Source organism: Variovorax sp. J22R115 (genome assembly GCF_030317005.1).
GTDB lineage: Bacteria > Pseudomonadota > Gammaproteobacteria > Burkholderiales > Burkholderiaceae_C > Variovorax.
In genome coordinates, this window is record NZ_JASZYM010000029.1 from 1 (window position 1) to 49,437 (window position 49,437).

Here is a 49,437-nt window from a genome sequence, read left to right on the forward strand (position 1 = left end):
GGGAGTCCCCAGATTCTCCTGACCTCAACTTCTCGAACCGCCCGGTGCGGACCCGCACGCCGGGTGGTGTGGGAGGGGTCCGGTCTTCGTTGACCGGCCCCTATCCCGATCAGGGCCTGGAGATGCGGGGCGGCTTCATGTGCTGCCGGGCCATGGCGAGGAACGCCATCGCCGCGGGATTGAGTGGGTGCTTCGCCAGCCGCACGGCGACGACCGGGTATTCCAATGTGGGGCGCGTCACCGCTACCGCGCGCAGGTTTCCGGGCATCAGCACCTCCACATAGCGCGGCAGCAGCGCCACGCCCGCGCCCGACTGGATGAGCCCGAAGGCTGTCGACAGCATCGACACATGGTGCACTACGCGCGGGTACACATTGGCCACGCTGGAAAGCTGTCGGCTGACGGACCGCCAGATGTTGGCGTCAGGATTGACGTGGATGAAGGGCAGGCTGTCCAGGTGCCTGGCGTCGATCACCACCCGCTGCGCCAGCGGATGATCGTCACGCACGAAGAGGCTCATGCGCTCGGTGAAGAGCGGCTCCGTGGCGAGTTCGGAATGCTTCTGCCCGATGTCCGACCCGAAGCCCAGGTCGGCCTCCTGCGAGAGGATTCGCGAAATCATCTGCTCGGCCGTGCTGTCGAGGAGTTCGGTCGCCAGCGAGGGGTGCTGTTGCGAAAATCGGCTCAGCAATGGCGGCAGCAGCGCGCCCGCCGTGAGATGGCCAACCGCCAGCACCACGCGCCCCTCCCGAAGCTGCGACTGGGACCGGCAGGCCTCGACCGATTCATCGATCAGCCGGAGCGCACGCATGGCCGTGTCGACCATCATCTCGCCGGCGTTGGTCATGCGGATGCGGCGGCCGCGCACGACCAGGGGCTGGCCGAGTTCGAGTTCCATGCGCTTGATCAGATGGCTGATCGCGGGCTGCGTGAGCTGCAGGCTCTCCGCCGCCAGGGTGAAGCTGCCCGATTCGGCGACAGCCGCGAGGGCCCGTAGCTGCTGCAGGGAGATCTCTTCAGCGCCGGTCTTTGGCATAAGAAATGCTCATAATTCGATAAGCCGGATTATCTGGCTTGATACAGGGGCCCTGCATAGCATTCGTACTCCTCCACAGGGACAAAATCCAGCACCATGAAACGAATCCAGTTCCTTCAGGCCGTCGCAGCCATGCTCTGCGTGGCCGGAACCTCCGCCAGCTTGGCGCAAAGCTATCCAACCAAGCCGATCCGCCTCATCGTGCCTTTCCCGGCTGGTGGCGCGACGGACCTGTTTGCGCGCACGCTGTCGCAGAAGATGGGCGAGAAGCTCGGCACCACGCTGGTTATCGACAACAAGCCCGGCGCCGGCGGCGCGATCGGCTCCGATATGGCGGCCAAGGCTGCGCCCGACGGCTACACACTGCTGCTGGCCACCACGAGCACGCACTCGATCGGCCCTTGGATCAATCCCAAGCTGCCTTACGACACGGTGCGTGACTTCACGCCGATCGCCCACGTCGGCGACGCGCCCAGCATCATGCTGGTGCCCAACAGCTCGCCGGCCAAGACGGTGCGCGAATGGATCGACTACGCGAAGAAAAACCCCGGGAAGCTCAACTACGCATCGAGCGGCAACGGCACCATCGTCCAACTCACGGCGGAGCTCTTCAAGTCCCAGGCCGGCATCTTCGTCACGCACATTCCGTACAAGGGCACGGCGCTCGCGATTCCCGATCTGATCAGCGGCAAGGTCGATGTGCTGTTCGACTCGCTTCCCACCGGCATGCCGCACGTGCGTGACGGCCGGCTGCGCGCATTGGGCGTGACCTCGCTCAAGCGCAGCCCGCTGGCGCCCGAGCTGCCGCCGATCGCCGACACGCTTCCGGGCTTCGAATCCAACACGTGGTTCGGCCTCTACGGTCCCAAGGGCCTGCCGGCCGAGATGGTGACGCGCATCAACACGGCGGCCAACCAGGCGCTCGCCGATCCGGAAGTGCGCGACAAGCTCGCGCGGCTGGGCATCTCGCCCACGACGAGCACCCCGGCGCAATTCGCGAGCATGGTGGCCGAAGACGCTGCCAAGTGGAAAAAGATCATCACCGAACGAAAAATCACTGGGGACTGAGCATGAAGTTCGATTACGCAAACCCCTACACGTCGACCCGCATTCCGGTCTTCGCGCGCAACGTCGTTTCGACCTCGCATCCGCAGGCCGCGCAGGCGGGCCTTCGCATCCTGTACCAAGGTGGCAATGCCGTCGATGCCGCGATCGCGACGGCGGCCGCCATGACGGTGCTCGAACCGGTCAGCAACGGCCTGGGTAGCGATGCCTTCTGCATCCTGTGGGACGGCAAGAAGCTGCACGGACTGAACGGCTCAGGCTCCGCGCCGCAGTCCTGGACGCCTGATTACTTCAGCCGCAAGTACGGCGCAGATGCGCGGACGCCGCCGCAGCGCGGCATCGATTCGGTCACCGTGCCCGGCGCCGTCGGCACCTGGGTCGCGATGTCCGAGCGCTTCGGCAAGCTGCCCTTCGAGAACCTCATGGCGCCGGCCATCGAGATCGCCGAGCGCGGGTACCTGATGCCGCCGGTGGTGCAGCAGAAGTGGGCCGCGGCCACGCCCCTCCTGCAATCGCAGCCGGGCTTTGCGCAGAGCTTCCTGCCGTGGGGACGTGCGCCCGAGGTCGGTGAACTCTTCCGCTTCCAGGCCGCGGCGCGTGCGCTCAAGGCCATCGCCGCGACCAAGGGCGATGCGTTCTACGGCGGCGAGATCGCGGAGGCACTGGAGAAGTTCTCCAACGCAAACGGCGGCAGCCTCAAGGTGCGCGACCTCGCCAACTGGAAGCCCGAATGGGTCGAGCCGATCGCGCAGAACTACCGCGGCCACACGCTGCACGAGATCCCGCCGAATGGCCAGGGCATTGCCGCGCTGATCGCGCTGGGCATCCTCGAGCACTTCGACATCGGCTCGATCCCGGTCGACTCGGTTGCCTCGCAGCATCTGCAGATCGAGGCCATGAAGCTCGCGTTTGCCGACACCTACCGCTATGTGTCCGACCCATCGTCGATGGAGGTGACGCCCCTGCAAATGCTCGATGGCGCGTACCTCGCATCGCGTGCCAAACTCATCGATGTGAACAAGGCGCAGGACTTCAAGGCGGGCAACCCGGTCAAGGGCGGAACCATCTATCTCACCGCGGCCGACGAGAGCGGCATGATGGTGAGCTTCATCCAAAGCAACTACATGGGATTCGGCTCGGGCTGCGTGGAGCCCGACTTCGGCATCAGCCTGCAGAACCGAGGCCACGGCTTCAGCCTCGACGCCAAGAGCCCGAACGTGGTGGCACCTGGCAAGCGCCCCTTCCACACCATCATCCCGGCCTTCCTCACGAAGGACGGTGCGCCGGTGATGAGCTTCGGCGTGATGGGCGGCAACATGCAGCCGCAAGGCCACATGCAGACGCTGGTGCGCATGCTGGACTACAAGCAGAACCCGCAGGCCGCGTGCGATGCGCCGCGCTGGCGCTTCAACTCGGGCCTCGAGATCAACGTCGAGGCGGCCATGGATCCGAACACGGTCCAGGGCCTGACCGAACTCGGCCACAAGGTCGATGTCATCAACGACTCTTACCAGGACTTCGGTGCGGGCCAGTTCATCTGGCGCGCGGGCGATCCGGCGGTCGAGGGCTACGTGGCCGCGAGCGACGCGCGCCGCGACGGCCTTGCCGCCGGGTTCTGATTCTCTCGATGCAACTTCAGGCCACGTCGGAGCATTCCGCTCACAAGAATCTCGCGCCTGGCCTCATCCTTGCGACGCTGGGCGCCATCGCGTTCAGCGGCAAGGCGATCATCGTCAAGCTGGCCTACCGCTACGGCGTGGACGCGGTCACGCTCATCATGCTGCGCATGTTGTTCGCGTTGCCGCTGTTCGCGCTGATGGCCTGGTGGGCCGGGCGCGGCAAGCCGCCGCTCACGCGGCGCGACTGGATCGGCGTCTTCGGCCTGGGGTTCTCGGGCTACTACCTGTCGAGCTTTCTCGATTTTGCCGGGCTGGCCTACATCACGGCCAGTCTGGAGCGGCTCATCCTGTATCTCAACCCGACGCTGGTGCTGTTGTTCGGCTGGATCGTCTATCGCCGGCGCATCACCCGCTGGCAGTTCGTGGGCATGAGCATCAGCTATGCGGGCGTGCTGCTGGTGTTCGGCCACGAAGTGCAGCTCGGCCAGAGCGCAGCCGCCGCGTGGGGCGCACTGCTGGTGTTCCTGAGCGCTGTGAGCTATGCCATCTATCTCGTCGCAAGCGGCGAGTTCGTCAAGCGGCTGGGTTCGCTGCGCCTCGTGGGATTGGCGACCAGCGTGGCCTGCGTACTTTGCATCGTGCAGTTCATGCTGCTGCGGCCGATGAGCGCAGCCTTCGATGTGGCGCCGCAGGTGATCTGGCTGTCGATCCTCAACGCCACGGTGTGTACCGCGGTGCCCGTCCTTGCCGTCATGATGGCGATCGAACGCATCGGGCCCGCGATGGCAGCCCAAACGGGTATGGTCGGGCCGATCTCGACCATCCTGATGGGTGTGGTGATCCTCGGCGAGCCCTTCACCGCGTGGATCGCGGCCGGGACGGCGCTGGTGATCGCCGGCATCTTCGTATTCACACGCATGGGGCGCTGAGCCCGAAGGAAAGAACATGGATTTTGGAATTGCAGGAAAGTCCGCGCTGGTGTGCGGCGCGAGCAAGGGCCTGGGTTACGGCTGCGCGGAAGCGCTGGTGCGCGAGGGCGTGAACGTGGTGATCGTCGCGCGCGGCGCCGAAGCGTTGGAATCGGCGGCCAAGACCTTGCAGGCCGTGGCGGCCGGTGTGAGCGGCGCCAAGCCTTTCGTGAAGCACCTGGCGGCCGACATCACAACGCCCGAAGGCCGCGCCGCCGCCTTCGCGCTCCACAAGGATTTCGACATCGTGGTCACCAACGCCGGCGGACCGCCCCCCGGCGACTTCCGTGAATGGGACCGCGAAGCATGGATCAAGGCCGTCGATGCGAACATGCTCACGCCGATCGAACTCATCAAGGCCACCGTCGATGGCATGGCCGCGCGCGGATTCGGCCGCATCGTCAACATCACGTCCAGCTCGGTGAAGGCGCCGATCGGCATCCTGGGCCTGAGCAACGGCGCACGCAGCGGCTTGACCGGCTTCGTTGCCGGCGTGGCCCGCTCGGACATTGCCGGCAAGGGCGTCACGATCAACAACCTGCTTCCGGGCTCCTTCGATACCGACCGGCTCAAGGGCACGATGGCCGGCGCTGCCAAAAAGTCGGGACAGGACATCGACACCGTCCGGGCCGCTCGCGAGAAGAGCATTCCCGCGGGCCGCTTCGGCACGCCGTCCGAGTTCGGCGCGATCTGCGCCTTCCTCTGCAGCGTGCAGGCGGGGTACCTCACGGGGCAGAACGTGCTGGCCGACGGTGGAGCCTATCCGGGGACGTACTGACGTGACGGGTGGAGGGTGACTTGCGTCATTGCCGCGAGGACACCCAGATCCCGCCCACGATCAGCACGAAGGCCGCACCGTGATACCAGTGCGGCAATTCGCCCAGGAAGGCCGCTGACAGCAGGGCCGCGAACAAGGGAGTGAGGTTGGTGAAGAAGCCGGCCGTCTGCGGGCCCGCCCGCTGCACCCCCGCTCCCCAGCACCGATAGGCCAGGAGAGCAGGCCCGAGCGTGATGAAGACAAGCGCCGCCGCCAGCGGCCAGCCCCAGTCCGCGTGCGCATCCGCCAGCGCCCACTCGCCTGCGGCGAACAGGCTGGACCATGCCAGCCCGAACACCATCTGTGCCATGAGCAGCGAGGCCCAGTCGCGTCGCACCTCGGATGGCTCATGGGTCCGCGACAGCATCCAGCTATAGAACGCCCACGAGATGGTCGCGAGCATCATGTAGAGATCGCCGGCCACCAGCCGCAGCGAGAGCAATTGCCTCCACTCGCCGCGGCTGAGCACCAGCAGCACACCGATCATCGAGAGCGCGGCACCTGCCATTGCGCGCCTCGTCACCTTCGCGCCGAAGAACAAGGAACCCGTCGCCAGCATCCACAGCGGCATGCTGGAGCCGACGAGCGTGACGTTGATCGGTGTCGAGGTCTGCAGCGCCAGGTACTGGAAGGCGTTGTAGCAGCCGATGCCAAGGAGTCCGAGCACGGCGAATCGCTTCCAGTGCATCCACAACGGACTCTCGCGGCGCAGCACGGACACCGCGAAGGGAAGCAGCACGATGAAGGCCAGCAGCCAGCGGATGAAGTTCAGCGACATGGGCGACGCGAGTTCGCGCACCACGCGGCCGACGACCGCATTGCCGGCCCACAGCAGGGGAGGCACCGTGAGAAGAAGGGCGGTGCCCGGAGTAAGACGCTGCTGCATGGGGCTGGACTTTAACGGGCCGCGAGCCGTATTCGGGGGTGCGAGCCTTGGATTCAAGTCCGTGGCAGCATAGGCGCCTCGTTTCGATCCAGCCGAATCGCACATTCAACAAAAGGAGCCACGATTCATGAGCAAAGCCGTCCGCATCGACCGCCATGGCGGTCCCGAGGAACTGAAGATCGTCGACGTCGAAGTCGGAGATCCCGGACCCGGCGAAATCCGCATTCGCCATAAGGCGGTGGGTCTCAACTTCATCGATACCTACCAGCGCAGCGGGCTGTACCCGTTCCCCATGCCGCTGCAACTCGGCATGGAAGCCTCCGGCGTCATCGAGGCGGTGGGCGAGGGGGTCTCTCACCTCAAGGTCGGCGACCGCGCGGCCTATGCCAGCCAGCCACCCGGCGCGTACAGCGAACTGCGCGTGATGCCGGCCAAGTGCGTCTGCAAACTGCCCGACGCGATCTCGTTCGAGACCGGCGCGGCCATGATGCTCAAGGGCCTGACCGCGCAGTACCTGCTGAAGAAGACCTTGCCGGCCGAAGGCCTGCAGCCCGGTGATTTCATCCTGTTTCATGCCGCTGCGGGCGGCGTGGGGCTGATCGCATGCCAATGGGCCAAGGCGCTGGGGCTGCAGTTGATCGGCACCGCGGGCACCGATGCCAAGTGCAAGATCGCGCTGGACCATGGCGCTGCGCACGCCATCAACTACAGCACCGAGAACTTCGCCGAGCGCGTCAAGGAAATCACCGGCGGCAAGGGCGTGAAGGTGGCCTACGACTCGGTGGGCAAGGACACCTTCGAAGGCTCGCTGGCCTGCCTGCGGCCCTTCGGTCTGCTCGCGGTCTTCGGCAACGGATCGGGGCCGGTGGCGGCCTTCAACCTGGGCACCTTGGCCAAGGGTTCGTACTACGTGACCCGGCCCACCCTGTTCTCGCATATCTCGAACCGCGAGAGCACACAGGCAATGGCCGACGACCTGTTCGCGGTGGTCGAGAGCGGCGCGGTAAAGATCCCGATCGACCAGCGCTATGCACTGGAAGACGTCCAACAAGCGCACCGCGATCTCGAAGCACGCAAGACCACCGGCTGCACCATCCTGACCTTGTAGCAGCACCTTACGGCGCCCCCTTCCAGAAATACCGCGGAACCGGCTATGCCGGGCCGCCGGTATTGCCCCCGGCAGGGGGAAGGCGAAGCGACACGAAGTGCGCGCAGCCTGGGGGCGAGCTAGTGAAGCGCGCCCAGGCGCGATTCGCGCATCCGGGTCGGTGCGAGCGCGCCGGCCGACTCGAGGATCGGATAGGCGATCGAGCAGATGTGCGAGTTGATGCGCTTGAGCTCGCTGATCAGATCGATGTGCAGCGAACTCGTCTCGATGCTCAGTGTGGTCTGGTCCGACAGGCGCCCGAGGTGGGTCGTGGCGTAGGCCCGCTCCAGGTCGCGGAAGCGCGCCTTTTCTTCCAGCAGCTTCTGCGCATCACGCACGTTGCCGTTGAGGAACACGCTCATGCTCAGCCGCAGGTTCGCGACCAGCCGCTCGTGCAGTTCGACGATCTCTCTCATGCCGGCCTCGGAAAAGTTGCGTTGCGGCTTGATCTTCTTGTCCTCGATGTCGATGATCACCCGCTCGATGATGTCGCCGATCTGCTCCATGTTGATGGTGAAGCTGATGATGTCGGTCCAGCGGCGGCTCTCTTCCTCGCCGAGGGCCTCGCGCGAGATCTTGGTCAGGTAGTACTTGATGGCGGAGTACAGCTCGTCGACCATGTCATCGAGATTGCGCAGTTCCTGCGCGAGCCGAAGGTCGTTGTTCCGGATCACGTTGAGCATGCCGATCAGCATCGTCTCGACCACGTCTGCCTGGTGAAGTGCCTCGCGCGCGGCATTCGAGATGGCGAGCGTGGGCGTCGACAGTGCCGAAGGGTCCAGGTGCTGCGGCCGTCGCGTCGCCGCGGGCTCTTCAGGCTCCGGCAGCAGTTTCGTGACCAGCCGGGCCACCGAATTGGTGAGGCCGATGAAGCCGACGCTCACGATCACGTTGAAGGCGAGGTGATAGAGCACGACCAGGTGCGTGGCGTCCGAGATGAAGGGTTTGACCTCGCGCAGCCACAGGCCGACGAAGGGCGCCGCGATGGCCACGCCGAGCAGCTTGAAGACGAGGTTGCCCAAGGTCACCTGACGCACCGCAACGGTTGACTTGGCTGTGGTCAGCACCGCGAGCAGGCCGCTGCCGAGGTTGGCGCCGAGCACCAGGCCCAGCGCCACGTCGAGCGGCACCACGTTGGAACTCGCCATGGCGGCGACCAGAAGCACGACGGCAAGACTGGAGTAGGCCAGGATGGCGAGCCCGGCGCCGATGGTGATCTCGAGCAACACGTCGCTGTTGATCGAACCGAGCACCGCACGCATCGCCGGGCTGTCGAACAGCGGGCCGGTGGCCTCGACCACGAGTTGGAGCGCGAGAAGCATCAGGCCGAGGCCGATCAGGACGCGGCCAACACGGCCGGCCGCGCTGGATGGCCGCGTGATGAACAGCACGACGCCCACGAAGATGAAGAGCGGCGACAGCCATGAAAGATCCGCCGAGAACAGCACCGACATCAGCGCGGTGCCGATGTCCGCGCCGCGCATGACCGCGAGCGCCGCCGGCAGGGTCACCAGGCCCTGGCCGACGAACGATGAAGTCATCAGCGAGGTCGCCGTGCTCGATTGCACCAGCGCCGTCACGCCGATGCCCGACAGGGCCGCCGTGAAGCGGTTGCGCATGCTGTGCACGAGGATCTTGCGCAGGTTCGCGCCGAAGACGCGCAAGACGCCGGTGCGAACGAGATGGGTACCCCACACCAGCAGCGCGATGGCTGCCAGCAGATTCAACAAGTGCTTCATGGATGACAGGCACTATAGAGCACCTGTGCCTCCCGCCGGCCTGGTTGATGCGGTCCTACTTGCCTCTTTTGACTCGTCTCAGTTCGTCGAGGATCAGGCAGATCGCACCGACCGTGATCGCGCTGTCGGCCACGTTGAAGGCCGGGAAGTGACGGCCGGCCAGATGGAAGTCGAGGAAGTCCACCACGTAGCCATGCATCATCCGGTCGATGACGTTGCCGATGGCGCCGCCGAGGATGGCAGCCATCGAGAAGCAAAACAGCTTTTGCCCCGCATGGGACCTGAGCATCCAGATGATGAAGATCGCCGCTGCGATGCCGATGGCCATGAAGAACCAGCGCTGCCATCCCGCCGCATCGGCAAGAAATGAGAAGGCCGCACCGGTGTTGTGGGCCCGCACGACGTTGAAGAAGCTCGTGACGTAGGTCGCGTCGCCGAGCTTGTAGTAGCCGAGGATCAGGGTCTTGGTGAACTGATCGACGATGACGATGACGAGCGCAAGGCCCAGCCAGGGCCAGATACCGAGGCCCGAGGCGGAGGAACGGCGGGCCATCAGGCGACAGTCCTTGCTTCGCCCGCACCGTAGAGGTTGCTGGTGCACCGGCCGCAGATGGCCGGATGCGCCGGGTCATGCCCCACGTCGTCGCGCCAGTGCCAGCAGCGTTCGCACTTCGTCGCGGTGCTTGCCTTCACGGTCGCGGACAGCGCCTCGCCGGCGACCAGTTCGACTGCCGACGTGATGAAGACGAACTTGAGATCGTCACCCAGCGATGCGAGGAGCGCGTGCTCTTCGGCGGGAGCGCTGAGAGTCACGTTGGCCTGCAGCGACGAGCCGACCTGGCCGGCCGTGCGCACGGTCTCGATCTCCTTGTTGACCGCGTCGCGGATCTCGCGGATGCGCGTCCACTTGCCGAGCAGCGCTTCATCGGGCGAGCCGAGATCGCTGTAGGTCTGGACGAAGATCGACTGGCCGTCGCCGCAGAACTTCCAGGCCTCTTCGGCCGTGAAGCTCAGGAAAGGCGCCATCCAGCGCAGCATCGCTTGCGTGATGTGCCAGAGCGCCGTCTGGGCGCTGCGGCGTGCGTGCGAGCCGGGCGCGGTCGTGTAGAGCCGGTCTTTCAGCACGTCGAGGTAGAAGGCTCCGAGGTCTTCCGAGCAATACACCTGCAGCTTGGCCACCACCGGGTGGAATTCGTAGACCTTGTAATGCGCGAGCACCTCGGCCTGGAATTGCGCGGCGCGGCTCAGCGCGTAGCGGTCGATCTCGAGCAATTGGTCGATTGGGACCACATCCTTGGCGACGTCGAAATCGCTGGTGTTGGCGAGCAGGAAGCGCAGCGTGTTGCGGATGCGGCGGTAGGCGTCCACCACCCGCGCCAAGATCTTGTCGTCACCGGCGATATCGCCCGAGTAGTCGCTTGCGGCCACCCACAGGCGGGTGATCTCGGCGCCGAGCTTCTTGTTCACATCCTGCGGGTCGATGCCGTTGCCGAGCGACTTGCTCATCTTGCGGCCCTGGCTGTCCACCGTGAAGCCGTGCGTGAGCAGCCCGCGGTAGGGCGCGCGGCCTTCGAGCGCGGAGGCGATCAGCAGCGACGAATGGAACCATCCGCGATGCTGGTCGTGGCCTTCGAGGTAGAGGTCGGCCTCGGGTCCGGTCTCGTGGTGCACGTTGGGGTGGGTACCGCGCAGCACGTGGAAGAAGGTCGAGCCGGAGTCGAACCACACTTCGAGGATGTCGGTGCTCTTCGTGTAGCGCGGCGCGTCTTCGGCGCCGAGGATTTCTTCGGCGGTCACGCGGCTCCAGGCCTCGATGCCGCCCTTCTCGACGATGTCGGCGGCCTGGTCGAGGATTTCCATCGTGCGCGGATGCAGTTCGCCCGAGTCCTTGTGCAGGAAGAAGGGGATCGGCACGCCCCAGCTGCGCTGGCGGCTGATGCACCAGTCGGGCCGGTTGGCGATCATGTCGTGCAGGCGTGCCTTGCCATTCTCCGGATAGAAGCTCGTCTGCTCGATGGCTTGCAGCGCGGTCTGGCGCAGGGTCTGGGGCGCCTTGTCCTTGGTGAACACGCCTTCGCCCTCGTCCATGCGGATGAACCACTGCGCCGCGGCACGGTAGATCACCGGCGTCTTGTGGCGCCAGCAGTGCGGGTAGCTGTGGGTGATCGCCTCGGTCGTCATCAGCCGCCCGGCATCGCGCAGCGCCTGGATGATGACCGGCACGGCCTTCCAGATGTTCTGCCCGCCGAAGAGTGGGAAGTCGGGCGCATACGAGCCGTTGCCCTGCACCGGGTTCAGGATGTCGTCGTAGGCCACGCCGTGCGCCACACAAGAGTTGAAGTCGTCCACGCCGTAGGCGGGCGAGGAGTGGACCAGGCCGGTGCCGTCGTCGGCGGTTGCGTAGTCGGCCAGGTAGATGGGCGACAGGCGACGGTAGCCGGCATCGACGTCGTACAGCGGGTGCTCGAACTCGAGGCCGCCCAGCTTCTCGCCCTTGACCGTGGCGAGCACCTTGCCGTCGAGCGCATAGCGGTTCATGCACATCTCGACCAGCGAGGCAGCCAGCACCAGGAGGCCGCGCTCGGTATCAACCAGCGCGTAGTCGAGCTCGGGGTTCAGGTTGATCGCCTGGTTGGCGGGGATGGTCCACGCGGTGGTGGTCCAGATGACGGCGAAGGCGTCCTTGGTCAAGGCGGGCAGGCCGAAGGCGGCTGCGAGCTTCGCAGGGTCGTGTGCCTTGAAGGCGACGTCGAGGGTCTGCGACTTCTTGTCGGCGTACTCGATCTCGAATTCGGCGAGCGAGGAACCGCAGTCGAAACACCAGTACACCGGCTTCAGGCCGCGGTAGACGAAGCCGCGCTCGATCACGCGCTTGAAAGCGCGGATCTCGCCGGCTTCATTGGCGAAGTCCATCGTCTTGTAAGGGTGGTCCCATTCGCCCAGAACCCCGAGGCGCTGGAAGTCGCTCATCTGCTGGGCGATCTGCTCGGTCGCGTAGGCGCGGCTCTTGGCCTGCATCTCGTCGCGGCTGAGGTTGCGGCCGTACTTCTTTTCGATCGCGTTCTCGATCGGCAGGCCGTGGCAGTCCCAGCCGGGCACGTAGAGCGCGTCGTAGCCTTCGAGCTGGCGCGCCTTGGTGATCATGTCCTTCAGGATCTTGTTGACGGCATGGCCCATGTGGATCTGCCCGTTGGCATAGGGCGGGCCGTCGTGCAGGATGAACTTGGGCGCGCCGTGGCGCGCGTCGCGAAGGCGATGGTAGAGGCCTTCGTCGTTCCACTCCTTGACCCAGCCCGGCTCGCGCTTGGGCAGATCGCCCCGCATCGGGAAGGGGGTGTCGGGCAGGTTCAGCGTGGCGCGGTAGTCGGTACCGCTGTCAGTCTTGTTGTCGGCCATGGAAGGTTCCAGAAATCTGCGCTGCCTTGCAACGCTCGAGGGATCGTGGGGCGTGCGGCCCTTGCAGGCAAGGTGCGGCCGGACGCGGCGGAAAGCGAAGGTTCCGCTCTAAATTCGGTCGCGCGTGGTCTGGCGATGGGTCTCGGCGTGGGTGGAGGCAAAGAATGCACGCGCGTCGCGGCCATCCTTCGCGATGCCCGCAGTCAGGGCCTCGAGGCTGGTGTAGCGCAATTCGTCGTGCAGTTTGTGCAGCAGTTCCACGCGAACGATTTTACCGTAGGCCCCTTCGGCGCCGAGGTGGGCGGGCCAATCGAGGCAGTGGGTCTCCAGCAGCACCCGGCCGGCATTGACGTCGTTGGCGTCGAGCGAAGGCCGTACACCCAGGTTGGCGACCCCATGCAGCGGGGCTTCGGTCAAGCCATGCACGAGCACCGCGAAGATGCCGCTCGCGGCGGGTTTCCAGTGCTTGAAGCGCAGGTTGAGCGTGCGAAAGCCGTCGTTCTGACCGGGAGACGAGGCACCCAGCGCGCGGCCGAGCTTGCGCCCGTGCACCACGTGGCCGGAGATGGCATACGGCCTGCCCAGGAGAGCGTGCACGTCGCTCATACGCCCTTCGGCCAACGCCTCGCGCACGGCGGAGCTGGACACGCGCAGGCCGTGGACCTCGTAGCTGTTCATCCGCGCCACGTCGAATCCGTGCTCGTCGCCCGCGCGGTCGAGCATCGCGTAGTCGCCGGCGCGCTTGGCACCGAAACGGAAGTCGTCGCCGACCAGCACGTAGCGCGCGCCGAGCCCTTCGATCAGCACGTGCTGGATGAATTCATCGGGCGTTTGAGATGCCAGCCGGGCGTCGAAAGGCAGCACGATGGTCTGCGCGACGCCGCCTGCTGCGAGTTCGGTGAGTTTGTCGCGAAGCGTGCCAATGCGGGCCGGCGCCAGCTCCGGGCGCTTGGTGAGGGCCGCGAAGTAGTCGCGGGGATGCGGCTCGAAGGTCAGCACGCAACTGGGCAGGCCGCGCAAGCGCGCCTCGGTGTTGAGCAGGCCCAGCATGGCCTGGTGGCCGCGGTGCACTCCGTCGAAGTTGCCAATGGTCAGGGCGCAGGCCGGAGCCACGCCCGGATGCCGAAATCCCCTAAAGACCTGCATGGGTTGGTATCTTTTTGATAGCACTTCGCGCCCACGGAATGGGCACATCAGGGCGTTTTGTCATAAAGCCGGTATATTGTGACGCAGTGCGTCAGATGCAAGCTTCTGAAGCGAGCATCATGTCCTGGTCTTTCCGTGGTTCTCTTTTCCCGAGGAGGCGTGTGGTGAAGGTCTTGAAGCTGTCGGCCCAAGGGCTGCCCCAATCGTGGATTTCGCTCGAACAAGCGGTGATCCACTATGCCTCCGACGAGGTTCGCTGGGAGGTGGGCGCGCAGGTCGCGGTGTTCAGGGGTGGGCACAACGCCGTCACCGGCCAGCAGTCGCAGATTGCCATCAACAGCATCATCGGCACCAAGGGCGTTCCGCGCATCAACCCCTTCACGCAGCGGCCCGGGCTCACCAACAGCAAGCTGTTCGCGCGCGACCGCAATGTCTGCGCCTATTGCGGCGGCCATTTCCACGAGGAAGAGCTGACGCGTGAACACATCATCCCGTTTGCGCAAAAGGGCATCGACACCTGGATGAACGTGGTCACTGCTTGCCGACCCTGCAATCACCGCAAGAGCAGCCGCACTCCCGAGCAGGCCGGCATGCCCTTGCTGTACGCGCCCTACGTGCCCAGCCTGTGGGAGGACTTCATCTTGCGTAACCGCCGGATCCTGGCGGACCAGATGGAGTTCCTGATGGCGCACCTCCCGCAGAGTTCGCGGCTGCACGGGTAGCAGGCGCAGATCAGTAGGTCAGTTCCAGCACGCTGACGTCGCCTTGCGCGGCGGGCCAGACCTGGCCGGTCACGCGCTCCCCATTGAATTCGGACGCCACGGCGCGGGGCGCGTCGCTCGGCAGCTTGACCTTCGAACTCGACACGCCCGATCCCTTCGGAGGGACGCCCGGCAGGGCGGCCTGGCCGTCGAAGCGCATGGTGTCGCGCTCGGCGTCGAAGTAGCCGCGCGGCCGGGTAAGGATGACCAGCGCGCGGGCGTCGCGGTCCGCCTCGGGTATTCGCTCGGGCCGAAGCTGGATCACGCTGCTGGAGCGCGGGAAGGGGCTGCGATAGATGTGCGTGGTGGCGTAGCCGGGCGCACCGAGGACGAATTCGTAGGATGTGTTCGGTTGAGCCGTGAACGGTCCCCACCGACCGTCCTGCGCAATGGTCTGCTCCCATGCCGGCGGGCCGCGCCGCGCGCCGGTGGTGGTATCGACGGCGAAGACCACCAGGCGGCCTCCGGTCAGAGGCAGGTTGTTGACGAATGCGCCGCTGGCCGGATCGCGCGAATCGAGCCCGAGGCCGGTGACCTTGCCCGACAAGACAACTTGCGCTTCGGGGGCCGGTTGAAGCGTGCGCGGCGCTTCGCCCGTCAGGAAGCGCCAGGTGGCATCGAAGGCTGCCGGTGAGAACGAGGTCTCGCGGTGATCGACGCGCGGCAGCACGACGTTGGTCGCACCCTTCAGCGCCGGCCCGTCGAAGCCGATGTTTGTCGCTGTGCCCTTGGCGCCGATCCAGATGCCGTCGGGCTGTGCGTACTTGTCGTTGTTGTCCGAACGCAGCGTCAGCCACTTCACGCCGGGCGTGACCTCGTCTCCATTGCCGTTCTTGGGCGCATTGAGTTGCTGCATGAACGGGCTCAGCCCGGAGAACTCGTTGCGTTCTTGCCGGCCCTTCACCGCCCAGATGCCGTGCGCCGGGTTTCCGCCCAGCACCACGTGGCTGACAACCTGATCGCCGCCGCCGTTTTGTACGTAGTTCCGGATGGTGTTGCCGCCGCGTGAATTGCCGACGAGGATGACCTTGTTCGCGCCGGTCGTCTTTAGCGCTCGGTCAACTTCCGCCTTCAGGAAGGCCATCGATTCCGCGGTCGAACTGCGTCCCGGCTGGACGACGGTGTCATCGTCGCGCGCCAGGGGAAATGGCTGGTCGACTGCGATGAGCTTGTCGCGCGGCCAGCCGTTGGATTCGAAGCGCCAGATCGTCGTCTGCCACAGCGCTGCCGAGTCACCGTTGCCATGCATGAACACGATGGGCGGACGCTCCTGGTTCACAGGCGTAGTGGTGCAGGCTGCGAGCAAGGTGCTGGCGAAGCCCGCGGCGATGAGATGGCGGCGAGTGTGCATGGCAAATTCCGTTCCAAGAAAAACGCCCGCCAGCTTGAAGCCGGCGGGCGCTGCGTGCCATCGGAAGCGACGGCAGGTCGATGTCAGGCGAAGACCCCTGCGGTGTCCTGCATGCGCGCCGACACCTCGCCCAGGTGGTGCAGGGTGTCGCCGAAGGTCATCTCCAGCTGCGTCAGCTTCTTGAAGTAGTGGCTCACGATGTACTCGTCGGTCACGCCGATGCCGCCGTGCAACTGCACAGCCTGCTGGCCGACGAAGCGCATCGACACGCCCAGTTGGTATTTCGCGCGAGCCAGCGCCTGGCGACGCTCGGCGGCCGGCGCGTTGAGCTTCAGGCTCGCGTAGTAGCTCATCGAACGGGCGAGTTCGAGCTGCATCTTCATGTCGGCGACGCGATGGCGCAGCGCCTGAAAGGTGGCGATGGCCACGCCGAACTGCTTGCGCGTGTTCATGTACTCGACGGTGATCGCGAGCGTCTTGTCCATCACGCCGACGGCTTCGGCACAGGTTGCGGCGATGCCGATATCGACAGCATGCTCGAGGGCCGGCAGGCCATCGAGGGTGATGAGCGTGGCGGCGGCCTTGTCGAAAACGACCTCGGCCGCCCGACTGCCGTCCTGGGTGCCGTAGCCTCGTGCGGCGACGCCGTCGGCAGCGCGCTCCACGAGGAAGAGGGCCACCTTCCCGTCGACCTGCGCGGGAACGATAAAGGCATCGGCCTCGTCACCGGCGGGCACGAGGCTCTTGGTGCCGTTCAGCGTCCAGCCGTTGCCGGCCTTGGCCGCCCGGGCCTCGCACACGTCAAGTCGGTAGCGCGCCACGCGCTCCTGGTAGGCGAGCACCACCATCGCCTGTCCGCCGGCGATGCGCGGCAGCCAGTTGTCCTTGGTGTCCTCGTCGGCATGGCCGGCGAGGACCGCGCCCGCGATGAAGGATTGCGCGAGCGGCTCGAGCACGATGCCGCGGCCGAGTTCTTCCATCACGACCATGCCTTCGACCGGGCCCATGCCCAGGCCCCCTTCATCCTCAGGGATGTACAGGCCGCCCAGGCCCAGCTCGGCCAGTTCGTCCCACGCTTCACGGGAGAAGCCGCCTGCCGCCTCGGTGGCCTGCCGGCGCTCGAAGCTGTAGCCCTTTTCGACCCACTTGGCGACCGCGTCGCGAAGTTGTTGCTGGTCGTCGCTGAAATTGAAGTCCATTGCTTGATCCTTGTTTGCCTGCGCTCAGCCGAAGACCGTCTGGGCGACGATGTTGCGTTGGACTTCATTGCTGCCGCCGTAGATGGTGGTCTTGCGCATGTTGAAGTAGCTCGACGACAGCGGGGCCAGTTGCGGATGCCCGCCCGGGAAGTCGCCCTGCCAGCCGGCTTCCATCGCCTCGCGGACCAGGGGCAGCGAGTAGGGGCCGCCGGCGAGCATCATGAGTTCGGAATAGCGCTGCTGGATTTCGCTGCCCTTGATCTTGAGAAGACCGGCGATGTCGAGCGAGTTCTTGCCCGTAGTGGCGGCGGAGAGCACGCGCAGGACCAGCATTTCGAGCGCGACGACGTCGACCTCGAGCTTCGCGATCTCGTCGCGGAAGCGCTGGTCTTCCCAGACGCCTTCGCTCTTTGCGAGGCGCTTGAGGCGCTCCAGCTCGCGCTTCGCGCGGTTCACGTCGGCGATGTTGGTGCGCTCGTGCGAGAGCAGGTGCTTGGCGTAGGTCCAGCCCTTGTTCTCTTCGCCGATGAGGTTTTCGGCCGGCACTTCGACGTTGTCGAACCAGACTTCGTTGACTTCGTGGCCGCCGTCGAGGAGTTTGATCGGGCGCACGGTGACGCCGGGCGACTTCATGTCGATCAGCAGGAAGCTGATGCCGGTCTGCGGCTTGCCTTCACTGCTGGTGCGCACCAGGCAGAAGATCCATTCGCCGTACTGCCCGAGCGTGGTCCAGGTCTTCTGGCCATTGACGATGTACTTGTCCCCCTTGCGCTCGGCCTTGGTCTTGACCGAGGCGAGGTCGGAACCGGAGCCCGGCTCGCTGTAGCCCTGGCTCCACCAGACTTCGCCGCTCGCGATGCCGGGGAGGAATCGCTTGTGCTGCTCGGGGTTGCCGTAGGCCATGATGACCGGCGCGACCATCACGGGGCCGAAGGGAATGATGCGAGGCGCGCCGGCGAGGGCGGCTTCCTCCTCGAACAGGTGCTTCTCGACGGCGGTCCAGCCCGGGCCGCCGAATTCCTTGGGCCAGCCGTAGCCCAGCCAGCCCTTCTTGCCAAGGATCTTGGCCCAGCGCTGAAGATCGTCGCGCGTGAGTTCGAGGGCGTTGTGCACCTTGTGGGAAATCTCTGCGGGAAGGTTCTCTTTGACCCAGGCGCGAATCTCTTCGCGGAACTTCTGTTCTTCGGGCGTGAAGCTCAAATCCATGCGTGCCTCGCTGTGTTGATCGACCGCCGCGGGCGCGGCGCATCTTCGGAACCGGCATTTTTAGCACGGTCGTGCTAGTTCAAGGTGTCCGCGCCGCGACAAACCGGACCTCGGGGAAACGAGCACAGATAATCCCGCGTCCCATGAAAAACATTGTGATCCTGATCTCCGGCAGCGGCTCGAACATGGCTGCCATCGTTCGGGCTGCCGAGAAAGAGCGATGGGCTGCGCGCTTCGGTGCGCGCGTCGCGGCGGTCATCAGCAACAAGGCGGACGCGCAGGGGCTGGCGATCGCACGCGAGCACGGCATCGCGACCGCCGTGGTTTCGCACAAGGACTACTCGACGCGGGAAGACTTCGATACGGCGCTGGCCAAAGCGATCGATGTGCATTCGCCGACGCTGGTGGTGCTCGCGGGGTTCATGCGCATCCTGACACCCGCTTTCGTGACGCGCTACGAGCGCCGGCTCCTCAATATTCATCCTTCGCTCCTGCCCGCCTTCCCCGGGCTTCACACGCATCGCCGGGCCATCGAGGCGGGTTGCCGTGTGGCAGGCGTGACCGTGCATGAGGTTACGGTTGAACTCGACCACGGGCCGATCCTGGCCCAAGCCGCGGTCCCCGTCATGACCGATGACACCGAAGAAAGTCTCGCGGCGCGAGTTCTGGCACAGGAGCATAGGGTTTACCCGCAAGCCATTGCTGCATGGCTTTTGGAAACAAACTGACACAATCTGCGCTTCGATATCTTTAGTCGAGTTTGACGAAGCGCAATTGTGACGAGCCCCCCACCTCCACGGTCTCCCCGAACATCGCGGAGGGTCTTACCCACAAGCCGCGTTGGCCGTACAGCGCTCGGTACAGCGTCATCGGCTCAAGCGTTTCGCTGTGGCGCACCGTGCCGAGCACTTCGTACTCGCCGCCCTTGTAGTGCCGGTAGCGGCCGGGCGGCGTTTCGATCGGGGGCGGGAGGTCGTTGTCTGTCACGTGGGTGTTTCCTTCAATTGGGTGAAAGGTCGGGATGAATCGTGCGGATTTTGTTCATCTCGTACGCCTGAGCGAGCATGCCAGCGCGGACGACAGCACGGGCTACCGGCGCGGAGTGGCCGCATTTGCCGCATTGGGCTATCTGTGGGTGGTCGCCTGCCTGGCGCTGGCGATCGGCATCATCGCGTGGGTCGTGATTTCCTTGGGACAGGGCACGCGTTTCAGCGTGGCGCGGGGCTGGCTCTTGCTATTTGCCCTCGGCCTGCTTTGGGCCACGTTGCGTGCGCTCTGGGTGCGATTCGATGAGCCCGAGGGCGTTCCGCTGGAGCGCGAGGACGCGCCCGCATTGTTCGAAGCGCTCGACCGGATCCGCGCCAAGATCGACGGGCCACCGGTCCATCGCGTCTATCTCGACAGCGATTTCAACGCGAGCATTCGCCAGTTGCCACGCTTCGGGCTCTTTGGCGGGGCGGTGAACTATCTCAGCGTGGGGCTTCCGCTTCTCATGGCGCTCGACCGGCGTCGCCTGCTGTCGGTACTGGCGCATGAGTACGGCCACTTGCGCGGGAACCACGGAAAGCTGAGCGCCTGGATCTACCGGACTCGCCTTTCATGGCTCCAACTGGACGCGAGCTTCCAGCGCGACGATGGCGTGATGGCATTCGCTTCGCAAGCCTTCTTTCGCTGGTACTTCCCGCGCTTTGCCGCCAAGACCTTTGCGCTGGCGCGGCAGGATGAGTACGAGGCCGATCGCGTCGCGGCGCGCCTTCTGGGTACGCGCGTCGTTGCCGGTGCGTTGACCGAGATCGCGGTCAAGGGCTCCTGGTACGCGGAGGAGTTCTGGCCGTCGCACTGGTCGAGGGCAGTCGATGATCCTTTGCCCGCCGGGCCCTTCTCGGCCATGGCGCAGAAGCTCAGTGCACCCGTCGATGTCGACTTTGCGCGTACCGCACTGCGCGGTGCGCTTCGCAGCGTTAGCGACGTCGATGACACCCACCCCGTACTGCGCGACCGGCTGGAAGCGCTCGACGAAAAGGCGGGATTGCCCTCCTGGTCGGAGAAACCGGCGCTCGCCCTCCTGGGTGATGCGCCAAAGTGGACGGCCCATTTCGACGCGGAATGGTGCCGCGCCCATGCGAACGACTGGAAGCAGCATCACGCCTACCTAGTGCGTGTGCGCGAGCGGGTCGCGGCGCTCGCGGCCAGCGCCGGCCGCAACAACGCCGACGAAATGGTCGAGTGGGCGGACTGCGCGCGCCGAGTCAACGCGGCAGCCGACGTGCGCGGGATCTACGAACGCGCCTTGCAGATGACGGCGAATCATCCTGGCGCATTGCGGGGGCTTGCCCAAATGCTGCCGGCCAACAATCGGCCGGCGCGCCTCGCGGTGCTGGAGAAATTGCACGAGTCGAGCACGGCGAGCCGCTGGTGGGCTGCCAAGACGGCGGTCTCGCTGCTCGAAGACCCCGACACCGGCGCGCACGACGAGCGAGCGCTCAAGCTCTGGCGCGAGCGAGCGAAAACGGCGGAGGAGGCGGAGCAACGCGCGTGGGAGGAGATCACCGCGACGCCATTCTTCAGCCAGATCGCGCGCCACGACCTCAGTGAATTCGAGTTGGGCGAACTTCGCGCCGATCTGGTGCGATGCAGCGCGATTTCGCGGGCGTGGGTGGTTCGCAAGAACCTGCGCGAATTCCCGTGGCGGCGTGCCTACGTGGTGTTCCTGGAATTGCCCATGCTTGCAGATGAGGAGCGCTGGAATCTCTGCCGGCAGCTGGAGGACACCCTGAGCCTTCCCGGTGCTGGGCTGGTGCTGTGGGCGGGGCATTCGCCCACGCTCGCGGAGGTCGAGCGCCAAGCCTTCGGACCGGTCTGGACGCGCACAACCGTCTAGGTTGGCCCTTGGCTGAGACAATGGGGCATGCACCCCAAAGCCATTCTTGAGGCCAGCGCCGACCTGGTCGGCCTCGTCCTGAAATTCGATCACCCGGCCGACCAGGTCGTTTCCCGCTTCTTCCGCGACCATCGCGAACTGGGGCCGCGCGAACGCGCCACGTTGGCCGAGACGGTCTACACCGTGTTGCGCAAGAAGCTGTTGTTCGACCACCTCTCGCCGTCTGGCAGCGGGCCGAAGGAACGGCGGATGGCGATCCTCGGCTTCCACGGCCCCCGTGATTTCCTGAAGAGCGCGCTCAACGACACCGAAAAGCGCTGGCTCGACAACTGCGACGCCGTCAAGCAGGACGATCTGCTGGAACGCCACCGCCACAACCTGCCGGAATGGCTGGTCGCGCCGCTCAAGGCGCAACTGGGCGACCAGTTCTGGCCGCTGGTCGAAAGCCTGCAACAGCCGGCGCCGCTCGATCTGCGGGTCAATGCGTTCACGGACAAGCGGCCTGAAGTGCAAAAGGAACTGGCCCTGGCCGCCATCAAAGCCGCTCCAACTCCGTTTTCGCCCTGGGGGCTTCGGATCGACGGCAAGCCGGCACTCACCAAGCTCGACGCATTCGCTCGCGGCGCGGTCGAGGTGCAGGACGAGGGCTCACAACTGCTTGCCTTGCTGCTCGATGCCAAGCGCGGCGAGATGGTGGTGGATTTCTGCGCAGGCGCCGGCGGAAAGACACTTGCCATCGGCGCCACGATGCGCAATACCGGGCGCCTTTACGCTTTCGACACATCAGCGCACCGCCTTGACGCCCTCAAGCCGCGGCTCGCACGCAGCAAGCTGTCGAACGTGCACCCCGCGGCCATCGCCCATGAGCGCGACGACCGCATCAAGCGACTCGCCGGCAAGATCGACCGGGTGCTGGTGGATGCGCCTTGTTCGGGCCTCGGTACGCTGAGGCGCAATCCCGATCTGAAGTGGCGTCAGTCGCCCCAGTCGGTCCAGGCACTGACGGCCAAGCAAACCGCCATCCTGCAGAGCGCTTCGCGCCTGGTGAAATCGGGCGGCCGGTTGATTTATGCGACCTGCAGCGTGCTGCCGGAGGAAAACGAGGCCATCGCCGAGGCTTTTGGTGCAGCCAATCCGGATTTCGAAGCACAGGATGCCGCAGACGTGCTCGAAGGCCTGAAGGTCCCCGGCGCCGAGGCGCTTTGCGCGAGCGGGGAGAGCGGCAAGCGCTACCTGCGGCTCTGGCCGCATCGCCATGCCACCGACGGCTTCTTTGCTGCCGTGTGGAACCGAAAGTAGGGACGAAGCTCCAAACGACTGGAAAACTTGCGATGTATCAAGGATTTAGCCCCCTTTTAAGGGCCGAACCCTTAAAATCGCAGATTACCTGAAGGCTGCACCTTCGTGTGGCCATGGAGTACCGAACTCAATGTTGCTTCCTGACTCTGCCGTACTGAGCGCGGCCATCGACTGGCTCGGACACGGCTTGTGGGACCTCACGTGGTGGCAAGTCGTGCTGTACACGCTCGTCACCACGCACATCACGATCGCGGGCGTCACGATCTTCCTGCACCGGACGCAAACGCACCGGGCCATGGATCTGGGCCCGATCCCGTCGCATTTCTTCCGCTTCTGGCTGTGGCTCGGCACCGGCATGGTGACGAAGGAATGGGTGGCCATCCACCGCAAGCACCACGCCAAGTGCGAAACCGAGGAAGACCCGCACAGCCCGCAGGTCAAGGGCATCGACGAAGTCATGTGGCGCGGCGCCGAGCTGTACCGCAAGGAATCGAAGAACAAGGAAACGATGGAGCGTTTCGGCCACGGCACGCCCAACGACTGGCTCGAGCGCAACCTGTACTCGCGCTTCAGCTGGCAGGGCGTCGGCCTGATGCTGATCCTCAACGTCGCGCTGTTCGGCGGCCTGGGCCTGACGGTCTGGGCAGTCCAGATGCTGTGGATTCCTTTCTGGGCCGCCGGCGTCGTCAACGGCATCGGCCATTTCTGGGGCTATCGCAATTTCGAAGCCACGGATGCCAGCACGAACCTGATTCCCTGGGGTGTCATCATTGGCGGTGAAGAGCTGCACAACAACCATCACACCTATCCGACCTCGGCCAAGTTCTCGGTCAAGAAGTACGAGTTCGACATCGGCTGGGTCTACATCAGCCTGATGCAAAAGATCGGCTGGGCCAAGGTCAAGAAGCTGCCGCCGAAGCTGCAAATGGGTGATGTGGTGCCCGTGGCCAACGAGAAGACGCTCGAGGCCCTGATCGCCAATCGCTACGAGGTGATGGCCGGCTACGCTCGCGAAATGCGCCGTGCGACTCGCGATGAGCTGGCTCAACTGAAGGCCAAGGGTGCGGACCTGTCGGTTCTCAAGGCTTCCAAGCGCTGGCTGCACCGTGATGACGACAAAGTGCCCGCCGCCGCTCGCTCGCAATTGGTGCAGGCGCGCGCAGCGCACCCGGTGCTCGACAAGATGGTGACGATGCGCGAAGAGCTGCGCCAGATGTGGCTCAACACTTCGCAGTCGCGTGAGCAACTGGCTGCCGATCTGGCCGCGTGGTGTCATCGGGCGGAGGCCAGCGGCATTGCGGGCCTGCGCGAGTTCTCGACGCGTCTGCGTGCGGCTCGCGCCTGACCCGCAGGGGTATCTCCCTCGCCCAACAAAAAGCCGGCTCATGAGCCGGCTTTTTTGCGTCTAGGACGAACCTTCTTTTTTCGGCAACGCAGGCAACAAAAAAACCCGCTGGATCACAGCGGGTTTTTTGGCGGGATCTGGGCTGAATTACTTCAGCTTGATTTCCTTGTATTCGACGTGCTTGCGCGCCTTGGGGTCGAACTTCATGATCGACATCTTTTCAGGCATCGTCTTCTTGTTCTTGCTGGTCGTGTAGAAGTGGCCGGTACCCGCGGTGGATTCCAGCTTGATCTTTTCGCGTCCGCCTTTGCTCGTTGCCATGATTCAGCTCCTTAAGCTTGGCCGCGTGCACGCAGGTCTGCGAGCACGGCGTCGATGCCGTTCTTGTCGATCAGGCGCAGGGCAGCGCTCGAAACACGCAGGCGAACCCAACGGTTTTCCGTTTCGACCCAGAAACGACGGTATTGCAGGTTCGGCAGGAACCGGCGCTTGGTTTTGTTGTTGGCGTGGGAAACGTTGTTTCCGACCATCGGGCCTTTGCCCGTTACTTCGCATACGCGTGCCATGTGGACACTCTTTCTTGAACAGCTGGCACCGGGCGCAATGAGATTGCGGGGTGGTTTGCAGCTTGACCTCGCCAGAAACGGGTGGCGGTACCCCGGCTTGCCGCAACAACCCGGCTCCAAAATGGAGTGGAAGATTCGGCAAAGCCTTGAATTATAGCCTTTTCGCTCGGTGGCAGCTCAGAGCGTACCGTCCTGCTCCAAAAAGCGCTGTGCGTCGAGTGCCGCCATGCAGCCCGTGCCGGCGCTGGTGATGGCCTGGCGATAGACGTGGTCCTGCACGTCGCCCGCTGCAAACACGCCGGGCACGCTCGTCATGGTTGCAAAGCCCTGCAGGCCAGAGCGAGTGACGATGTAGCCGTCCTTCATGTCCACCTGGCCTTGGAAAATGTCCGTATTCGGATGATGTCCGATCGCGATGAAACAGCCCTTGAGGTCCAGCTGTTCGGTGGCGCCTGTCTGGATGTTCTTCAGGCGGATGCCGGTCACGCCGGAGTCGTCGCCCAGCACTTCATCCAGGGTGTTGTGCACCTTAAGTTCGATCTTGCCTTCAGCGGCCTTTTCATGGAGCTTGTCGATCAGGATCGGCTCGGCCCGGAACTTGTCGCGGCGATGCACGAGAGTGACCTTGCTCGCGATGTTCGAGAGGTACAGCGCCTCTTCGACAGCGGTGTTCCCACCGCCGACCACGCAGACTTCCTGGTCGCGGTAGAAGAAGCCGTCGCACGTGGCGCAGCCTGAGACGCCACGGCCCATGAAGTGCTGTTCGGATTCGAGGCCAAGGTACTTGGCCGATGCGCCGGTGGCGATCACCAGTGCGTCACAGGTGTAGGTGTCGCTGTCACCGGTCAGCGTGAACGGGCGCTTGCTGAGGTCGACCTTGTTGATGTGGTCGAAGACGATCTGGGTCTTGAACCGTTCGGCGTGCTCCAGGAAGCGCTGCATGAGCTCTGGCCCCTGCACGCCGTGCACGTCGGCTGGCCAGTTGTCGACCTCGGTCGTCGTCATGAGCTGGCCGCCTTGGGCGATACCGGTGATGAGCATGGGTTCGAGATTGGCGCGGGCCGCGTAGACTGCGGCTGTATAGCCGGCAGGGCCGGAGCCGAGAATGAGAACCTTCGCGTGGCGTGGGGAGGACATGAGTAGAAAACCTAGGATTGACGCTGCGGCAGCGTGTACATTTTCAGGGTGATAGATATGGAGTATCACCGTTCGGTTCAAGACCGGGCGGGGGCTGTTTTCAATGCGCGCGATTGTATTAATCCATGGATCTGAAAATCGCGCCGAATCCGGGGATTGATGAATGTCGATGCTGTCCAATCTTGAATTGCTTCGCCGCGTGCCGTTGTTCGCTGCGCTGACGCCAACTCAGTCTGCGAGCATTGCCGATGCGATCGTCAAAAAGCGCTTCAAGCGCGCCGAGGTCGTCGTCGAACAAGGCAAGAAGTCAGATGCCCTCTACATCATTCTCACCGGGCGCGCCCGGGTCATGAGCACCGACAGCCGTGGTCGCGAGGTGATCCTTGCGACGCTGCATCCGGGCGACTACATCGGCGAGATGAGCATGATCGACGACGAGCCGCACTCGGCGACGGTACGCACCGAGATCCAGACCGACGTGCTGATGCTCGGCCGCGAAGCATTTGCGCGGTGCTTGCCTGAAAACTCTTCGATGTCCTACAACATCATGCGGGGCCTCGTTGCGCGTCTGCGGCATGCGGATCGCAAGATCGAGTCGCTGGCGCTGATGGACGTCTACGGGCGCGTAGCGCGTTCGCTGCTCGAGTTCGCGGTCGATGATGGAGCCGGCAACCTCAAGGTGCGCGACAAGATTTCGCGTCAGGATCTGGCCAAGATGGTCGGTGCTTCGCGCGAGATGGTGAGCCGCGTCATGAAGGATCTGGAGGAGCGCGGGTTCGTGCAGACCCAGCCGGACGGTTCGATGATTGTCAAGGAACGACTCTCATCGCTCACCTGATCGTCTGGCCGAGCGCGCTGCCGCGCATTGGCCTTCACGTTGCCGGCCCTGACAACGCGGCTGCGATGTTTATCGTTGTAGTTTCTCTGGACCACCGGCCCGATGCTGCGGACCGGTGGTTGTGCCGTTCATGACCTATTCGCTCAACACCCTTCAATCTTCGTCGAACGAAGCGCAACCGGTGCGTCTTCGCGCCATGCGCTTTGCGCACGAGATCACCCTGATTGCCGGCTTCGTCGCCCTTTTGTTCTGGCTGCTCTCGATGCTGAGCTTCACGCCCTCCGATGCCGCCTGGTCGACGTCAGGGACGGGCGGAGAGGTCAAGAACTGGGGCGGCCGCATCGGCGCCTGGCTGGCGGACGCGAGCTACTTTCTGGCCGGCTATTCGGTCTGGTGGTGTCTTGCGGCCGGACTGCGTGTCTGGCTGTCGTCGCTCGCCGGATGGATGCGCGGAGGCGAAGCAAGCTCGGCCGAGCAGCCCGCCCGCGGCCCGTTCAATCGCAGCCGGCTGGCCTTCTGGTTTGGCTTGATCCTCCTTCTGTGCGCCAGCGCGATGCTCGAATGGTCGCGACTCTATCGCCTTGAGTTTCGCCTGCCGGGGCATGGCGGCGGAATACTCGGCTATCTGGTCGGGCCCGCGAGCGTGAAGTGGATGGGCTTCACCGGATCGGCATTGATCGCCATTGCGGCCGGCGTGATCGGGTCGGCGCTTGTGTTCCGCTTTTCGTGGGGCCAGATCGCCGAGCGCATCGGTTCGCGTCTGTATTCGCTGTTCGAGTCCCGGCGCGAGAAGCGCGAGATTGCACAGGACATCGCCATGGGCAAGCGGGCCGTGCGCGAACGCGAGGAACTGGCATCCACCGACGAGGGACCCGAACTCGATGCGCCGGACGAGGAACTCCGCGTTATTCCGCGCGCTAAGCGCCGGGCGCCTTCTCCGCCGGTGCAGATCGAACCCGCCCTGGCCGAAGTGCCGCGCAGCGATCGGGTAGCCAAGGAACGCCAGAAGCCGCTGTTCCGCGAACTGCCCGACAGCAAGCTGCCGCAGGTCGACTTGCTCGATGCGGCGCAGGCGCGGCAAGAAACCGTCTCGGCCGACACGCTGGAGATGACGTCCCGCCTGATCGAGAAGAAGTTGAAGGATTTTGGCGTCGAGGTGCGCGTCGTGCTCGCTTCGCCCGGCCCCGTCATCACGCGCTACGAGATCGAGCCGGCCACCGGCGTGAAGGGTTCGCAGATCGTCAACCTCGCGAAGGACTTGGCGCGCTCGCTGTCGCTGGTGTCGATCCGCGTGGTCGAGACGATTCCCGGCAAGAACTTCATGGCGCTCGAACTCCCGAATGCCAAGCGGCAGTCGATCAAGCTCAGTGAAATTCTCGGCTCGCAGGTCTACAACGAAGGCAAGTCGATGCTCACGATGGGCCTCGGCAAGGACATCGTCGGCAATCCGGTGGTGGCAGATCTGGCCAAGATGCCGCACGTGCTGGTGGCGGGCACAACCGGTTCGGGCAAGTCGGTCGGTATCAACGCGATGATCCTGAGCCTGCTGTACAAGGCCGAGGCGCGCGATGTTCGCCTGCTGATGATCGACCCGAAGATGCTCGAAATGTCGGTCTACGAGGGCATTCCTCACCTGCTGGCGCCGGTGGTCACCGACATGCGGCAGGCGGCCCATGGCCTCAACTGGTGCGTGGCCGAGATGGAACGCCGCTACAAGCTCATGAGCAAGCTGGGCGTGCGCAATCTGGCGGGCTACAACACCAAGATCGACGAGGCGAAGGCGCGCGAGGAGTTCATCTACAACCCCTTCAGCCTGACGCCCGACAGCCCCGAGCCGCTCGCGCGGGAGCCGCACATCGTCGTGGTGATCGATGAACTCGCCGACCTGATGATGGTCGTCGGCAAGAAGATCGAAGAATTGATCGCCCGCCTGGCGCAAAAGGCGCGCGCGGCCGGCATACACCTGATCCTGGCGACCCAGCGTCCGAGCGTGGACGTGATCACCGGCCTCATCAAGGCCAACATCCCGACTCGCATCGCCTTCCAGGTGTCGAGCAAGATCGACTCACGAACCATCCTCGACCAGATGGGGGCCGAGGCGCTGCTGGGCATGGGGGACATGCTCTACATGCCGAGCGGCACCGGCCTGCCGGTCCGCGTGCACGGCGCATTCGTGAGCGACGAGGAAGTGCATCGGGTCGTGGCCTACCTCAAGTCGCAAGGGGAACCGGACTACATCGAAGGGGTGCTCGAAGGCGGTACTGTCGACGGTGACGGCGACCTGCTCGGCGAAGGCAGCGGCGATGGCGGTGAAAAGGACCCCATGTACGACCAGGCGGTCGAGGTGGTGCTCAAGAACCGCAAGGCCAGTATTTCGCTCGTGCAGCGTCATCTGAAGATTGGCTACAACCGCGCCGCGCGCCTGGTCGAAGACATGGAGAACGCCGGCCTGGTAAGCGCGATGAGCGGCAGCGGCCAGCGCGAGATCCTGGTACCCGCGCGGACCGAATGATCGGGCCTGGCCACATCGGCCTCGGAGAATTGCGATGGTGATGAAGAAAATGATCGTAGGTGGCTTGCTTGCCTTGGGGATGGGGGTCGTCTGGGCCGGTGGAATGGAGAGCCTCGAAGCGTTCGTCAAATCAGTGAAGTCGGGCCGCGCCGAATTCACGCAGACCGTGACTTCGCCGCCCAAGGACGGACAGACCTCGCGCGCCAAGGTGTCGACGGGCACCTTCGAATTCCAGCGGCCTGGGAAATTCAGGTTCGACTACAAGAAGCCCTTTGTCCAGACCATCGTTGCGGATGGCGAGACCCTGTGGCTCTACGACGCCGACCTGAACCAGGTCACGCAACGCAAGCAGGCACAGGCACTCGGTTCGACGCCGGCAGCGCTGATCGCCGCGGCTCCGGATCTGCGGGCGTTGCAGGCCGACTTCACGCTGGATGCCGCTCCTGAGCGTGATGGTCTGCAGTGGGTCAAGGCGACCCCCAAGACCAAGGATGGGCAGTTGCAGAGCGTGCAGATCGGCTTTCAAGGCGAGGCGCTGGCATCGCTTGAAATCCTGGACAGCTTCGGGCAACGCTCGGTGCTGAAGTTCAGCAACGTAGAGGTCAATCCCGCTCTCCCCGGCAGCACCTTCGTGTTCAAGACACCCGCCGGCGCTGACGTGGTCCGGCAATGAGGAAGCGTCGAATCGCCTGACCCCGGGCATGTCCGCGGCAACTTAGGATGCGGGGCGAAACTATCCGCTTCCGATGGCTACCTCCACTCACCAACCCCTTGCCGAACGCCTGCGACCCAAGAACCTGGGCGAGGTCATCGGCCAACAACATCTGCTGGGCCCAGGCATGCCGTTGCGCATTGCCTTCGAGTCGGGGCAGCCGCACTCGTGCATCCTCTGGGGCCCACCCGGCGTGGGCAAGACCACCATTGCGCGCCTCATGGCCGATGCGTTTGATGCGCAGTTCCTGAGCATCAGTGCGGTGCTCGGCGGCGTGAAGGACATTCGGGATGCGGTCGATCGCGCCACCGCGGCGCGTGACGGGCTCGAGCAGCGCCGCACCATCGTCTTCGTCGACGAGGTTCATCGGTTCAACAAGAGTCAGCAGGACGCGTTCCTGCCGCACGTGGAGTCCGGCCTCTTCACCTTCATCGGCGCGACCACCGAAAACCCTTCATTCGAGGTGAACTCGGCGCTGCTGTCCCGGGCGGCGGTCTATGTGCTGCAGCCTCTCGGCGAAGAAGATCTCAAGCAGATCGTGGTGCGCGCGCAGGACATCCAGGCGGTTCCAGCCATCGAGGTGAAAGCCATCGACCGTCTCGTGGCCTATGCCGACGGCGACGCCAGGCGACTCCTCAATACCCTTGAAACGCTGGCTGTCGCCGCCCGCGCGGAGAAGCTCGACCACATCGCGGACGAGTGGCTATTGCGTGTTCTCGGCGAGCGCATGCGGCGCTATGACAAGGGCGGCGAGCAGTTCTACGACACGATCTCCGCGCTGCACAAATCGGTGCGCGGCAGCGATCCGGATGCCTCCCTCTACTGGTTCGTGCGCATGCTCGATGGTGGCGCCGATCCGCGGTACATGGCGCGCCGGCTGGTGCGCATGGCCAGCGAGGACATCGGCTTGGCCGACCCGCGCGCGCTGCGCCTTGCGCTCGATGCCACCGAGGTCTACGAGCGGCTCGGCTCCCCCGAAGGCGAACTGGCCTTGGCCGAATGCGTGGTCTATCTCGCCATGGCGCCGAAGTCGAACGCGGTCTACAAGGCTTACAACGAGGTCCGGGCCTTCATCAAGTCGGACGGTACGCGCCCGGTGCCGATGCATCTGCGCAATGCGCCGACCAAGCTCATGAAGCAACTGGACTACGGGAAAGGCTACCGCTACGCCCATGACGAGGAGGGCGGTTTCGCGGCGGGCGAGACCTACATGCCCGAAGGCCTCAACCCGCCGGAGTTCTACCGACCCGTGGAGCGCGGCCTCGAGATCCGCATTGCGGAAAAGCTGCGCGAATTGCGAAAACGAAACCAAGGAGTCTCCGGCGAGTACTAGCCGTTTTCCACGCCTGCCTTCCCTCGCACGCCAGCGGGAAAACCCCGCCGCAAACGCACCAGATTGGCGACCGGGCGTGACTACAATCCCGCCCACAAACCCGCCGTCGTCACATGCTGGCGGGTTTTTTGCTAAGTGAAACCATGGCGTCAATCCGGTACGCCGGGTCGAGGCACCCCTCAAGGGTGCTGCCACAAATTAGGGAACTCTCGATATGGACATCTTGCTGCAGCAGATCATCAACGGTCTGGTTCTGGGCAGCATGTACGCCTTGATAGCCTTGGGCTATACCATGGTGTACGGCATCATCAATCTCATCAATTTCGCACACGGTGAAGTGCTCATGGTCGGAGCACTCACCAGTTGGACCATCATCGGACTCATGCAGGAGTCAATGCCGGGCACGCCCGGCTGGATCATTCTGATCATTGCCTTGCTCATCGCCTGCGTGGTCGCCGCGACGCTGAACTTCGCTATCGAGAAGGTGGCCTACCGGCCGCTGCGCAACAGCCCCAAGCTGGCGCCGCTGATCACCGCGATCGGCATGTCGATCCTGCTCCAGACGCTCGCAATGATCATCTGGAAGCCCACCAACAAGGCCTATCCCAATCTGCTGCCGACGACCCCCATCCACGTGGGCGGCGCCGTGATTTCGCCGACGCAGGTCATGATCCTGAGCGTTACCGCCATCTGCCTGGCCATCCTGACCTGGCTGGTCAACTACACGAAGCTGGGCCGTGCGATGCGCGCCACCGCCGAGAACCCGCGGGTTGCCGCGCTGATGGGCATCCGGCCCGACATGGTCATTTCAGCCACCTTCATCATTGGCGCTGTGCTCGCCGCGGTGGCGGGTGTCATGTATGCCTCCAACTACGGCATCGCGCAGCATGCGATGGGCTTCATACCCGGCCTCAAGGCCTTCACTGCCGCGGTGTTCGGCGGGATCGGCAACCTCGCCGGCGCGGTGGTCGGCGGCATCCTGCTGGGCCTGATCGAAGCCATCGGCTCGGGCTATATCGGCGCGCTCACGGGTGATGTGCTCGGCAGCCACTACAGCGACATCTTCGCGTTCATCGTCCTGATCATCATGCTGACGCTGCGGCCCTCGGGTCTGCTCGGCGAGCGTGTGGCGGACCGGGCTTGAGGAGCGCACCATGAAGAACAGCAAGAACATCGTCTTCTTCCTGCTTGCGGCGGTCGGCCTGCTGGTCCTGCCGTTGCTGCTGCAAAGCCAGGGCAACGCCTGGGTTCGCATCGCGGACATCGCGTTGCTCTACGTGATGCTGGCGCTCGGCCTGAACATCGTGGTGGGCTATGCGGGCCTGCTCGATCTGGGGTACGTCGCCTTCTTTGCCATCGGCGCCTATCTGTACGCGCTGCTGGGGTCGCCTCACCTGACCGACACCTTCCCTGCCGTCAAGGCCATGTTCCCGAACGGGCTGCACAGTTCGCTGCTGCTGGTGATTCCTGCGGCACTCGGACTGGCTGCGCTGTTCGGCGCATTGCTGGGTGCGCCCACGCTCAAGTTGCGCGGCGACTACCTGGCCATCGTGACGCTCGGCTTCGGCGAAATCATCCGTGTGTTCCTGAACAACCTGGACCACCCGATCAACCTCACCAATGGACCGAAGGGCATCACCGCCATCGACCCGATCCATTTCTGGGGCCTGAACCTGGGCAAGCCCTTGAAGTTCGACGGCTTCACCATTTCCTCGGTGACGCTGTACTACTACCTGTTCCTGGCGCTGGTGATCTTCACCATCATCATTTCGCATCGCCTGCAGGTGTCGCGCATCGGTCGCGCCTGGATGGCGATCCGCGAAGACGAGATTGCGGCCAAGGCCATGGGCATCAACACCCGCAATATGAAGCTGCTGGCCTTCGCCATGGGCGCGAGCTTCGGCGGCGTGTCCGGTGCGATGTTCGCGTCGTTTCAGGGCTTCGTGTCTCCCGAATCCTTCAGCCTGATGGAGTCGGTGATGATCGTGGCGATGGTGGTGCTGGGCGGCATCGGCCACTTGCCCGGAGTGATTCTCGGCGCGGTCCTGCTGGCTGCGCTTCCCGAGGTGCTGCGCTATGTGGCAGGGCCTTTGCAGGCCATGACCGACGGTCGCCTGGACGCCTCGATCCTGCGGCAATTGTTCATTGCACTGGCGATGATCATCATCATGCTGGTGCGTCCGCGAGGCCTCTGGCCTTCGCCGGAGCATGGCAAGTCACTGGCGCGCAAGGGCACTGCTCCTGCATCCGGCATGCCGGCGGCAGCGCCGGGCATCGAGGTTCCGGCCGATGAAGTGCCGGGTGCTGCGTCGCGTCCCATGTCGATCAATCCGTGAGCGAGGAGAGCACGACAATGACTGAAACCATCCTCAACGTTCACGGCATCTCCAAGCGCTTCGGCGGCCTGCAGGCGCTGTCCGATGTCGGCATCAAGATCCAGCGCGGCCAAGTCTACGGACTGATCGGCCCCAACGGCGCCGGCAAGACCACCTTCTTCAACGTCATCACGGGCCTCTACACGCCCGACAGCGGCACGTTCGAACTGGCCGGCAAGCCCTATCAACCCACGGCGGTGCACGAGGTCGCCAAGGCCGGCATCGCGCGCACGTTCCAGAACATCCGCCTCTTCTCGGAAATGACGGCGCTCGAGAACGTGATGGTCGGGCGCCACATCCGCACGCATTCGGGCGTGTTCGGCGCCATCTTTCGCACCGGCGGCTTCAAGGCCGAGGAGGCGGCGATCGCCGACCGCGCGCATGAGTTGCTCGACTACGTAGGGATCGGCAAGTTTGCCGACTACAAGGCACGCACGCTGAGCTACGGCGATCAGCGCCGTCTCGAAATCGCACGCGCGCTGGCGACCGATCCGCAGCTCATTGCGCTCGACGAGCCCGCGGCCGGCATGAACGCCACCGAAAAAGTGCTCCTGCGCGAGCTGATCGACCGCATTCGCAAGGACGATCGCACCATCCTGTTGATCGAGCACGACGTGAAGCTGGTGATGGGCCTGTGCGATCGCGTGACGGTGCTGGACTATGGCAAGCAGATCGCGGAGGGAACGCCTGCCGACGTGCAGAGAAACGAAAAGGTGATCGAGGCCTACCTCGGCACGGGAGGACACTGAGATGGCACAAACTCTTTTGAAAGTCAGCGGCCTGAAGGTGGCCTACGGCGGTATCCAGGCCGTGAAGGGTGTGGACTTCGAGGTGCACGAAGGCGAACTCGTGTCGCTGATCGGCTCCAATGGCGCGGGCAAGACCACGACGATGAAGGCCATCACCGGCACTCAGCCTTTCCTGGGCGGAGATATCGAGTTTCTCGGTAAGAGCATCAAGGGCCGCGGAGCCTGGGATCTGGTCGGCGAAGGCTTGGTGATGGTGCCCGAAGGCCGCGGCGTCTTCACGCGCATGACCATCACCGAGAACCTGCAGATCGGCGCCTTCATCCGCAAGGACAAGGCGGAGATCGCGAAGGACATGGATCGGGTTTTCGCGACGTTCCCGCGCCTGAAGGAGCGCGCGACGCAACTCGCCGGCACCATGTCCGGCGGCGAGCAGCAGATGCTTGCGATGGGCCGTGCATTGATGGCGCGCCCCAAGGTGCTCTTGCTCGACGAGCCGTCGATGGGCCTGTCGCCGATCATGGTCGACAAGATCTTCGAGGTGGTGAAGCAGGTCTACGACCAGGGAGTCACCGTGCTTCTGGTCGAACAGAACGCCAGCCGCGCGCTGCAACTTGCCGATCGCGGCTACGTGATGGAGTCAGGCCTGATCACCATGAGCGGCGACGCCAAGGTCATGCTGAGCGACCCCAAAGTGAGAGCCGCGTACCTCGGAGAGTAGTCAGTCCAGGAATACCGCGGAACCGGCTCCCGCCGGGCCGCAGGTACTGCCCCCTTAAAAGTGGGGCGGCTACGCGCAGCGAGCCAGCCTGGGGGTCAGTCCACCTTCGCGCCAGTGGCCTTGACGACTTTCTCGTACTTGGAGAGTTCGGTCGTCATGAACGCGCCGAACTGCTCGGGCGAACTGGCGACCGGTTCAGCCAGCAGCGACGCGAATCGCGTCTTGGTTTCCGGCGCGTTGAGCGCGGCGACGAAGGCGTGATTGAGCTTGGCGACCACGTCGGACGGCGTGCCGGCCGGTGCCACGAGACCCCACCACGTATCGATCGAGAAGCCTTTGAGCGTGGCCGCGACCGTCGGCACATCAGGCAGCGTGCTGCTGCGCGCCGCGGTGGTCACCGCGATGGCTTTGAGCTTGCCTGAGCGGATGTTGGGCGCCGCGGTGGCGAGGTTGTCGAAGTTGAAGTCGACCTGCCCCGACAGCAGCGCGAGCTGCGCGGGGTTGCCGCCGTTGTAGGGGATGTGGACCGCGAAGATCCCCGCTTCCTTCTTGAATAGCTCGCCCGCGAGGTGTCCAGCGCTGCCGTTGCCGCCGCTGCCGTAGTTGAGCTTGGCCGGATTGGCCTTGGCGTAGGCGATGAGATCGGGCAGCGAATTGATCTTCAGGCGTTGTGCAGTTTCGGCGTTCATCACCAGCACGTTGGGCACGCGCACCATCTGCGTGATTGGCGCGAAGTCCGTGGCCGCATTGAAAGGCATCTTGGCGTAGAGCCAGGGATTGACCGCGTTTGTCGCCGTCGCGGCGATGCCGATCGTGAGGCCGTCCGGTGCCGCTTTCGCCACTGCGTCCGCGCCGATGTTGCCGCCGGCACCTGGCTTGTTGTCGATGATGACCGTACCCAGCGAGTCTTTCACGCGCTCGGCCAGAACGCGCGCCGTGACGTCGATTGGACCGCCGGCGGCGTACGGAACCACGAGACGGATGGGGCGCTGCTGGGCAAGCGCTGGGGCGGCGAGAAGGACCGTAGCGGTGGAGACGAGGCTGAGGAGGAAATGTCTGGCTTTCATGTTTCCAATTGTGCTTCGTGCGGCCCGGGTCGCGCCGATGGCTATCCCTGAGCTTGAGCGCGATGTCAGGGCAAGGCTTTGTCCGCTTCCGTCGTGAAGGCATCGGCGAAGAATTCATCCTCGGGCAGGCCGCGCTCCGCGACGTAGTCCCGCTTGGCGGAATCGACCACGATCGGCGCTCCGCAGGCGTATACCTGATAGCCGGACAGATCGCTGAAATCCTCCATCACCGCGCGGTGAACGAAGCCGGTGCGGCCCCGCCAATTGTCCTCTGGCACCGCATTCGAAACCACGGGCACGTAGCGCAGGTTCGGCATCACCGCGAGTTGCGCACGGACCCAGTCGTCCATGTAGAGGTCCTCGGGTCGCCGGCCGCCCCAGTACATGGTCGCCGGCCGTTCGATGCCCTTGAGCTTCATGTGCTCGAGCAGGGCCTTGATCGGCGCGAAGCCCGTGCCGGACGCCAGCAGGACCAGCGGCTTGTCGGATTCCTCACGCAGGAAGAAGCTGCCGTAGGGGCCTTCGATGCGGAGGATTTCCTTTTCCTTCATCGCACCGAAGACGTGGTCCGTGAACTTGCCGCCGGGCAGATGTCGAATGTGCAGTTCGATGCCCGTGCCAGGCTCCAGCAGCGTGTGTGGCGCATTGGCCATGGAGTAGCTTCGGCGCGTCCCGTCGCGAAGGATGAACTCGATGTACTGGCCGGCATGGAACTGCAGCGGTTCGCCCGCCGGGAGTTGCAGGCGCAGCATCACGACGTCGTGCGACTGTCGTGTGAGTGCGAGCACGCGGACCGGCATCTTTCGGATCGGGAATGCCCCGGCTTCGGTCACCTGGCGCGATTCCAGCACCACGTCACTCTCTGCCCGCGCGCAGCAGGTCAAGACGAAACCGGCCAGCTCTTCCTCGTTGCTCAGGGCCTTGCTCTGGTGCAGGCCCAGCGTCACGGTGCCCGACAGCTTCTTGCATTTGCACGAACCACAGGCGCCGTCCTTGCAGCCATAGGGAAGGCCGATGCCCTGGCGAATGCCGGCCGCGAGAATGGTTTCGTCCGCGTGTGCGGTGAAATGGCGCCCGCTGGGCTCGACGGTAATGTGAAAGCCCGCTTCGCTCGGCGCTGCGCTGGTCATGGTTATTCTTCGAATCTGCTTCAAAAGGGAGATGGATTTTGCCCTCAATCAACAGCCCTCTCGGCGCGAGGCCCTCGCGCTTCCGACGCGAGCGCGTGCTCATCGTCGGTTGCGGCGACGTGGGGCTGCGGGCCGTCAGCCTTCTGCGGGGCCGTATGCGGTTGATGGCGCTGACGTCTTCGCCAGCGCGCGCGCCGCTGTTGCGACAGGCGGGCGTCACGCCGATCATTGCGAATCTCGACGCGCCGACAACGCTCAGGCGTCTTTCAGGGCTCGCGACCCGCGTGCTGCACCTCGCGCCGCCCGCTCGCGTCGATGGTGCGCAGTGGTGGCGTGATGCGCGGACTCTGGCCCTGGCGCGTGTGCTGCGCTTGCGCTCGCTGCCTTCCACATTCGTCTATGGCTCGACCAGTGGCGTCTATGGCGACTGCGGAGGGGCGCGGATCAGCGAAACGCGTGCCGTGCGGCCCGATACGCCCCGGGCACACCGTCGCGTCGATGCCGAGCGCACCGTTCGCTGGCTCGGCCGGGCGGGCGTATCGGCCCGCATCCTGCGTATTCCCGGCATCTACGCGCCCGACCGCGACGGGGGCACACCGCGCGAACGGCTTAAGAAGGGCACACCGGTGCTGCGCTCGGAGGATGACGTCTATACGAATCACATTCACGCCGACGACCTCGCGCGTGCGTGTGTGGCGGCGTTGTGGCGCGGCGGCCCGCAGCGCGTTTTTCACGCAAGCGACGACAGCGAACTCAAGATGGGCGACTACGTTGATCTCGCCGCCCGTCTGTACGGTTTTCCGAGGCCGCCACGCATCGCGCGCGAGGAGGCGCAGGCACAGCTTCCACTGTCGCTATTGAGCTTCATGGGCGAATCGCGGCGCCTCGACAACACGCGGCTCAAGCGCGAGTTGCGCGTGCACCTGCGCCATCCGACGGTGGAGACGGGTCTTCGGTCCGGCTCCTGATCGGCCGCGGCCGAGGGCTTGAATCAGCGCTGGCGGGCTGATCCGTCCTGCGGCTGGAGTGACCAGTCGGCCATGGCCTTTTCTGCATCGCGTGCGCGACGCGCGTTGATTTTCTTGGCCGTGAGCTGGGCGGACATTTCCAGCTTCTTGAGGTCGCGCTGCGTCAATTGCTCATTGGGTGCGAAGCTGAAGCAGCACAGCGTGCCATAGACGCGACCGTCATTGAGGATGATGGGGGTGCTCAGATGGGCGCCCAGCGGAAAGTCCGTCGGCGGCAGTTCCCTGAACGTCGGAAGCGCAGCCACATCGCGGACCAGGCTCGGCAGGCGCCCGTCGATGACGCGCTGGCAAAAAGATTCTTCCAGCGGCGAGGACTGGCCCGGCTCGATGACCCGGGACTCCGGGCTCGTATCGACGCGCCGGAAAACGCGCCGTCCGTCGACGAACTCGGAGACAAACACCACGTCCATCCTCAGATGCTCACGTAGCAGGCGCAAGACCTCGGAGACCGACTCGTCGATGAGTGCGTCGCTGCCCTCGGGGGTGGCGACCAGCAGTTCGGAAACCTTGACTTCGAACGCGTCCGGCGCGTAATCGGGATCATGAAAAACCATCGGACGATTGTAGATTTGCGCGCGATTCAAGCGCCGCGCCGCGCCGTCGAGCCGGCATGCGACTCGCCCTTTGCGCGAAATACTTCCTGGAGTCACGGCATGAGAACCGTGGTGCCCGGGGCCGGAATCGAACCGGCACGCCTTGCGGCGGGGGATTTTGAGTCCCCTGCGTCTACCAATTTCACCACCCGGGCACGGAAGGAAGGAAGCCCAAAATTATGGCACAGTGGCTCCATGCAATACCCGACAATTGAAGACGCGATCGGCAAGACACCCCTGGTTGCGTTGCAACGCATCGATGCGGACGCCAATGCGAAGCGCGGCAACGTGATTCTTGGCAAGCTCGAAGGCAACAACCCCGCTGGCTCGGTCAAGGACCGGCCGGCCCTCTCCATGATCAAGCGCGCCGAAGAGCGCGGCGAGATCAAGCCCGGCGATACCTTGATCGAGGCAACCTCCGGCAACACAGGCATTGCACTCGCCATGGCTGCAGCCATCAAGGGCTACCGCATGGTCCTCATCATGCCGGAGGACCTCTCCGTCGAGCGCGCGCAGACCATGAAGGCTTTCGGCGCCGAACTGGTGCTCACGCCCAAGAGCGGCGGCATGGAATACGCCCGCGATCTGGCCGAGCAGATGGTGCAGCAGGGCAAGGGGAGGGTGCTGGACCAGTTTGCCAACCCCGACAACCCCCGCATCCACTACGAGACCACCGGCCCGGAGATCTGGGCCGACACGCGGGGCCGGATCACGCATTTCGTGAGCGCCATGGGCACGACCGGGACCATCACGGGCGTTTCGCGCTTCCTCAAGGAAAAGAATCCCTCGGTGCGCATCGTCGGCGCGCAGCCGGACGAAGGCTCGCGCATACCGGGCATTCGCAAATGGCCGGAGGAATACCTGCCCAAGATCTACGACCCCAGCCGGGTCGATCAGGTCGTGAACGTGAGCCAGGACAACGCCGAGGAAATGTGCCGCAGGCTGGCCCGCGAGGAAGGCATCTTCGGCGGCATTTCCGCTGCGGGCGCGTTGTGGGTTGCGCTGGAGATCGCGAAGACCGTCGAGAACGCGACCATCGTGTTCGTGGTGTGCGACCGCGGCGACCGATACCTGTCGACCGGCGTGTTCCCCGCCTGACTGCCATGAGCGATCACAAGTTCTGCCCGGCTTGCGCAACACCGCTCGCGCACATCCAACTGCAGGAAGACGGCGGCCCGAAGTCGCGCCTGCGCTGCCCCTCCTGCGGCTGGACCCATTGGAACAATCCGACGCCCGTGCTGGCTGCGATCATCGAATACCGTGGCCAGGTGCTTCTGGCGCGCAACGCCGCATGGCCGCACAAGATGTACGCCTTGATCACCGGCTTCATGGAGGCGGGCGAAACGCCGCAGGAAGGCATCGCGCGTGAAATCAAGGAAGAAACGAATCTCGATGCGAGCGCGTTGAACCTCGTTGGCGTCTATGACTTCCAGCGCATGAACCAAGTGATCATCGCCTACCATGCGGTCGCCGATGGCGAGGTGCGGCTCTCGCCCGAACTGGTCGACTACCGGCTCTACGACCTCGAAGCGCTCCGGTGCTGGCCGGCTGGAACCGGCTACGCTTTGGCCGACTGGCTGCGTACGCGCGGCCACGAGCCTCGATTCATGGAGTGGCCGCGTCCGGCCGCGCCCATGCCCGATGCGGCAGCCACCTAGAATTCGGCCGCCGGAGGAATTCGCCATGCACATCCACAAAGAAATCGACACCCGCGGACTCAATTGTCCGTTGCCCATCCTGAAGGCCAAGAAGTCGCTCAACGAGATGCAAAGCGGTGAACTGCTGAAGGTGGTGTCCACCGACGCAGGCTCGGTGCGTGACTTCCAGGCGTTCGCGCGCCAGACGGGCAACGATCTCGTCGAACAGCAGACCATCGGTACAGATTTCATTCACGTTCTGCGGCGCCGTTAAGTGGCCCGCCGCCATGAAGCGACCCAATCGCATCGCTGCCTGCGCCCTCGTGCTGGGCGTGCTCGCTGCGGTTCTGACCCTGACGATGTGGAGTGACGGAATGGGTTCGGCCCCTAAGAATCCAAATCCGCCCTCGGCTTCCATCCCTCTTGCGGTGCTGGGAGATTCCAACAGCCAGTCCTACCAGGACTACAAATGGTTCCCCGCCACTTCGAACGAACGCGGCGGCCCCTTGCGCGCACGCACCTTTCAATGGACGGAGGTGCTGGCCCGCCTGAGAGGGCATGAACTGGATCTGGGCCCTTGGGTTCGCTGGGGGCGGCCCGGTGTTGTGGCACGCGCGCGCGAATGGATCGGCTTGAGCGGCGGTCGAGCCCCCGAGAAAGAGGATTACCTCTACAACTTCGCGAATTCCGGTGCTGCGTGCACGAACCTCATGGGCGGCCGTTTTCGCCAGGGTCCACGTCTTGTCGAACTGATGAACGAGGAACCGGAGCGCTGGACGCGCGGGGTGGTGGTGATTCGAATCGGGATCAACAGTTGGGCCGGTCTGCTGGATCTCCAGGCTGCCGATCCCATGGCCCCGGAGTTGCCCGCCACCATCGCCTATTGCGCGGGCGAGATTCGCAAAGCCGTGGAGATGATCCATGCCTCGCACCCATCGACGCGCATCCTGCTGATCGGCATCCCCAACGAAGCAGACGATCCGGCCAATTTCGAGCGTTGGCGCTCTGCCGGGGACACGACCAACATCAGGATCGCACTGGACAACTTCAATTCGGCCATTCGCGACATTGCCGCAGGCAATCCGCACGTGGCCTTCTTCGACGATTTCGCGTGGTTCGAGAGTCGGTGGGGCACTCGCGACGCGTCAGGCAAGCCTTCCGACAAGACTTTTGCATTCGGACCACTTCGCATCACGAACACTGCCGGAGACGAGCCCAGCAACCTCCTGCTCGGAGATCACCATGTCGGGGTGGTCGCGAACGCCTTGTGGGCCCAGACGCTGGTGGCCTACCTGAAGGAGGCCTTCGGCCTGCCGCTCACGCCCGTCAGCGACGAGGAACTGCTTCGCTTCCTCGATCCGCTGGTCAGCCCGTCTACAGTTCCAGGCTCTTGAGGTAGTCGCGGAACTGGCCGCCGACTTCGGGGTGGGCCAGCGCGAGTTCGACGGTGGCCTGCAGGAAACCTTCCTTGCTGCCGCAGTCGTAGCGAATGCCCTTGTATGAATAGGCGTAGACCGATTCCTTCTTCATCAGCGCGGCGATGCCGTCGGTCAGCTGGATTTCGCCGCCGGCGCCCTTGGGCTGATTGCGGATCTCACTGAACACACCGGGCGTGAGGATGTAGCGGCCCGCAACGCCGAGGCGTGAGGGCGCATCCTCCGGCTTCGGCTTCTCGACCATGCGATTGACCTTGACCAGTCCCTCCTCGATCGTGTCGCCGGCCACGATGCCGTAGCGCTTGACGTGCTCCAGTGGCACTTCCTGCACCGCCAGCACCGAACTGCGCAGCTTGTCGAAGGCGCGCGTCATTTGCGCAAGGATCGGCTCCCCGCCGTCCGGGCCGACCATCAAGTCGTCGGCCAGCAGGACCGCAAAAGGTTCGTCGCCGACGAGATGCTCCGCGCACAGCACGGCGTGTCCCAGTCCCAGCATGCGAGGCTGCCGTACATAGGAGCAGGTCATGTCGTCGGGCATGACCGAGCGGGCGATATCGAGTAGTTCGCGCTTGCCACTGGCTTCGAGCTGCGATTCGAGTTCGTAGGCCGTGTCGTAGTGGTCCTCGATCGCGCGCTTGTTGCGCCCGGTCACAAAGATCATGTCGCGGATGCCGGCGGCATAGGCTTCCTCGACCGCGTACTGGATCAGCGGCTTGTCCACCACCGGGAGCATTTCCTTGGGCTGCGCCTTGGTGGCAGGGAGGAAACGGGTGCCAAAGCCGGCTACGGGAAACACGGCCTTGCGAATGCGCGTCGGGGAGGTGGACATGGGTTTTTCGTCAGATCAGGGGAGGTGAATCGAAGAAGGGCGGCGTTGCGAACGCCGCACCCGAATACTAAAGGCCGCTGTGTTCGTCGTATGTCAGCCGAGGCGCACAAGCTGGTCCCGAAGCCGCTCGACAGTGGCGCTGAAATCCGCCAGCCGCTTGCGTTCCTGTTCGATCACCGCCGGCGGCGCCTTGGCAACGAAGGCTTCGTTGCCAAGCTTGCCATTGACCTTGACGATCTCGCCCTCGACGCGCGCGAGTTCCTTTCCGATGCGGACCTTTTCGGCGGCCTTGTCGATTTCCATGTGCAGGCAGACGCGGACATCGCCCACCACGGCCACCGGCGCCGCCTCGGCGGCGGCGGACCATGCGGCCTCATCGTCGAAGACCTTCACTTCCTTGAGCTTGGCCAGTGCCTGGAGCACGGGCGCCGCGTCACGCAGGAACGCGCTGCTTGCTGCGTCGTCTGCGACCGCGTAGAGCGGCAGGCGCGTGGCCGGCGAGACGTTCATCTCGCCGCGCAGCGTTCGGCAGGCGTCCACCAGCGACTTGAGCCGTGCGACGTGGGCCTCGGCGGCCTCGTCGATCTTCTCTGGCTGGCTCTGGGGGTAGGCCGCGACCATGACCGACGCGCCCTCGCGGCCGGCGACCGGCGCCACCTTCTGCCAGAGCTCTTCAGTGATGAAGGGAATGACCGGGTGCGCCAGGCGCAGCAGGGTTTCGAGCGTGCGGATCAGCGTGCGGCGTGTGGCGCGCTTCTGCGCGTCGTCGCCCTGCTGGATCTGGACTTTTGCAATCTCGAGGTACCAGTCGCAGAACTCGTCCCAGGCGAACTGGTAGATGGCGTTGGCGACGTTGTCGAGGCGATATTCCTCGAAGCCTTTCGTCACCTCGGCCTCGACGCGCTGAAGCTGCGAGACGATCCAGCGGTCGGCCTGGCTGAACTTCAGGTAGCCGTGGGCCGGCCCGCCGACGGCGCATTCCGCCTTCGTGTGCTCCCGGAGGCCACAGTCCTGGCCTTCGCAGTTCATCAGAACGAATCGGGTGGCGTTCCACAGCTTGTTGCAGAAGTTGCGGTAGCCCTCACAGCGCTTGGGGTCGAAGTTGATGCTGCGGCCCAGCGATGCGAGAGATGCGAAGGTGAAGCGCAGTGCGTCTGCACCAAAGGCGGGAATCCCTTCCGGGAACTCCTTCTGCGTGTTCTTGCGCACGGCAGGCGCGGTCTCGGGACGGCGCAGGCCCTGGGTGCGCTTGTCGAGCAGTTCGGGCAGTGCGATGCCGTCGATGAGGTCGACCGGGTCGAGCACGTTGCCCTCGGACTTGCTCATCTTCTTGCCGTGCGAATCGCGCACCAGGCCATGGATGTAGACGTGATTGAACGGCACCTTCCCGGTGAAATGCTTGGTCATCATGATCATCCGGGCGACCCAGAAGAAGATGATGTCGTAGCCAGTGACCAGCACGCTGGAAGGCAGATACAGGTCGAGGTCCTGCGTCTTATCGGGCCAGCCCAGCGAGGAGAAGGGCACCAGCGCCGACGAATACCAGGTGTCGAGCACGTCCTCGTCGCGCTTGAGCGTCTTGCCCGGTGCCTGGGCCTGTGCCTCGGCTTCGCTCTGCGCGACGTAGACCTTGCCGTCCTCGTCGTACCAGGCGGGAATCTGGTGGCCCCACCACAGCTGGCGGGAGATGGTCCAGTCCTGAATGTTCTCCATCCAGTGGTTGTAGGTGTTGACCCAGTTCTCGGGGACGAAGCTCACTTCGCCCGAGCGAACCGCTTCGATGGCCTTCTGCGCGATCGACTGACCGTTGGCATCCGGCTTGGTCATGGCGACGAACCACTGGTCGGTCAGCATGGGCTCGACCACGGCGCCGGTGCGCGCGCAGCGCGGCACCATCAGCTTGTGCTTCTTGGTTTCGATCAGCAGGCCCAGCACCTCGAGGTCGGCGACCACTGCCTTGCGTGCAACGAATCGGTCGAGGCCGCGGTACTTTTCGGGCGCGTTGTCGTTGATGGCGGCGTCGAGCGTCAGCACGCCGATGATCTGAAGGCCGTGGCGAAGGCCCACGGCATAGTCGTTGTGGTCGTGCGCCGGCGTGACCTTGACCACGCCCGTGCCGAACTCCTTGTCGACGTAGTCGTCGGCGATCACGGGGATCAGCCGGTCGACCAGCGGCAGCCGGACGCGGTGACCGATCAGGTGCTTGTAGCGCTCATCTTCGGGATGAACCATCACCGCCACGTCGCCCAGCATCGTCTCGGGGCGGGTGGTTGCCACCGTGAGCGAGCCGGAACCGTCTTCCAGCGGATAAGCGATGTGCCAGAGGAAGCCGTCTTCCTCCTCGCTTTCGACTTCGAGGTCGCTGACCGCAGTCTTGAGAACCGGGTCCCAGTTCACCAGGCGCTTGCCACGGTAGATCAGGCCCTCTTCATAAAGCTGCACGAAGGTCTGGGTGACGACCTTCGAGAGCTTGTCGTCCATCGTGAAGTACTCGCGACTCCAGTCGACCGTGTCGCCCATGCGGCGCATCTGGTTCGTGATGGTGTTGCCCGACTGTTCCTTCCACTCCCAGACCCGCGCGACGAAGTTCTTGCGGCCCAGGTCGTAGCGGCTGACCTTCTGTTCCTGCAGCTGGCGCTCCACGACGATCTGCGTCGCGATGCCCGCATGATCGGTGCCCGGCAGCCAGAGCGTGTTGTCGCCGGCCATGCGGTGGTAGCGCGTCAGGCTGTCCATGATGGTCTGGTTGAACGCGTGCCCCATGTGTAGCGTGCCGGTGACGTTCGGTGGCGGCAGCTGGATCGCGAAGGAGGGTGCGCCGTTCTTGGGTATCTGTGTGCCGCGGAAGCCCGCAGCCGAATAGCCGCGCCGCTCCCATTCGGGCCCCCAGTGCGCCTCGATGGCAACGGGTTCGAAGGATTTGGAAAGGCTCTCGAGGCCGGGTTGGGGCAAGGTGTCGCTCATGGCGGTACAAAGACGAACGGCATCCCGCAGGATGCCGCTTGTGGGGTGGAGGTGGAGACGATTTTATTCGACTGCAGAGCGCTTCGCCCGGTTTGCCAGCGCGAGAGCCCTTGCCGCAGATAATTCGGCGATGCTTTTTCTGCTTTCCCCTGCCAAATCACTCGACTACGAGACCGCGGTGCCCGATGCGGTGCCGGCCACGCAGCCCCATTTCGAGGGCTCCAGGAGCCCCGCGGCCGAACTCATCAAGATCCTGCGTGACAAGTCGCCTCAGCAGATTGCCGAACTCATGCACCTGTCGGACAAGCTCTCGGCACTCAATGTGGCGCGTTACGCTGCCTGGACCTCCAAAGGCACCGAGAAGAATGCCAAGCAGGCCGCACTGGCCTTCGATGGCGACGTCTATGGCGGTCTCGAGGCAAAGACGCTCACCAAGGCGCAACTGGCCTGGGCGCAGGACCACATCTGCATATTGAGCGGGCTGTATGGCGTGTTGCGTCCGCTTGACCTCTTGCAGCCCTACCGGCTGGAGATGGGCACGCAACTCGCCAACCGCCATGGCAAGGACCTTTATGCCTTCTGGGGGCCGCGGATTGCGGAGCACCTCAATGAACGGCTGGCTGCCGATCGCACGCCGGTGGTCGTCAATCTGGCCTCGCAGGAATACTTCAAGTCGGTCGACCAGTCGGTGCTCAAGGCCCGCGTAGTGGAATGCGTATTCCAGGAATGGAAGGGCGCCACCGGTGCCAAGGGCGATCATGGAGGCTACAAGATCGTGAGCTTCTTTGCCAAGCGCGCGCGCGGCCTGATGGCGCGCTGGGCGGTGCTGCACAAGGTCGTCACGCCGAAGGCACTGGAAAAATTCGACCTCGAGGGCTACGCATTCGATAGCGCTGCATCGGAGCCCGAGCGACTCGTATTTCGCAGGAGATCCGCATGAGCCTGAGTCAGGAAATCAGTCCCGAGTTGCGCGAATGGGTTGCTGCCCAACTCGCTGCCGGTCATTCCGTGCCGAACCTGCGGGCATCGATGCGCGCCGCCGGGTGGCACGACAACGTGGCAGACGTCGTCTTGGGCGAGATCGAGGCGCGTGCCGCCGGGATCGCCGCGGTTGCGGAGCCGCCGCGCAAGAACATGCCGGGGCCGGACTTGTCGGGTTCGCCTCTCTATATAGATACCGGCGATCGCCGGGTCCAGGTGCTTCAGACGATGCGGCACCCGCGCGTCATCGTGTTCGGTGATCTTGTTTCCGACGACGAGTGCGAGGCACTGATCGCCGCTGCACGCCTGCGGCTTGCGCGCTCGCTCACGGTCGAGACGCAGACGGGCGGCGAGGCGCTCAACGTCGATCGGACCAGCGATGGCATGTTTTTCGAACGCGGCGAGAACGCGGTTGTCGCCCGGCTGGAGCAACGTATCGCAGCGCTTCTGCAATGGCCGCTCGAATTCGGCGAAGGGCTGCAGATCCTGCGCTATTCGCCGGGCGCGCAATACCGCCCGCACTTCGACTACTTCGATCCTGGCGAGCCCGGCACCCCGACCATCCTGCGTCGCGGCGGCCAGCGCGTCGCAACGCTGGTGATGTATCTGCAGGAACCTGAACAAGGCGGAGGCACCACCTTCCCTGACGTCGGGCTCGAAGTGGCGCCCAAGCGCGGGACCGGCGTCTTCTTCAGTTATGACCGGCCCGAACCGGCAACGCGCACCTTGCACGGCGGAGCACCTGTGCTTGCGGGGGAGAAGTGGGTCGCGACCAAGTGGCTTCGCGAGCGCGAGTTCATCTGAATCAACCCAGCATCCGGACATCCTTATGAAGATCACCGCCAATGGCATCCAGATCGAGGTCGAGGACAGGGGGGGTGAAGACCGACCGGTGGTCCTGCTCATCATGGGGCTCGGTATGCAACTGATCGCCTGGCCGGATGAGTTCGTGCAAGCGCTGGTCGACGCGGGATTTCGCGTGGTGTGCCACGACAATCGCGACATCGGTCTGAGCCAGAGCTTCGACGAGGCGGGGACCGGCAACCTGATCTGGCAGAGCGTGCGGCAGCGCATCGGTTTGCCGGTGCGTTCCGCCTACACCTTGCAAGACATGGCGGACGACGCGCTGGGTGTGCTGGACGCCCTGGGCGTCCGGCATGCCCACGTGGTCGGCGTCTCCATGGGCGGAATGATCGCCCAGCGGCTCGCCGCCAGCGCGCCGGAGCGGATGGCGAGTCTCGTCAGCATTATGAGTTCGAGCGGTGCGCGCAATCTTCCGGGGCCGCGGCCCGATGTGGCGGCCGCACTCATTCGACGTCCACCCAGCAGGACGGAAGCGGCGCTCGTGGCGCACGGCCTGGGTTTCGTCCGCCTGATTTCCAGTCCGGCCTACCCACAGGACGATCATGTGGTGAGCGAACGTATCCGACGCGCACTGCGTCGTGCGTACCGCCCCGCCGGCGTCGTGCGCCAGATGTTGGCCATCGGCGCCGACAGCGGCCGCGCATCGATGTTGGGGCGAATTGCCAGCCCCGCGCTCGTGCTGCATGGCGATGCCGATCCACTGGTTCCCATGGCTTGCGGTCAGGACACGGCGCGGCGCATCCCTGGCGCTCGTTTTGTCGCAGTGCCGGGGATGGGCCACGACCTGCCGCCGCAGGTCGTGGACATCCTCTTGCAGCACATGGTTCCCTTCCTGCAGACAGTCGAAAGCGCACATGAGCCTCGATAACACCCCCGAACAGTCGCAACTGGGCCGTGAGTCGACGTATGCCGATCACTACGACGCCAGCCTGCTGTTCCCGATTCCGCGCTCGACGCAGCGCGAAGCCATCGGTATCGCCGGCCATGCATTGCCGTTCTTCGGCGCCGATCTCTGGACTGCTTTCGAGTTGAGCTGGCTCAATCCGCGCGGCAAGCCGCAATTGGTCATCGCGCATTTCACGATCCCGTGCGAGACGCCAAACATCGTCGAAAGCAAGTCTTTCAAGCTCTACCTCAATAGCTTCAACGGCACCGTGTTCACTGACGTCGAAGCCGTGCGAGAGCGTCTGAAGGCCGATCTGAGCGAAGCGGTTTGGCGTGGCAGTGATCGATCCGCCAGCATCGGCGTCAGGCTTGTCGCTCCAGGTGAGTTCGATCGCCAACCGGTGCACGAACTCGAGGGGTTGGACCTGGATCGCCTAGATATCGAGTGCACGCAGTATCAGCCGACGCCGGAACTCCTCTCGAGCGACGCGACGCAGGCGCCTGTGACGGAGACGCTGACGAGCCGCCTTCTCAAGAGCAATTGCCTTGTTACTGGGCAGCCCGATTGGGGCAGCGTCCAGATTCGCTACAGCGGGCCCGCGATAGATCAAGCTGGCTTGCTCGCATACATCGTGAGCTTTCGCAACCACAACGAGTTTCACGAGCCGTGTGCGGAACGCATGTTCACGGACATCTGGCGTCGCTGTCAGCCCACCAAGCTGGCCGTGTATGCACGCTACACCCGCAGGGGCGGCTTGGACATCAACCCGTTTCGAACGAGCTGGCCTCAGCCGCTTCCTGCGAACACGCGTACGGCGCGGCAATGAGGGCTGCGCAGCCGTACGCGGAAATTTTTCGTAGGTAGTTGCCCGGGGCGTCAAAAGCAGGTCATAATCCAAGGCTCAGCAGAAAACGACTCGCTGAGTGGCTCCTGAAGAGGGGGGTTGCGGGGAGTCGGAAGAGGTTGAGAAAAAAGTCCTTCGGGCTTGACGGGATTGAAAAGATCGTGTCATAATCGAAGGCTCCGCTCAAAACGAAGCGTGCTGAAGTTTCTGAAAAGAAGTCAGGTGCAAATCGAAGCGAGAGGATAAAAAAAGTTTGCCTGTTCTTATAAAAACGTGGCATAATCGAAGGCTTCGCTGATCGCAGCGAGCAAGGCGCAAGACGGGAAGTGTTGAGCGCAGTTCGTTAAAAATATACAGCCGATAAGCGTGGGCGTTTG

General features: G+C 64.3%; 45 protein-coding genes and 1 tRNA gene. 27 read left to right on the forward strand and 19 right to left on the reverse strand.

Annotated elements, in window-relative coordinates; genetic code table 11:
- Positions 1-109: 109 nt before the first annotated feature.
- Positions 110-1,036: a LysR family transcriptional regulator gene (locus tag QTI04_RS31875; protein WP_286602734.1), complete on the reverse strand. Its 927-nt coding sequence runs from the start codon at positions 1,034-1,036 to the stop codon at positions 110-112.
- A gap of 96 nt (positions 1,037-1,132) precedes the next feature.
- Between QTI04_RS31875 and QTI04_RS31880 the strand changes: the two genes are divergently transcribed.
- From QTI04_RS31880 to QTI04_RS31895, 4 genes are read left to right on the forward strand one after another with little or no spacing between them, the layout of a single operon-like run.
- Positions 1,133-2,104 carry a tripartite tricarboxylate transporter substrate binding protein gene (locus QTI04_RS31880; protein WP_286619237.1) on the forward strand — a complete coding sequence of 324 codons (972 nt, stop codon included), beginning with the start codon at positions 1,133-1,135 and terminating at the stop codon, positions 2,102-2,104.
- Between the two features lie 2 nt (positions 2,105-2,106).
- Positions 2,107-3,720, forward strand: coding sequence for a gamma-glutamyltransferase family protein (locus QTI04_RS31885; RefSeq protein WP_286619238.1), 1,614 nt, complete (start codon positions 2,107-2,109; stop codon positions 3,718-3,720).
- Positions 3,721-3,728: 8 nt separating this feature from the next.
- Positions 3,729-4,649: a DMT family transporter gene (locus tag QTI04_RS31890; protein WP_286619239.1), complete on the forward strand. Its 921-nt coding sequence runs from the start codon at positions 3,729-3,731 to the stop codon at positions 4,647-4,649.
- A gap of 16 nt (positions 4,650-4,665) precedes the next feature.
- On the forward strand, positions 4,666-5,466 hold the full coding sequence (locus QTI04_RS31895; RefSeq protein WP_286619240.1) for an SDR family oxidoreductase: 801 nt from the start codon (positions 4,666-4,668) through the stop codon (positions 5,464-5,466).
- A 25-nt stretch (positions 5,467-5,491) separates the two neighbouring features.
- Here QTI04_RS31895 and QTI04_RS31900 read toward each other — a convergent pair whose 3' ends face one another.
- Positions 5,492-6,391: a DMT family transporter gene (locus QTI04_RS31900; protein ID WP_286619241.1), complete on the reverse strand. Its 900-nt coding sequence runs from the start codon at positions 6,389-6,391 to the stop codon at positions 5,492-5,494.
- A gap of 127 nt (positions 6,392-6,518) precedes the next feature.
- On the opposite strand from QTI04_RS31900, the gene QTI04_RS31905 reads away from it, so the two are divergent.
- Positions 6,519-7,499 carry a quinone oxidoreductase gene (locus tag QTI04_RS31905; protein ID WP_286602725.1) on the forward strand — a complete coding sequence of 327 codons (981 nt, stop codon included), beginning with the start codon at positions 6,519-6,521 and terminating at the stop codon, positions 7,497-7,499.
- Positions 7,500-7,618: 119 nt separating this feature from the next.
- Here QTI04_RS31905 and QTI04_RS31910 read toward each other — a convergent pair whose 3' ends face one another.
- From QTI04_RS31910 to QTI04_RS31925, 4 genes are all read right to left on the reverse strand, one after another.
- Complete coding sequence (locus tag QTI04_RS31910; RefSeq protein WP_286602723.1) at positions 7,619-9,277, reverse strand: Na/Pi cotransporter family protein; 1,659 nt, start codon at positions 9,275-9,277, stop codon at positions 7,619-7,621.
- 55 nt (positions 9,278-9,332) lie between these two features.
- Positions 9,333-9,830 carry a signal peptidase II gene (gene lspA / locus QTI04_RS31915; protein WP_286602721.1) on the reverse strand — a complete coding sequence of 166 codons (498 nt, stop codon included), beginning with the start codon at positions 9,828-9,830 and terminating at the stop codon, positions 9,333-9,335.
- The gene (gene ileS, locus QTI04_RS31920) at positions 9,830-12,673 is read right to left on the reverse strand and encodes an isoleucine--tRNA ligase (RefSeq protein ID WP_286619243.1); all 2,844 of its coding nucleotides are present in this window, start codon (positions 12,671-12,673) and stop codon (positions 9,830-9,832) included. Before ileS ends, lspA begins: the two co-directional genes overlap by 1 nt.
- Positions 12,674-12,781: 108 nt before the next feature.
- Positions 12,782-13,819, reverse strand: a complete 1,038-nt coding sequence (locus QTI04_RS31925) for a bifunctional riboflavin kinase/FAD synthetase (RefSeq protein ID WP_286619244.1) — start codon at positions 13,817-13,819, stop codon at positions 12,782-12,784.
- Positions 13,820-13,983: 164 nt separating this feature from the next.
- On the opposite strand from QTI04_RS31925, the gene QTI04_RS31930 reads away from it, so the two are divergent.
- Positions 13,984-14,541 carry an HNH endonuclease gene (locus tag QTI04_RS31930; RefSeq protein WP_286602718.1) on the forward strand — a complete coding sequence of 186 codons (558 nt, stop codon included), beginning with the start codon at positions 13,984-13,986 and terminating at the stop codon, positions 14,539-14,541.
- 10 nt (positions 14,542-14,551) lie between these two features.
- Here the strand turns inward: QTI04_RS31930 and QTI04_RS31935 are convergent, their stop codons facing one another.
- The 3 genes from QTI04_RS31935 to QTI04_RS31945 form a co-directional block, all read right to left on the reverse strand.
- Positions 14,552-15,931 carry an alpha/beta fold hydrolase gene (locus tag QTI04_RS31935; RefSeq protein ID WP_286619246.1) on the reverse strand — a complete coding sequence of 460 codons (1,380 nt, stop codon included), beginning with the start codon at positions 15,929-15,931 and terminating at the stop codon, positions 14,552-14,554.
- A gap of 83 nt (positions 15,932-16,014) precedes the next feature.
- Complete coding sequence (locus QTI04_RS31940) at positions 16,015-17,130, reverse strand: acyl-CoA dehydrogenase family protein (RefSeq protein ID WP_286619247.1); 1,116 nt, start codon at positions 17,128-17,130, stop codon at positions 16,015-16,017.
- A gap of 24 nt (positions 17,131-17,154) precedes the next feature.
- A complete protein-coding gene (locus QTI04_RS31945) occupies positions 17,155-18,336 on the reverse strand; it encodes an acyl-CoA dehydrogenase family protein (protein ID WP_286602714.1) in 1,182 nt (393 codons plus the stop codon).
- A 143-nt stretch (positions 18,337-18,479) separates the two neighbouring features.
- Between QTI04_RS31945 and purN the strand changes: the two genes are divergently transcribed.
- Positions 18,480-19,064: a phosphoribosylglycinamide formyltransferase gene (gene purN / locus QTI04_RS31950; protein WP_286619265.1), complete on the forward strand. Its 585-nt coding sequence runs from the start codon at positions 18,480-18,482 to the stop codon at positions 19,062-19,064.
- A 22-nt stretch (positions 19,065-19,086) separates the two neighbouring features.
- Here the strand turns inward: purN and QTI04_RS31955 are convergent, their stop codons facing one another.
- The gene (locus QTI04_RS31955; protein WP_286619248.1) at positions 19,087-19,323 is read right to left on the reverse strand and encodes a DUF1653 domain-containing protein; all 237 of its coding nucleotides are present in this window, start codon (positions 19,321-19,323) and stop codon (positions 19,087-19,089) included.
- Positions 19,324-19,357: 34 nt separating this feature from the next.
- Here QTI04_RS31955 and QTI04_RS31960 point away from each other — a divergent pair, with 34 nt between their 5' ends.
- The 3 genes from QTI04_RS31960 (at position 19,358) to QTI04_RS31970 (ending at position 23,861) form a co-directional block, all read left to right on the forward strand.
- Entirely contained in the window at positions 19,358-21,217 is a 1,860-nt protein-coding gene (locus QTI04_RS31960; RefSeq protein ID WP_286619250.1) for a M48 family metallopeptidase, read from the forward strand.
- A gap of 27 nt (positions 21,218-21,244) precedes the next feature.
- Positions 21,245-22,516, forward strand: coding sequence for an RsmB/NOP family class I SAM-dependent RNA methyltransferase (locus QTI04_RS31965; protein WP_286619251.1), 1,272 nt, complete (start codon positions 21,245-21,247; stop codon positions 22,514-22,516).
- A 130-nt stretch (positions 22,517-22,646) separates the two neighbouring features.
- Complete coding sequence (locus QTI04_RS31970) at positions 22,647-23,861, forward strand: fatty acid desaturase (RefSeq protein ID WP_286619252.1); 1,215 nt, start codon at positions 22,647-22,649, stop codon at positions 23,859-23,861.
- A gap of 147 nt (positions 23,862-24,008) precedes the next feature.
- Here the strand turns inward: QTI04_RS31970 and rpmG are convergent, their stop codons facing one another.
- From rpmG to trxB, 3 genes are all read right to left on the reverse strand, one after another.
- Entirely contained in the window at positions 24,009-24,182 is a 174-nt protein-coding gene (gene rpmG, locus QTI04_RS31975) for a 50S ribosomal protein L33 (protein WP_007830291.1), read from the reverse strand.
- Positions 24,183-24,193: 11 nt separating this feature from the next.
- Positions 24,194-24,427, reverse strand: coding sequence for a 50S ribosomal protein L28 (gene rpmB, locus QTI04_RS31980; RefSeq protein ID WP_028251282.1), 234 nt, complete (start codon positions 24,425-24,427; stop codon positions 24,194-24,196).
- 177 nt (positions 24,428-24,604) lie between these two features.
- On the reverse strand, positions 24,605-25,564 hold the full coding sequence (gene trxB / locus QTI04_RS31985; protein WP_286602961.1) for a thioredoxin-disulfide reductase: 960 nt from the start codon (positions 25,562-25,564) through the stop codon (positions 24,605-24,607).
- 163 nt (positions 25,565-25,727) lie between these two features.
- On the opposite strand from trxB, the gene QTI04_RS31990 reads away from it, so the two are divergent.
- From QTI04_RS31990 to QTI04_RS32025, 8 genes are all read left to right on the forward strand, one after another.
- Positions 25,728-26,402 (forward strand): Crp/Fnr family transcriptional regulator, encoded by a 675-nt coding sequence (locus QTI04_RS31990; protein ID WP_286602706.1) that lies wholly within the window; start codon positions 25,728-25,730, stop codon positions 26,400-26,402.
- Positions 26,403-26,532: 130 nt separating this feature from the next.
- Positions 26,533-28,914, forward strand: coding sequence for a DNA translocase FtsK (locus QTI04_RS31995; protein ID WP_286602705.1), 2,382 nt, complete (start codon positions 26,533-26,535; stop codon positions 28,912-28,914).
- Positions 28,915-28,948: 34 nt separating this feature from the next.
- Positions 28,949-29,587 (forward strand): outer membrane lipoprotein chaperone LolA, encoded by a 639-nt coding sequence (gene lolA / locus QTI04_RS32000; RefSeq protein ID WP_286619253.1) that lies wholly within the window; start codon positions 28,949-28,951, stop codon positions 29,585-29,587.
- Between the two features lie 73 nt (positions 29,588-29,660).
- Positions 29,661-30,959 (forward strand): replication-associated recombination protein A, encoded by a 1,299-nt coding sequence (locus QTI04_RS32005; protein WP_286619254.1) that lies wholly within the window; start codon positions 29,661-29,663, stop codon positions 30,957-30,959.
- Positions 30,960-31,173: 214 nt separating this feature from the next.
- Entirely contained in the window at positions 31,174-32,103 is a 930-nt protein-coding gene (locus tag QTI04_RS32010) for a branched-chain amino acid ABC transporter permease (RefSeq protein ID WP_286619255.1), read from the forward strand.
- Between the two features lie 10 nt (positions 32,104-32,113).
- Positions 32,114-33,295 carry a branched-chain amino acid ABC transporter permease gene (locus tag QTI04_RS32015; protein ID WP_286602699.1) on the forward strand — a complete coding sequence of 394 codons (1,182 nt, stop codon included), beginning with the start codon at positions 32,114-32,116 and terminating at the stop codon, positions 33,293-33,295.
- Positions 33,296-33,312: 17 nt separating this feature from the next.
- Positions 33,313-34,083 (forward strand): ABC transporter ATP-binding protein, encoded by a 771-nt coding sequence (locus QTI04_RS32020; RefSeq protein ID WP_286619256.1) that lies wholly within the window; start codon positions 33,313-33,315, stop codon positions 34,081-34,083.
- A 1-nt stretch (position 34,084) separates the two neighbouring features.
- A complete protein-coding gene (locus QTI04_RS32025; protein ID WP_286619257.1) occupies positions 34,085-34,801 on the forward strand; it encodes an ABC transporter ATP-binding protein in 717 nt (238 codons plus the stop codon).
- A gap of 95 nt (positions 34,802-34,896) precedes the next feature.
- On the opposite strand, the gene QTI04_RS32030 is transcribed toward QTI04_RS32025, so the two are convergent.
- Positions 34,897-35,868 carry a tripartite tricarboxylate transporter substrate binding protein gene (locus QTI04_RS32030; RefSeq protein ID WP_286602694.1) on the reverse strand — a complete coding sequence of 324 codons (972 nt, stop codon included), beginning with the start codon at positions 35,866-35,868 and terminating at the stop codon, positions 34,897-34,899.
- A 65-nt stretch (positions 35,869-35,933) separates the two neighbouring features.
- Complete coding sequence (locus QTI04_RS32035; protein ID WP_286619266.1) at positions 35,934-36,998, reverse strand: CDP-6-deoxy-delta-3,4-glucoseen reductase; 1,065 nt, start codon at positions 36,996-36,998, stop codon at positions 35,934-35,936.
- A gap of 38 nt (positions 36,999-37,036) precedes the next feature.
- Between QTI04_RS32035 and QTI04_RS32040 the strand changes: the two genes are divergently transcribed.
- Positions 37,037-37,966 carry an NAD-dependent epimerase/dehydratase family protein gene (locus QTI04_RS32040; RefSeq protein ID WP_286619258.1) on the forward strand — a complete coding sequence of 310 codons (930 nt, stop codon included), beginning with the start codon at positions 37,037-37,039 and terminating at the stop codon, positions 37,964-37,966.
- A gap of 23 nt (positions 37,967-37,989) precedes the next feature.
- Here the strand turns inward: QTI04_RS32040 and QTI04_RS32045 are convergent, their stop codons facing one another.
- Positions 37,990-38,610 carry a GAF domain-containing protein gene (locus QTI04_RS32045; RefSeq protein WP_286619260.1) on the reverse strand — a complete coding sequence of 207 codons (621 nt, stop codon included), beginning with the start codon at positions 38,608-38,610 and terminating at the stop codon, positions 37,990-37,992.
- 79 nt (positions 38,611-38,689) lie between these two features.
- Positions 38,690-38,774: transfer RNA gene (locus tag QTI04_RS32050), tRNA-Leu, on the reverse strand.
- Positions 38,775-38,814: 40 nt separating this feature from the next.
- Here QTI04_RS32050 and cysM point away from each other — a divergent pair.
- The 4 genes from cysM to QTI04_RS32070 are packed head-to-tail and all read left to right on the forward strand — an operon-like array spanning position 38,815 to position 41,650.
- Positions 38,815-39,717 carry a cysteine synthase CysM gene (gene cysM, locus QTI04_RS32055; RefSeq protein WP_286602686.1) on the forward strand — a complete coding sequence of 301 codons (903 nt, stop codon included), beginning with the start codon at positions 38,815-38,817 and terminating at the stop codon, positions 39,715-39,717.
- Between the two features lie 5 nt (positions 39,718-39,722).
- Positions 39,723-40,277, forward strand: coding sequence for an NUDIX hydrolase (locus QTI04_RS32060; RefSeq protein ID WP_286602684.1), 555 nt, complete (start codon positions 39,723-39,725; stop codon positions 40,275-40,277).
- Positions 40,278-40,302: 25 nt separating this feature from the next.
- Positions 40,303-40,530 carry a sulfurtransferase TusA family protein gene (locus QTI04_RS32065; protein WP_286602683.1) on the forward strand — a complete coding sequence of 76 codons (228 nt, stop codon included), beginning with the start codon at positions 40,303-40,305 and terminating at the stop codon, positions 40,528-40,530.
- A gap of 13 nt (positions 40,531-40,543) precedes the next feature.
- Positions 40,544-41,650, forward strand: a complete 1,107-nt coding sequence (locus QTI04_RS32070; RefSeq protein WP_286619262.1) for an SGNH/GDSL hydrolase family protein — start codon at positions 40,544-40,546, stop codon at positions 41,648-41,650.
- Here the strand turns inward: QTI04_RS32070 and galU are convergent.
- Both galU and QTI04_RS32080 read right to left on the reverse strand, forming a co-directional pair.
- On the reverse strand, positions 41,631-42,521 hold the full coding sequence (gene galU, locus QTI04_RS32075) for a UTP--glucose-1-phosphate uridylyltransferase GalU (protein WP_286602680.1): 891 nt from the start codon (positions 42,519-42,521) through the stop codon (positions 41,631-41,633). The genes QTI04_RS32070 and galU overlap by 20 nt on opposite strands.
- Before the next feature lie 93 nt (positions 42,522-42,614).
- A complete protein-coding gene (locus QTI04_RS32080) occupies positions 42,615-45,485 on the reverse strand; it encodes a valine--tRNA ligase (protein WP_286619264.1) in 2,871 nt (956 codons plus the stop codon).
- Positions 45,486-45,615: 130 nt separating this feature from the next.
- Between QTI04_RS32080 and yaaA the strand changes: the two genes are divergently transcribed.
- From yaaA to queF, 4 genes are read left to right on the forward strand one after another with little or no spacing between them, the layout of a single operon-like run.
- On the forward strand, positions 45,616-46,425 hold the full coding sequence (gene yaaA, locus QTI04_RS32085; protein ID WP_286602677.1) for a peroxide stress protein YaaA: 810 nt from the start codon (positions 45,616-45,618) through the stop codon (positions 46,423-46,425).
- Positions 46,426-46,427: 2 nt separating this feature from the next.
- Positions 46,428-47,270 carry a 2OG-Fe(II) oxygenase gene (locus QTI04_RS32090; protein WP_286619268.1) on the forward strand — a complete coding sequence of 281 codons (843 nt, stop codon included), beginning with the start codon at positions 46,428-46,430 and terminating at the stop codon, positions 47,268-47,270.
- Positions 47,271-47,295: 25 nt separating this feature from the next.
- Positions 47,296-48,198, forward strand: a complete 903-nt coding sequence (locus QTI04_RS32095; RefSeq protein ID WP_286602676.1) for an alpha/beta fold hydrolase — start codon at positions 47,296-47,298, stop codon at positions 48,196-48,198.
- A complete protein-coding gene (gene queF, locus QTI04_RS32100) occupies positions 48,185-49,042 on the forward strand; it encodes an NADPH-dependent 7-cyano-7-deazaguanine reductase QueF (protein ID WP_286602675.1) in 858 nt (285 codons plus the stop codon). Before QTI04_RS32095 ends, queF begins: the two co-directional genes overlap by 14 nt.
- Positions 49,043-49,437: the final 395 nt, after the last annotated feature.

Excerpts from the sequence above, each read along its gene's own strand:
- QTI04_RS31875 (WP_286602734.1), bottom strand. The coding sequence starts at position 1,036 with ATGCCAAAGACCGGCGCTGAAGAGATCTCCCTGCAGCAGCTACGGGCC.
- QTI04_RS31880 (WP_286619237.1), top strand. The coding sequence starts at position 1,133 with ATGAAACGAATCCAGTTCCTTCAGGCCGTCGCAGCCATGCTCTGCGTG.
- QTI04_RS31885 (WP_286619238.1), top strand. The coding sequence starts at position 2,107 with ATGAAGTTCGATTACGCAAACCCCTACACGTCGACCCGCATTCCGGTC.
- QTI04_RS31890 (WP_286619239.1), top strand. The coding sequence starts at position 3,729 with ATGCAACTTCAGGCCACGTCGGAGCATTCCGCTCACAAGAATCTCGCG.
- QTI04_RS31895 (WP_286619240.1), top strand. The coding sequence starts at position 4,666 with ATGGATTTTGGAATTGCAGGAAAGTCCGCGCTGGTGTGCGGCGCGAGC.
- QTI04_RS31900 (WP_286619241.1), bottom strand. The coding sequence starts at position 6,391 with ATGCAGCAGCGTCTTACTCCGGGCACCGCCCTTCTTCTCACGGTGCCT.
- QTI04_RS31905 (WP_286602725.1), top strand. The coding sequence starts at position 6,519 with ATGAGCAAAGCCGTCCGCATCGACCGCCATGGCGGTCCCGAGGAACTG.
- QTI04_RS31910 (WP_286602723.1), bottom strand. The coding sequence starts at position 9,277 with ATGAAGCACTTGTTGAATCTGCTGGCAGCCATCGCGCTGCTGGTGTGG.
- lspA (WP_286602721.1), bottom strand. The coding sequence starts at position 9,830 with ATGGCCCGCCGTTCCTCCGCCTCGGGCCTCGGTATCTGGCCCTGGCTG.
- ileS (WP_286619243.1), bottom strand. The coding sequence starts at position 12,673 with ATGGCCGACAACAAGACTGACAGCGGTACCGACTACCGCGCCACGCTG.
- QTI04_RS31925 (WP_286619244.1), bottom strand. The coding sequence starts at position 13,819 with ATGCAGGTCTTTAGGGGATTTCGGCATCCGGGCGTGGCTCCGGCCTGC.
- QTI04_RS31935 (WP_286619246.1), bottom strand. The coding sequence starts at position 15,931 with ATGCACACTCGCCGCCATCTCATCGCCGCGGGCTTCGCCAGCACCTTG.
- QTI04_RS31940 (WP_286619247.1), bottom strand. The coding sequence starts at position 17,130 with ATGGACTTCAATTTCAGCGACGACCAGCAACAACTTCGCGACGCGGTC.
- QTI04_RS31945 (WP_286602714.1), bottom strand. The coding sequence starts at position 18,336 with ATGGATTTGAGCTTCACGCCCGAAGAACAGAAGTTCCGCGAAGAGATT.
- purN (WP_286619265.1), top strand. The coding sequence starts at position 18,480 with ATGAAAAACATTGTGATCCTGATCTCCGGCAGCGGCTCGAACATGGCT.
- QTI04_RS31960 (WP_286619250.1), top strand. The coding sequence starts at position 19,358 with ATGAATCGTGCGGATTTTGTTCATCTCGTACGCCTGAGCGAGCATGCC.
- QTI04_RS31965 (WP_286619251.1), top strand. The coding sequence starts at position 21,245 with ATGCACCCCAAAGCCATTCTTGAGGCCAGCGCCGACCTGGTCGGCCTC.
- QTI04_RS31970 (WP_286619252.1), top strand. The coding sequence starts at position 22,647 with ATGTTGCTTCCTGACTCTGCCGTACTGAGCGCGGCCATCGACTGGCTC.
- rpmG (WP_007830291.1), bottom strand. The coding sequence starts at position 24,182 with ATGGCAACGAGCAAAGGCGGACGCGAAAAGATCAAGCTGGAATCCACC.
- rpmB (WP_028251282.1), bottom strand. The coding sequence starts at position 24,427 with ATGGCACGCGTATGCGAAGTAACGGGCAAAGGCCCGATGGTCGGAAAC.
- trxB (WP_286602961.1), bottom strand. The coding sequence starts at position 25,564 with ATGTCCTCCCCACGCCACGCGAAGGTTCTCATTCTCGGCTCCGGCCCT.
- QTI04_RS31990 (WP_286602706.1), top strand. The coding sequence starts at position 25,728 with ATGTCGATGCTGTCCAATCTTGAATTGCTTCGCCGCGTGCCGTTGTTC.
- QTI04_RS31995 (WP_286602705.1), top strand. The coding sequence starts at position 26,533 with ATGACCTATTCGCTCAACACCCTTCAATCTTCGTCGAACGAAGCGCAA.
- lolA (WP_286619253.1), top strand. The coding sequence starts at position 28,949 with ATGGTGATGAAGAAAATGATCGTAGGTGGCTTGCTTGCCTTGGGGATG.
- QTI04_RS32005 (WP_286619254.1), top strand. The coding sequence starts at position 29,661 with ATGGCTACCTCCACTCACCAACCCCTTGCCGAACGCCTGCGACCCAAG.
- QTI04_RS32010 (WP_286619255.1), top strand. The coding sequence starts at position 31,174 with ATGGACATCTTGCTGCAGCAGATCATCAACGGTCTGGTTCTGGGCAGC.
- QTI04_RS32015 (WP_286602699.1), top strand. The coding sequence starts at position 32,114 with ATGAAGAACAGCAAGAACATCGTCTTCTTCCTGCTTGCGGCGGTCGGC.
- QTI04_RS32020 (WP_286619256.1), top strand. The coding sequence starts at position 33,313 with ATGACTGAAACCATCCTCAACGTTCACGGCATCTCCAAGCGCTTCGGC.
- QTI04_RS32025 (WP_286619257.1), top strand. The coding sequence starts at position 34,085 with ATGGCACAAACTCTTTTGAAAGTCAGCGGCCTGAAGGTGGCCTACGGC.
- QTI04_RS32030 (WP_286602694.1), bottom strand. The coding sequence starts at position 35,868 with ATGAAAGCCAGACATTTCCTCCTCAGCCTCGTCTCCACCGCTACGGTC.
- QTI04_RS32035 (WP_286619266.1), bottom strand. The coding sequence starts at position 36,998 with ATGACCAGCGCAGCGCCGAGCGAAGCGGGCTTTCACATTACCGTCGAG.
- cysM (WP_286602686.1), top strand. The coding sequence starts at position 38,815 with ATGCAATACCCGACAATTGAAGACGCGATCGGCAAGACACCCCTGGTT.
- QTI04_RS32060 (WP_286602684.1), top strand. The coding sequence starts at position 39,723 with ATGAGCGATCACAAGTTCTGCCCGGCTTGCGCAACACCGCTCGCGCAC.
- QTI04_RS32065 (WP_286602683.1), top strand. The coding sequence starts at position 40,303 with ATGCACATCCACAAAGAAATCGACACCCGCGGACTCAATTGTCCGTTG.
- QTI04_RS32070 (WP_286619262.1), top strand. The coding sequence starts at position 40,544 with ATGAAGCGACCCAATCGCATCGCTGCCTGCGCCCTCGTGCTGGGCGTG.
- galU (WP_286602680.1), bottom strand. The coding sequence starts at position 42,521 with ATGTCCACCTCCCCGACGCGCATTCGCAAGGCCGTGTTTCCCGTAGCC.
- QTI04_RS32080 (WP_286619264.1), bottom strand. The coding sequence starts at position 45,485 with ATGAGCGACACCTTGCCCCAACCCGGCCTCGAGAGCCTTTCCAAATCC.
- yaaA (WP_286602677.1), top strand. The coding sequence starts at position 45,616 with ATGCTTTTTCTGCTTTCCCCTGCCAAATCACTCGACTACGAGACCGCG.
- QTI04_RS32095 (WP_286602676.1), top strand. The coding sequence starts at position 47,296 with ATGAAGATCACCGCCAATGGCATCCAGATCGAGGTCGAGGACAGGGGG.
- queF (WP_286602675.1), top strand. The coding sequence starts at position 48,185 with ATGAGCCTCGATAACACCCCCGAACAGTCGCAACTGGGCCGTGAGTCG.